52 protein-coding genes and 1 pseudogene (1 of these 53 cut by a window edge) are annotated in these 51,326 nt (G+C 65.7%); 25 read left to right on the top strand and 28 right to left on the bottom strand.

Going from position 1 to position 51,326, the window contains the following annotated elements; translation table 11 throughout:
• Window positions 1-967: 967 nt before the first annotated feature.
• Window positions 968-3,328 (top strand): FdhF/YdeP family oxidoreductase, encoded by a 2,361-nt coding sequence (locus Q7514_RS14315; RefSeq protein ID WP_330133919.1) that lies wholly within the window; start codon window positions 968-970, stop codon window positions 3,326-3,328.
• Here the strand turns inward: Q7514_RS14315 and Q7514_RS14310 are convergent.
• From Q7514_RS14310 to Q7514_RS14300, 3 genes are read right to left on the bottom strand one after another with little or no spacing between them, the layout of a single operon-like run.
• On the bottom strand, window positions 3,325-4,320 hold the full coding sequence (locus Q7514_RS14310) for an MBL fold metallo-hydrolase (protein ID WP_330133918.1): 996 nt from the start codon (window positions 4,318-4,320) through the stop codon (window positions 3,325-3,327). The two genes, Q7514_RS14315 and Q7514_RS14310, sit on opposite strands and share 4 nt — an antisense overlap.
• Window positions 4,321-4,364: 44 nt before the next feature.
• Window positions 4,365-4,703 (bottom strand): ArsR/SmtB family transcription factor, encoded by a 339-nt coding sequence (locus Q7514_RS14305; protein WP_330133917.1) that lies wholly within the window; start codon window positions 4,701-4,703, stop codon window positions 4,365-4,367.
• Window positions 4,690-5,148, bottom strand: coding sequence for an SRPBCC domain-containing protein (locus Q7514_RS14300; RefSeq protein WP_330133916.1), 459 nt, complete (start codon window positions 5,146-5,148; stop codon window positions 4,690-4,692). Before Q7514_RS14300 ends, Q7514_RS14305 begins: the two co-directional genes overlap by 14 nt.
• Window positions 5,149-5,303: 155 nt before the next feature.
• Here Q7514_RS14300 and Q7514_RS14295 point away from each other — a divergent pair.
• The 3 genes and pseudogenes from Q7514_RS14295 to Q7514_RS14285 all read left to right on the top strand — a co-directional run bounded on the left by Q7514_RS14295 (window position 5,304) and on the right by Q7514_RS14285 (window position 6,590).
• A pseudogene (locus Q7514_RS14295) lies at window positions 5,304-5,782 on the top strand (TspO/MBR family protein).
• Between the two features lie 34 nt (window positions 5,783-5,816).
• On the top strand, window positions 5,817-5,999 hold the full coding sequence (locus Q7514_RS14290; protein ID WP_330133915.1) for a hypothetical protein: 183 nt from the start codon (window positions 5,817-5,819) through the stop codon (window positions 5,997-5,999).
• Window positions 6,000-6,059: 60 nt separating this feature from the next.
• On the top strand, window positions 6,060-6,590 hold the full coding sequence (locus Q7514_RS14285) for a DinB family protein (protein ID WP_330133914.1): 531 nt from the start codon (window positions 6,060-6,062) through the stop codon (window positions 6,588-6,590).
• A 40-nt stretch (window positions 6,591-6,630) separates the two neighbouring features.
• Here the strand turns inward: Q7514_RS14285 and Q7514_RS14280 are convergent, their stop codons facing one another.
• The 3 genes from Q7514_RS14280 to Q7514_RS14270 are packed head-to-tail and all read right to left on the bottom strand — an operon-like array spanning window position 6,631 to window position 9,127.
• Window positions 6,631-8,247: a solute symporter family protein gene (locus Q7514_RS14280; RefSeq protein WP_330133912.1), complete on the bottom strand. Its 1,617-nt coding sequence runs from the start codon at window positions 8,245-8,247 to the stop codon at window positions 6,631-6,633.
• Window positions 8,244-8,633, bottom strand: coding sequence for a DUF485 domain-containing protein (locus Q7514_RS14275; RefSeq protein WP_408016087.1), 390 nt, complete (start codon window positions 8,631-8,633; stop codon window positions 8,244-8,246). The genes Q7514_RS14280 and Q7514_RS14275 overlap by 4 nt, the downstream gene beginning before the upstream one ends.
• Window positions 8,630-9,127: a nuclear transport factor 2 family protein gene (locus Q7514_RS14270; RefSeq protein WP_330133911.1), complete on the bottom strand. Its 498-nt coding sequence runs from the start codon at window positions 9,125-9,127 to the stop codon at window positions 8,630-8,632. Before Q7514_RS14270 ends, Q7514_RS14275 begins: the two co-directional genes overlap by 4 nt.
• Before the next feature lie 125 nt (window positions 9,128-9,252).
• Between Q7514_RS14270 and Q7514_RS14265 the strand changes: the two genes are divergently transcribed.
• The 7 genes from Q7514_RS14265 (at window position 9,253) to Q7514_RS14235 (ending at window position 16,859) form a co-directional block, all read left to right on the top strand.
• Window positions 9,253-9,855, top strand: coding sequence for a TetR/AcrR family transcriptional regulator (locus Q7514_RS14265; protein WP_330133910.1), 603 nt, complete (start codon window positions 9,253-9,255; stop codon window positions 9,853-9,855).
• A gap of 89 nt (window positions 9,856-9,944) precedes the next feature.
• On the top strand, window positions 9,945-11,138 hold the full coding sequence (locus tag Q7514_RS14260; protein WP_330133909.1) for an acyl-CoA dehydrogenase family protein: 1,194 nt from the start codon (window positions 9,945-9,947) through the stop codon (window positions 11,136-11,138).
• On the top strand, window positions 11,138-11,884 hold the full coding sequence (locus tag Q7514_RS14255) for a hypothetical protein (protein WP_330133908.1): 747 nt from the start codon (window positions 11,138-11,140) through the stop codon (window positions 11,882-11,884). Before Q7514_RS14260 ends, Q7514_RS14255 begins: the two co-directional genes overlap by 1 nt.
• Window positions 11,881-12,762 carry an alpha/beta fold hydrolase gene (locus Q7514_RS14250; RefSeq protein WP_330133907.1) on the top strand — a complete coding sequence of 294 codons (882 nt, stop codon included), beginning with the start codon at window positions 11,881-11,883 and terminating at the stop codon, window positions 12,760-12,762. Before Q7514_RS14255 ends, Q7514_RS14250 begins: the two co-directional genes overlap by 4 nt.
• Window positions 12,711-14,471 carry an AMP-binding protein gene (locus Q7514_RS14245; protein WP_408016086.1) on the top strand — a complete coding sequence of 587 codons (1,761 nt, stop codon included), beginning with the start codon at window positions 12,711-12,713 and terminating at the stop codon, window positions 14,469-14,471. The genes Q7514_RS14250 and Q7514_RS14245 overlap by 52 nt, the downstream gene beginning before the upstream one ends.
• On the top strand, window positions 14,464-15,708 hold the full coding sequence (locus tag Q7514_RS14240) for an acetyl-CoA C-acetyltransferase (protein WP_330133906.1): 1,245 nt from the start codon (window positions 14,464-14,466) through the stop codon (window positions 15,706-15,708). Before Q7514_RS14245 ends, Q7514_RS14240 begins: the two co-directional genes overlap by 8 nt.
• A complete protein-coding gene (locus Q7514_RS14235; RefSeq protein WP_330133905.1) occupies window positions 15,705-16,859 on the top strand; it encodes a CoA transferase in 1,155 nt (384 codons plus the stop codon). The genes Q7514_RS14240 and Q7514_RS14235 overlap by 4 nt, the downstream gene beginning before the upstream one ends.
• Here the strand turns inward: Q7514_RS14235 and Q7514_RS14230 are convergent.
• On the bottom strand, window positions 16,838-17,158 hold the full coding sequence (locus tag Q7514_RS14230; protein WP_330133904.1) for a GYD domain-containing protein: 321 nt from the start codon (window positions 17,156-17,158) through the stop codon (window positions 16,838-16,840). The two genes, Q7514_RS14235 and Q7514_RS14230, sit on opposite strands and share 22 nt — an antisense overlap.
• Window positions 17,159-17,288: 130 nt before the next feature.
• Here Q7514_RS14230 and Q7514_RS14225 point away from each other — a divergent pair, with 130 nt between their 5' ends.
• Entirely contained in the window at window positions 17,289-17,699 is a 411-nt protein-coding gene (locus tag Q7514_RS14225; protein WP_330133903.1) for a pyridoxamine 5'-phosphate oxidase family protein, read from the top strand.
• A gap of 25 nt (window positions 17,700-17,724) precedes the next feature.
• On the opposite strand, the gene Q7514_RS14220 is transcribed toward Q7514_RS14225, so the two are convergent.
• Window positions 17,725-18,312, bottom strand: a complete 588-nt coding sequence (locus tag Q7514_RS14220) for an HdeD family acid-resistance protein (RefSeq protein ID WP_132476788.1) — start codon at window positions 18,310-18,312, stop codon at window positions 17,725-17,727.
• Between the two features lie 117 nt (window positions 18,313-18,429).
• On the opposite strand from Q7514_RS14220, the gene Q7514_RS14215 reads away from it, so the two are divergent.
• Window positions 18,430-19,242 (top strand): DUF72 domain-containing protein, encoded by an 813-nt coding sequence (locus Q7514_RS14215; RefSeq protein WP_330133902.1) that lies wholly within the window; start codon window positions 18,430-18,432, stop codon window positions 19,240-19,242.
• Window positions 19,239-19,766, top strand: coding sequence for a hypothetical protein (locus tag Q7514_RS14210; RefSeq protein ID WP_408016085.1), 528 nt, complete (start codon window positions 19,239-19,241; stop codon window positions 19,764-19,766). The genes Q7514_RS14215 and Q7514_RS14210 overlap by 4 nt, the downstream gene beginning before the upstream one ends.
• Before the next feature lie 95 nt (window positions 19,767-19,861).
• Here the strand turns inward: Q7514_RS14210 and Q7514_RS14205 are convergent, their stop codons facing one another.
• Complete coding sequence (locus Q7514_RS14205) at window positions 19,862-20,374, bottom strand: MarR family winged helix-turn-helix transcriptional regulator (RefSeq protein ID WP_330133901.1); 513 nt, start codon at window positions 20,372-20,374, stop codon at window positions 19,862-19,864.
• A 70-nt stretch (window positions 20,375-20,444) separates the two neighbouring features.
• Here Q7514_RS14205 and Q7514_RS14200 point away from each other — a divergent pair, with 70 nt between their 5' ends.
• Window positions 20,445-21,935 carry an FUSC family protein gene (locus Q7514_RS14200; RefSeq protein WP_330133900.1) on the top strand — a complete coding sequence of 497 codons (1,491 nt, stop codon included), beginning with the start codon at window positions 20,445-20,447 and terminating at the stop codon, window positions 21,933-21,935.
• Here Q7514_RS14200 and Q7514_RS14195 read toward each other — a convergent pair.
• Together Q7514_RS14195 and Q7514_RS14190 are read right to left on the bottom strand one after the other, a co-directional pair.
• Complete coding sequence (locus Q7514_RS14195; RefSeq protein ID WP_132476784.1) at window positions 21,874-22,281, bottom strand: histone-like nucleoid-structuring protein Lsr2; 408 nt, start codon at window positions 22,279-22,281, stop codon at window positions 21,874-21,876. The two genes, Q7514_RS14200 and Q7514_RS14195, sit on opposite strands and share 62 nt — an antisense overlap.
• Before the next feature lie 34 nt (window positions 22,282-22,315).
• Window positions 22,316-23,404 carry a nucleoside hydrolase gene (locus tag Q7514_RS14190; protein ID WP_330133941.1) on the bottom strand — a complete coding sequence of 363 codons (1,089 nt, stop codon included), beginning with the start codon at window positions 23,402-23,404 and terminating at the stop codon, window positions 22,316-22,318.
• Between the two features lie 66 nt (window positions 23,405-23,470).
• On the opposite strand from Q7514_RS14190, the gene Q7514_RS14185 reads away from it, so the two are divergent.
• Both Q7514_RS14185 and Q7514_RS14180 read left to right on the top strand, forming a co-directional pair.
• Window positions 23,471-24,280 carry an acyl-CoA thioesterase domain-containing protein gene (locus tag Q7514_RS14185; protein WP_330133899.1) on the top strand — a complete coding sequence of 270 codons (810 nt, stop codon included), beginning with the start codon at window positions 23,471-23,473 and terminating at the stop codon, window positions 24,278-24,280.
• Between the two features lie 30 nt (window positions 24,281-24,310).
• On the top strand, window positions 24,311-24,964 hold the full coding sequence (locus Q7514_RS14180) for a cyclase family protein (RefSeq protein ID WP_330133897.1): 654 nt from the start codon (window positions 24,311-24,313) through the stop codon (window positions 24,962-24,964).
• Here Q7514_RS14180 and Q7514_RS14175 read toward each other — a convergent pair.
• Complete coding sequence (locus Q7514_RS14175; protein WP_330133896.1) at window positions 24,961-25,719, bottom strand: M50 family metallopeptidase; 759 nt, start codon at window positions 25,717-25,719, stop codon at window positions 24,961-24,963. The two genes, Q7514_RS14180 and Q7514_RS14175, sit on opposite strands and share 4 nt — an antisense overlap.
• Before the next feature lie 58 nt (window positions 25,720-25,777).
• Here Q7514_RS14175 and Q7514_RS14170 point away from each other — a divergent pair, with 58 nt between their 5' ends.
• Window positions 25,778-26,491 carry an AzlC family ABC transporter permease gene (locus Q7514_RS14170; protein ID WP_330133895.1) on the top strand — a complete coding sequence of 238 codons (714 nt, stop codon included), beginning with the start codon at window positions 25,778-25,780 and terminating at the stop codon, window positions 26,489-26,491.
• Window positions 26,484-26,813: a branched-chain amino acid transporter permease gene (locus tag Q7514_RS14165; protein WP_330133894.1), complete on the top strand. Its 330-nt coding sequence runs from the start codon at window positions 26,484-26,486 to the stop codon at window positions 26,811-26,813. Before Q7514_RS14170 ends, Q7514_RS14165 begins: the two co-directional genes overlap by 8 nt.
• Here Q7514_RS14165 and Q7514_RS14160 read toward each other — a convergent pair.
• Together Q7514_RS14160 and Q7514_RS14155 are read right to left on the bottom strand one after the other, a co-directional pair.
• Window positions 26,783-28,021 (bottom strand): glycosyltransferase 87 family protein, encoded by a 1,239-nt coding sequence (locus Q7514_RS14160; RefSeq protein ID WP_330133893.1) that lies wholly within the window; start codon window positions 28,019-28,021, stop codon window positions 26,783-26,785. The two genes, Q7514_RS14165 and Q7514_RS14160, sit on opposite strands and share 31 nt — an antisense overlap.
• 255 nt (window positions 28,022-28,276) lie before the next feature.
• Window positions 28,277-29,554 carry a sigma-54-dependent transcriptional regulator family protein gene (locus Q7514_RS14155; RefSeq protein ID WP_330133892.1) on the bottom strand — a complete coding sequence of 426 codons (1,278 nt, stop codon included), beginning with the start codon at window positions 29,552-29,554 and terminating at the stop codon, window positions 28,277-28,279.
• Window positions 29,555-29,708: 154 nt separating this feature from the next.
• Between Q7514_RS14155 and Q7514_RS14150 the strand changes: the two genes are divergently transcribed.
• Window positions 29,709-31,529 carry an NAD(P)/FAD-dependent oxidoreductase gene (locus tag Q7514_RS14150; protein WP_330133891.1) on the top strand — a complete coding sequence of 607 codons (1,821 nt, stop codon included), beginning with the start codon at window positions 29,709-29,711 and terminating at the stop codon, window positions 31,527-31,529.
• A 78-nt stretch (window positions 31,530-31,607) separates the two neighbouring features.
• Here the strand turns inward: Q7514_RS14150 and Q7514_RS14145 are convergent, their stop codons facing one another.
• Window positions 31,608-32,519 (bottom strand): hypothetical protein, encoded by a 912-nt coding sequence (locus Q7514_RS14145; protein WP_330133890.1) that lies wholly within the window; start codon window positions 32,517-32,519, stop codon window positions 31,608-31,610.
• 242 nt (window positions 32,520-32,761) lie between these two features.
• On the opposite strand from Q7514_RS14145, the gene Q7514_RS14140 reads away from it, so the two are divergent.
• Window positions 32,762-33,949, top strand: coding sequence for an ATP-binding protein (locus Q7514_RS14140; protein ID WP_330133889.1), 1,188 nt, complete (start codon window positions 32,762-32,764; stop codon window positions 33,947-33,949).
• Here the strand turns inward: Q7514_RS14140 and Q7514_RS14135 are convergent.
• Both Q7514_RS14135 and Q7514_RS14130 read right to left on the bottom strand, forming a co-directional pair.
• Entirely contained in the window at window positions 33,903-34,487 is a 585-nt protein-coding gene (locus Q7514_RS14135; RefSeq protein ID WP_330133888.1) for a sigma-70 family RNA polymerase sigma factor, read from the bottom strand. The genes Q7514_RS14140 and Q7514_RS14135 overlap by 47 nt on opposite strands.
• An 81-nt stretch (window positions 34,488-34,568) precedes the next feature.
• Window positions 34,569-35,246 (bottom strand): nitroreductase, encoded by a 678-nt coding sequence (locus Q7514_RS14130; protein ID WP_330133887.1) that lies wholly within the window; start codon window positions 35,244-35,246, stop codon window positions 34,569-34,571.
• A gap of 174 nt (window positions 35,247-35,420) precedes the next feature.
• Here Q7514_RS14130 and Q7514_RS14125 point away from each other — a divergent pair, with 174 nt between their 5' ends.
• The 3 genes from Q7514_RS14125 (at window position 35,421) to Q7514_RS14115 (ending at window position 37,272) form a co-directional block, all read left to right on the top strand.
• Complete coding sequence (locus tag Q7514_RS14125; RefSeq protein ID WP_330133886.1) at window positions 35,421-35,612, top strand: hypothetical protein; 192 nt, start codon at window positions 35,421-35,423, stop codon at window positions 35,610-35,612.
• Window positions 35,613-35,774: 162 nt separating this feature from the next.
• Entirely contained in the window at window positions 35,775-36,227 is a 453-nt protein-coding gene (locus Q7514_RS14120; protein ID WP_330133885.1) for a hypothetical protein, read from the top strand.
• Window positions 36,228-36,438: 211 nt separating this feature from the next.
• Window positions 36,439-37,272, top strand: a complete 834-nt coding sequence (locus Q7514_RS14115; protein ID WP_330133884.1) for an arylamine N-acetyltransferase family protein — start codon at window positions 36,439-36,441, stop codon at window positions 37,270-37,272.
• Between the two features lie 24 nt (window positions 37,273-37,296).
• Here the strand turns inward: Q7514_RS14115 and Q7514_RS14110 are convergent, their stop codons facing one another.
• Entirely contained in the window at window positions 37,297-38,304 is a 1,008-nt protein-coding gene (locus Q7514_RS14110) for an NAD(P)H-dependent glycerol-3-phosphate dehydrogenase (protein ID WP_330133883.1), read from the bottom strand.
• A 184-nt stretch (window positions 38,305-38,488) separates the two neighbouring features.
• Here Q7514_RS14110 and Q7514_RS14105 point away from each other — a divergent pair, with 184 nt between their 5' ends.
• Complete coding sequence (locus Q7514_RS14105; RefSeq protein ID WP_330133882.1) at window positions 38,489-39,214, top strand: hypothetical protein; 726 nt, start codon at window positions 38,489-38,491, stop codon at window positions 39,212-39,214.
• A gap of 1 nt (window position 39,215) precedes the next feature.
• Here Q7514_RS14105 and Q7514_RS14100 read toward each other — a convergent pair whose 3' ends face one another.
• The 10 genes from Q7514_RS14100 to Q7514_RS14055 all read right to left on the bottom strand — a co-directional run.
• A complete protein-coding gene (locus Q7514_RS14100; RefSeq protein WP_330133881.1) occupies window positions 39,216-39,926 on the bottom strand; it encodes a polysaccharide deacetylase family protein in 711 nt (236 codons plus the stop codon).
• Window positions 39,927-39,953: 27 nt separating this feature from the next.
• Entirely contained in the window at window positions 39,954-41,216 is a 1,263-nt protein-coding gene (locus tag Q7514_RS14095) for a benzoate/H(+) symporter BenE family transporter (protein WP_330133880.1), read from the bottom strand.
• A 15-nt stretch (window positions 41,217-41,231) separates the two neighbouring features.
• Window positions 41,232-43,919 carry a helix-turn-helix transcriptional regulator gene (locus tag Q7514_RS14090; RefSeq protein WP_330133940.1) on the bottom strand — a complete coding sequence of 896 codons (2,688 nt, stop codon included), beginning with the start codon at window positions 43,917-43,919 and terminating at the stop codon, window positions 41,232-41,234.
• A gap of 11 nt (window positions 43,920-43,930) precedes the next feature.
• Window positions 43,931-45,274 (bottom strand): MFS transporter, encoded by a 1,344-nt coding sequence (locus tag Q7514_RS14085; RefSeq protein WP_330133879.1) that lies wholly within the window; start codon window positions 45,272-45,274, stop codon window positions 43,931-43,933.
• Window positions 45,275-45,374: 100 nt separating this feature from the next.
• Window positions 45,375-46,172, bottom strand: coding sequence for a 1,6-dihydroxycyclohexa-2,4-diene-1-carboxylate dehydrogenase (locus tag Q7514_RS14080; RefSeq protein ID WP_330133878.1), 798 nt, complete (start codon window positions 46,170-46,172; stop codon window positions 45,375-45,377).
• On the bottom strand, window positions 46,169-47,788 hold the full coding sequence (gene benC, locus Q7514_RS14075; protein WP_330133877.1) for a benzoate 1,2-dioxygenase electron transfer component BenC: 1,620 nt from the start codon (window positions 47,786-47,788) through the stop codon (window positions 46,169-46,171). Before benC ends, Q7514_RS14080 begins: the two co-directional genes overlap by 4 nt.
• A 31-nt stretch (window positions 47,789-47,819) precedes the next feature.
• On the bottom strand, window positions 47,820-48,323 hold the full coding sequence (benB, locus tag Q7514_RS14070) for a benzoate 1,2-dioxygenase small subunit (RefSeq protein WP_330133876.1): 504 nt from the start codon (window positions 48,321-48,323) through the stop codon (window positions 47,820-47,822).
• A gap of 14 nt (window positions 48,324-48,337) precedes the next feature.
• A complete protein-coding gene (benA, locus tag Q7514_RS14065) occupies window positions 48,338-49,714 on the bottom strand; it encodes a benzoate 1,2-dioxygenase large subunit (RefSeq protein WP_330133875.1) in 1,377 nt (458 codons plus the stop codon).
• 303 nt (window positions 49,715-50,017) lie between these two features.
• On the bottom strand, window positions 50,018-51,010 hold the full coding sequence (locus tag Q7514_RS14060; RefSeq protein ID WP_330133874.1) for an FAD-binding oxidoreductase: 993 nt from the start codon (window positions 51,008-51,010) through the stop codon (window positions 50,018-50,020).
• A gap of 1 nt (window position 51,011) precedes the next feature.
• Window positions 51,012-51,326: the end of a cytochrome P450 gene (locus Q7514_RS14055; RefSeq protein ID WP_330133873.1), read on the bottom strand. The gene runs 897 nt beyond the window's last position; the window shows 315 of its 1,212 coding nt (coding positions 898-1,212); its start codon lies beyond the right edge, outside the window — the gene reads right to left on this strand; it ends in the stop codon at window positions 51,012-51,014.

Below are 51,326 nucleotides of genomic sequence, written 5' to 3'. Positions count from 1 at the left end.
TCCTGTAGAACAACCCGGCCATTAAATTCGCAGCTCAGCGTCTATATGAGTGGTCAATTCAGACGGATCGTCGTGGCCCAAAATGGTGGAGTTCATGAATTCGCATGTTCTACGACTCGTGACCCTCTATCATGGATAATCGTGGTTATCCATCAAAATCGTATGCAGGAAGGGATCCGGGGAGTCACGTGGCGGCGTGGAGGCCGGAGTATGATCGCCGCCGGGTGATTCGGTCGCGCACATGCGATCATAGTGTGTCCGTACGGATAACGAGTTGCGTGTGCACGCCGCGCGGTGAGGACCTCCGCGTACGGGCCGCTTGCGGAAAACTCGCCGTAACCCCGGACTCAACGCCGCGGCCGCCCATACCGCTTTTGGCAGTGAACCCACAGTTCAGCGTCCATATGAGTGACCGATATGGAGGGCCCGTCGCGTCCCACACCGGTGGGTGTCACGGGTTCGCGTATTGTGCAACTCATGACCGACATTTGCTAGATAACTGATAATATCTGGCAGACGTGCCAGGGACATGGTCGAATCTCCCGGCATGAGCAAACGCGGTCCCCTCGTGACACCGCACATGTACCGACGGATCGACGGCATGTGCGTCACGTTGTCGGCCAGCCTTACAACGAAGCGCAGGAGTTTTACTTCCTGCGTGATGACACCGTGAAGTACCTGGGCCTACGTCGGAAGATGCGCCACCGCGATTGCGGCACCACGGAGACGTCGAGATACGAGAATGATGATTCCCCGAATGGTCTGTCCGTGGCTGTCGGCACTCCCCGGACGGGAGTTCCTACCGGCCACCCGACGCTTCACGCGCCGGGTGCCGATCGTCAGGACGAGGGTGCTCATCAATGCGTAGTGGAAAGCCGGCAGTAGGTAGGAACCGACTGATGTTTCCTCACCGGCCACATGGGTACGCAGTCTGTGGACTGTGTGCCGGGCCGGTGAGGAGCAATCGATGCGCGACGACTACGACGAACGCGACGTGAAAGTCGGGGAGCCGAAGGAGTGGGCGGCCGGAGTTCCCGGTGTCGCCGTCGCGCTGAAGCGTTCCTATGAACACATGGGGCTTGTGCGGACCGCCGAGACTCTGCGTGAACTGAATCAGGCCGAGGGCTTCGACTGCATGAGCTGCGCGTGGCCCGACCCGGACCCGGGCCACCGCAAGATCGCGGAATTCTGCGAGAACGGCGCCAAAGCAGTCGCCGAGGAAGCAACCCGCGACCGGGCCACTCCCGAATTCTTCGCACGGCACAGGATCGCCGATCTCGCAGGTCACAGCGAGATGTGGCTGGGGCAGCAGGGCCGCATCACGCATCCGATGGTCAAACATCCCGGCGCGGCGCACTACACGCCCATTGACTGGGGCGACGCATTCACATTGATCGGTGAGCAACTGGCCTCGCTCGGCAGCCCGCACGAAGCGATCTTCTACACGTCGGGTCGCGCATCGAACGAGGCCGCATTCGTCTATCAGTTGTTCGCCCGCGCATTCGGCACGAACAACCTGCCCGACTGTTCCAACATGTGCCACGAATCGACGAGCATCGCGCTGCAGGAATCCATCGGCATCGGCAAGGCGAGCGTCACCCTCGACGACATCCACAACGCCGAACTCATCATTCTGCAGGGCCAGAATCCCGGCACCAATCATCCACGCATGCTCACCGAACTCGAGACGGCGAAACGTCGCGGCGCGAAGATCCTCACGATCAACCCGCTACGAGAAGCCGGGCTGATGAACTTCCACAACCCGCAGGCACCTCGGGGCGTGGTGGGCCGCGGCACCGAACTGTCAGATCTCCACCTTCCGATCGCGATCAACGGTGATCTGGCGTTGCTGCAGGCATTCGGAGCACTGCTGGTCGAATGGGACGCGCTCGACCACGACTTCATCGATCGTTACGCTCACGGTTTCGACGACTGGAAGCAACATGTCGCGGCCCTCGATTGGGACGTCGTGACCTCGGTGACCGGCCTGTCACGCGAGCAGATCACTGAAGCAGCGCAGATGCTGCGGCGGTCGAACGCCACGGTGTTCTGCTGGGCGATGGGCCTGACACAGCATCGCAACGCGGTGGCCACCATCAAGGAAGTGGTCAACCTCGCGCTGGCGCAGGGGAACATCGGGAAACGCGGCGCCGGTGTGATGCCGGTACGCGGACATTCCAATGTCCAGGGCGACCGCACGATGGGCGTCTGGGAACGGGCGCCACAGCACTTCCTCGACGCCATCGAGCGGGAGTTCGGATTCGACCCGCCACGTGAGAACGGCTGGGATACCGTCGATTCCATTCGGGCGATGCGTGACGGCAAGGCGCGGTTCTTCCTGGGGCTCGGAGGCAACTTCGTGCAGTCCGCACCGGACACGGCGGTCACCGCAGAAGCGCTGGCGGATATGTCCATGACGGTGCACATCTCGACGAAGATCAACCGGTCGCACCTCGTGTGCGGCGACACCGCATTGATCCTGCCCACGCTCGGTCGTACGGAGAATGACGTCCAGGCGTCGGGGGAGCAGTTCGTCAGTGTGGAGGACACAGCGTGCGCCGTGCATGCGTCGCGCGGACCGCTGAAGCCGGCGAGCAAGTATCTGCGGTCGGAGGTCGCGATCCTCACGGGCATTGCGGAGGCGACTCTGGGCGAGAGGCACGGGATCGACTGGACCGCAATGCGCAAGGACTATGCGAATATCCGTACCCACATTTCCCGTGTGGTCGCCGGTTGCGAAGGATACGAGGTCAACGTTCGACGGCCCGGCGGGTTCATCCTTCCGCACCCGCCGCGCGACAGCAGAACCTTCCAGACAGAGTGGGGGCGAGGGGAATTCGCGCTCTCTCCCATCGAGATCCTGCACGTGCCCGAGGGGCACCTGTTGTTGCAGACCCTGCGCAGTCACGACCAGTTCAACACCACGATCTACGGGCTGAGCGATCGGTACCGGGGAATCGAGGGCGGGCGACGGGTGGTGTTCCTGCACCGCGACGACATCGCCGCGCTCGGGTTCGACGACGGCGACATGGTCGATCTGTTCACTCTCTGGGGCGGCGACGAGCGGGTGCGATGCGCGCTGAACTTCCGCATCGTCGAATACGACGTCCCGCGGGGATCGGCCGCTGCCTACTACCCCGAGACCAACACCCTTGTGCCGCTGGATTCGACTGCGCTCCACAGCAATTGTCCGACATACAAGTCGGTCGTCATCTCGCTGGCGGCCGCGGGAACCCGAGACCACACGTGCCCGGACGTGCAGAGCCAGCAGTCCGTGGGGTCGGACTGGACGCACAAGTCGCATCCGGCGCCGGAACATCTGTCCTAGAACACACCTTCGCGCAGAAGAGCTTCGGCGTCGGCGAAAGCCCGAGCGCGGCGCAGCACTGTGGGTGGTCCGGGCGGGTTGCCGTGCCACTGGTCGAACAGGGTGCTCAGACTCAGCACCATCCGCTCCGGTGAGCTCCAGTGGTTCCATCGTTCGAATTCTGTGCTGCGAGCCAGTTCTCGTGCTGCCTGCCGGGCTGCGATTCCGCGGTCGTATCGTGCGCGAGCGGCCTCGCTCAGCCACATCCAGTACGTGCGTAGTTCACGGATCCCGTCGGCGCCGCACAGTGGTCCGTGACCCGGAACGTAGACGTCGGCGTCCCATGCGAGCAGACGATCGAGCGCCGCGATCCAGTTCTCGAGCGGGCCGTGCCACAGGATGGGCGTCGTCCCGATGAACAGCATGTCGCCGGCGAAGACCACGCCCGCGTCGGGCACGTGCGCCACGAGGTCGCCCGCGGTGTGGCACGGTCCGAGCCGTTCGAGGTCCACGGTTCGGTCGCCGATCGTGAGCCGGTGGGTCTCGTCGAAGGTGTGGTCGGGGAAGCGGGGGGTCCGGCGCGGAAACCGGGCACCGGCCCGTACCCGGGCCATGTAGGACCCGGCCGCGCCGACCGGTCCGGGCATCCACCCGATCAGCTCGCCGGCCGAGGCCATCGCGGTCAGCGCCGCCGGAGGCAGATCCTCGTGCATTCCGTCCAGTGCCGCCGCACTGGTCGTGATGCGTGTCCCGGCGGGAAGTGTGTCGTTGCCCCACCAGTGGTCGCCGTCGGAGTGAGTATTGACGGCCTCGGTGATCGGTGCGTCGGCCACGAGAGGTTGCTGCACTTCGGCGACACGTTTTGCCCACGCGACGTCCCACACGGTATCCACCACGAGCGATGCGGTGCCCTTTGCGACGACGAGCCCGGTGTTGGCCTCGCCCCAGCCGCCCGACGGGCGCAGGAACGCCCACACCCCGTCGCCCAGTTGTGTCAGTCCCGACTCCGACATGCGCTCCCCCTCGACAAGTTCGGTTTTCTCACGCTACTCCGAACTCAACGAGGGCGTTCCGCGGCCTCCTTGATGGCAGCGAGCCTCCGATCCCAGCCCGAGCCGACAGCGTCCAATGCCCGGCCCACCGCGCTCAGTCTGGAACCGGCAGCGGAGAACCGGAGTTCACGGCCGACGCGTTCGGATGTCACGAGCTCGCATGCTTCGAGTACCGCCAGGTGTTTGGCGATGGCCTGGCGCGACACCGTGAACTCGGACGCGAGGCCCGACGCGGACGCGGGCGATCGCCCGAGGCGCTGAAGGATCCGCCACCGCGTCTCGTCGGCCAGAGCCGCGAACACGCGTGTGGTCTCGGATGCCTGATCCGACTCAGTGTGCTGCAACCGTTTTCCCCTTCTCGAGGTGAGCCTTGGCGAGGTCCAGTTCGATGGCCCAGCCTTCGACATTCCCCTCGTACTGCGCACGACGCTCCGCGGAGTCACCGGGGAGCGAATCGAATCCGGTTTCCGTCACGCTCAGGACGGTGGAGGTATCGGAGACGGCGTCGAGTCGGAACTCGACGAGCGTGGACGGGCTGTCGGGGTCTGTGTGGTCGGACAGCCACCGGAACGCCGCATAGTTCGGTTCGTCCAGTGCTACGGTGCGGAATGTGAAGGCGCCGTGCACGGGGTCGTGGACGACGGTGAGGTCGCCGTCGCGTTCGAGCCGATGCTCGGTGAGCTGCTTTTCGTTGATGTACCACCCGGGTTCGGCCACGAGTTCCCACACTCGTGTGGCGGGGGCGTCGATGGTGATCTGTCGCTCGATGCGATCGAGTTCGCTCGTCATTAGATTCCTCCTCGTGGATTCCTGCTGAACCGAGTGCAACTCCATGGTTGCATTATGTGGAGATTACTGCAACCTGTTGGTTGCACACGTCAGTTTCGGGTAGTTGGGCCGCGGGTAGTCGAACCTGTCGTTGAATTCGAAGAGAGGCGTACCGGATGAAACTCACGACCGTGCTGGGAACCGCGGCGGCGACGACGGCGACTGCGCTCGTGGGCTCGATCGCGTCGAGAGACGTCGATTCGCGGTGGTACCGGAAACTGCGCCAACCGCGCTTTCAACCGCCCGCGTCGGTGTTTCCGGTCGTGTGGACCACGTTGTACGCCGACATTGCGGCTACGTCGGCGGCTGCAATCGACGAGTTGACCGATCGAGGTGACCCCGAGGAGCGGCGTCGCTACATCGCTGCGCTCATCGTGAACCTCATGCTCAACGGGGCGTGGTCGTGGGTGTTCTTCAAGGGACACCGGCCCGTTTCTGCAACCGTCGTGTCGGCACTGCTCACCGCCAGCAGTGCAGATCTAGCCCGGCGAACCGCTGCGGCTCATCCCGCGGCGGTGCGGTCTTGGTGCCCTACCCGGTGTGGACATCGTTCGCGACAGTACTCAGCGCGCGGATAGCACAGCTCAACCGGTGACGTCGGTTCGGAGGATATGCGGAATGATGGGTGCATGCTCGAAACATCCGTGATCGTCGGTATCGCGTCCATCTGTGTGGGCTTCGTGTTCTTCCTCGCCGCCGCGAGTGGGGCGCGGGCAAAGTGGAACAGGAAAGTGACGATCACTCTGTTCGTTGTTGCGATCGTGTTCATGACGGTCATCCCGGTGATCGGCGCGGTCGGGTTCGCGGCGTAAATTTCGTCAGATCCGTCATTGCGGACCGAAACTGACCTCGATTGTTCTTACATTGTCTGCATGACCGAAAACATGACCGTCGAAGCCGCCGATATTCTGGCCATGCTCGCGGAACAACGAGACATGCTCCTCATCACCGTGCGCGGACTCGACGACGCGGGCGCTCGCGCCCGAAGCACCGCCAGCGACCTCACCCTGGGTGGACTCATCAAGCACGTATCGGCCACCAAGAGCGGCTGGATCGACAGGATTCGTGAACTGGACGAGAACGCCGTCTTCGATATGGACTCGGCGATGGTGTCGTACTACATGAGCGACGACGAGACCCTCGCCGGCTTGCTGGACGAGTACGCGAAGGTGACGGCTGCGACCGAGGAGTTCGTCGCAGGTCTCGACCTCGACCTGCAGGTTCCGCTCCCGACCGCGCCGTGGGCGCCGGAGCGGGAGTGGTGGAGTGCGCGAAAGGTGTTGCTGCACATCATCCGCGAAACAGCCCACCACAGTGGTCATGCCGACATCATTCGCGAGTCGCTCGACGGTGCGAACACCACCATGCAACGCGGCGCTGATGCCGGCATGACCTTCGACTGATCTTCACTTGCTCGGGATGGGGGAAGCGGGTGTGTCGGCGTCAGTGAGCGCCGGCGACCTCCGCGCCGATACCGGTCTCTGCGCGCACCAGCATCTCGGCGAACTTCTCGTCGTCGTGGACACCGCGACCTCGGCGCTTCTCGGCGACGAGCGAGCCGATGACGCAGGCGGCGAGGCCGAGCGGCATCGTGAAGATCACCGGCAGCTGAATGGTCAGGGGCGCGGGTCCGCTGCCCATCCACAGTGCCTCGGTGAACATGAGGCTCACAACGGTCGAGACCAGGCCCGTGAGTACGCCCCACACCGCGCCCGTGCTGTTGAATCGTCGCCAGTTCAGGCTCAGGACCAGGGCGGGGAGATGGGCGCTGCCTGCGACCATGAAGGCCATGCCCATGAAGAACGTGATGTTGGTGTCGTCGCCGATCAGCATGGTCAGGCCGATGGCGATGATGCTGAATGCGACCGCGCCGTAGCGTGCGATTCGGGCCTGCGCGTTCTCCTCGCGGTGTCGGTCCGCGACGTCGAGGTGCTCGACGGGTTCCTTGCGAGTCAGGGCCGGCCACACATCGCGAGCGAATGTGCCTGCCGCGGAGATGACCACACCTGCGACGACCGCGATGATGGACGCGAAGGCAACCGCTGCGACGAGCGCGAGCGCGATCGAACCGCCGGTGGTGCCGATGCCGCCACCGAGTTCGGTGACGAGGACCGGAGCGGCGAGGTTTCCACCGGGACCGACGAGATCGGTGCCGTTCGGGCCGAGCAGTGCTGCGGCGCCGAAGCCCATCACGATGACGATGAGGTAGAACATGCTGCACAGCGCGACGGTCCAGCCGAGCGAGCGTCGTGCGGTCTGTGCCTCGGGGACGGTGAAGAACCGGATGAGGATGTGCGCCATACCGGCGGTGCCGAGTGCGAACGCCAAGGCGTACGAGACGAGATTGATCGCGCTGGTCTCGCCGAAGATCAGACCGGGCGACAGGATCGCTTCGCCCGCAACGGCGTTGTCGGTGGCGTCGCCGAGAACCTTGGGGAAGCTGAAGCCGAACTGCGCGAGAATACCGAAGCACACGATGAGCGCGAGGACCGACAGGATCGACGACTTGATGACCTGAACCCAGGTCGTGGCGAGCATGCCGCCGACGAACACGTAGATGCCCATGAGCGAACCCGCCACGATCACCGACAGCCAGAACGGAATGCCGGACACCGATTCGAGCAGCACGCCGGCGGCGACGAGTTGGGCGAGCAACACGAATGTGCCGGTCGCGATGGTGCTGAGCGCCACCACGACACGCACATTGCGGGATTCGGTGCGGAAGACGAGCACGTCGGCGAGGGTGTACTTGCCGAGATTGCGCATTTTCTCTGCGAGCAGGAACAGCACCGGCAGGAAGGAGATGACGGACGTGAACAGGATGACGGTGCCGTCGACGCCCTTGGAGAAGATCAGGCCCGTCGTGCCGAGGAAGCTACCGGCAGAGATGAACTCACCGGCAATGGCAAATCCGTTCTGCCAGCTAGAGATCGAGCGACCTGCTGCGAAGAAGCCATCGGCGCTCTTGGCGCGACGGGACGCCGCGAACGTCACCCAGAGGGTCAGTGAGATGACGGCGCTGCAGATTGCGATGGCCAGGTAATCGGCGTCGCCGGTCATGCGACGACCTCCTCGGAGTCGGGCCGGTTATCGGCGACAGCGCGGATCGCGGCGTCGGCGGCGGGCTGAATGTATGTGCGGGACAGTCGGAAATACGCCCATACCAGAACCCAGGTTCCAGCGAACTGGCTCAGCACCACCCAGAGTGAGAGCGGGATTCCCAGGACGGATGTGGAACCGAGCTGGTCGGGGAATCCGATCCAGGCAACGAGGAAGCTCGTGAACAACGCGATGGTGATGCCGCCGAGGGTGTTGGTGACCATCTTGCGTCGATGCCGCAGTTCGGCGACCTCGGGTAGCTGCAGCATCCGCGACCAGATCAGATCGTCCGCAGCGAAGGTGCCCTTGTCGGAGACTGGGTTACTGCCGGAAACGGTGTCGTTCATGCCCGCACCGCCGCCCGGCGTGCCGTGTCGAGCGCGAAGAGGTTCTCGTCCCAGCCGGCTTCGAGGGGGCCGAAGAAGTGGAAGCGCACCTGCTTGACCCGGTAGAGCCAGCGGCCGCCGACCTTGACGACCTCGTCGGTGTACCTGCCGGCCGCGATGCTCGCGGTGCCGTCGGTGACGCACGGTTGCCACAGGAACGAGCGCACCGTGGCGCGGTCCCCGTCGAGGTCGATCTCGAGATTCGTGATGAAGTGCCAGAAGGCGGTGAGGCCGCCGTCGGCGAGACCGGCGAAGAACTTCTTCATCGCGTCCTTGCCCTTGGGGTGCGACAGCCCGTCGAATTCACCGTCGTCGGTGAACAGATCCATCAGGGCATCCCAGTTCCCGTCGTCGAGGTGGCGGCAGTACCGGGCGTCGAGCGTGCGGATCGCCTCGAGGTCTTCGAGGCGTGCGATGCGCTCGAGGAGTGAGCGATCGGATACGGGGTTGGTCACGGGAGAGCCTCCGAGAACGCTGTGGTTAACGCATGTTCATGTGACGGGAACCATAACAAGCGCGAATTACGTGGTCAAGGCGGACGTTGTTGCTGGTAGTGGCATGTGCCTCTACCCTTCGAAAGATGAACACGCGGTCAACTGCGGCCCTGCCGTCCGTTCGTGAGCGGATTCTCGAGACCGCTCTCGACGAGTTCTATGCATCCGGATTTCACGGGGCAACCATGCGAAACATCGCGAACAGTGCAGGTTGTAGCGCTGCGAACGTCTACAACCATTTCGAGAACAAGTCCGAGCTGCTGGTCGAGATCCTGCGACGCGCGAGCGACGAGCAGTTCACTGCGACGCGGAATGCGCTACGGAAGGCGGGCGCGGACCCGGCCGAGCAATGGCGGGTGGCAGTCGTTGCACATGCGCTGTTCACTGCGCGTAATCCGCGCGCCTGCCTCGTCGCGAACACCGAGTTGCGATACCTCGACGATCTGAATCGCAGGCGCGTGGTGGGGTCGCGCGATGCGCAGGAACACCTGTTCGTCGAGATCGCGGAAAAAGGCGTCGAACAGGGATTATTCGATCTCCCGAGGGTGCATCAGGCGGTCACGGCGGTGTTGACGATGTGCTCGGGGATTCCGCTGTGGTTCCGCCCGGACGGGCCACTGACGGCGCAGGAGGTCGCCGACGACTACGGTCGCTACGCGCTCAACCTGGTGGGATACCGGAAAGTCTGAGGTCGGGCGTTGACGAGTGATGGGCGCCATGGTCTACTGGGTGAACAAGCGTTAATGACCTACTCCGGTCCATAGAGGGAGTACCCCCCATGACTCACCGCCCGTCTCAGCCCCGCACCGACTCGCCGCGCTACCTCACCGAGGAACGGCTCGAGATCCGCGATCTGGCCCGCGACTTCGCGATGACCCGGGTCCTGCCCGTGGCGAACGAACTCGACCCGGTCCAGGGCACCATCCCCGACTCGCTCAAGAAGGAAATGGCCGAGATCGGGTTCTTCGGCATCATGATCCCCGAGGAATACGGTGGTCTCGGGCTCGGTGTTTTCGAATACTGCCTCGTCGCCGAGGAACTCTCCCGGGCCTGGATGAGCGTGTCGGGCCTCCTTGCCCGGGGCAACGGCATGGGCGGCGGTTTCACGCCCGAGCAGGAGCAGGCCTTGCTCCCGCGGGTCGCCCGCGGTGAATACCTCGGCGCCTACGCGCTGTCCGAGGCCGAAGCCGGCTCCGACGTCGCCAACATCTCCTGCCGTGCGGTGCGCGATGGCGACGAATGGGTGGTGAACGGCACGAAGATGTGGTGCACCTATGCCGACGAAGCCGACTACATGGTGTTGTTCGCCCGCACCGATCCGAACAAGGACCCGGCCAAGCCGCACCGCGGCATCAGCGCATTCCTCATCGAGAAGGACCGTGGGGGATTCCCCGAAGGTATCTCGGGCACGAAGGTCCGCAAGATCGGCTACTTCGGCTGGAGCACCTGGGAATTGTCGTTCGACAACTTCCGCATCCCCGCCGGCAAGATGCTCGGCGAAGAAGGCAAGGGCTTCTATCTCGCAGTATCCGGTCTCGAAGTGGGGCGCGCCCACACCGCTGCCCGTGCGATCGGCCTGGCCCGCGCCGCGCTCGAGGACTCCATCGAGTACATGCACACCCGCCGCCAGTTCGGCCGGCCGATCGGCGATTTCCAGCATCTGCGCTTCAAGGTCGCGAAGATGGCCGCCGACATCGAGGCTGCACGCCAGTTGATGTATTCGGTGGCCACCGATATCGACACCGGGCGTCGCTGCTCGCTCGAGGCGTCGATGTGCAAGCTCGTCGCTACCGAAATGGCAGAACAGGTCACCAGCGAGGCCGTGCAGATACACGGCGGCGCGGGGTACACCACCGATTTTCAGGTCGAGCGTCACTGGCGTGATGCTCGTCTGACGAAGATCTTCGAGGGCACCAGCGAGATCCAGATGCGCATCATTTCCGATGAGCTGCTCGGAAGGCCGGAAAAGTGATGAGTACCAATGCTACTTGCGTCCTTGTCGCTGTCGGCAGCCGAACAGCGACCCCGCTGAAGGTCGTCGCCGAGGCCCTCGCCGCAGCAGATGTGTCCCTGCCCGCCGGTTCTGCACTGGTCGGTGCTGCCGTCGCAGACGCGACCGCACCCGCGGTTCCGGGAGCGCGTCGCATCGGATCCCGATGGAATGCAGAGAGATTCGTCGAACGAAGCGAGAGCGTGTCCGTCGAGACGGTGATCACTCGCATCACCGGCGACCGTGTCGAGCGACACGTCGCCTTGCGTGACGTCAACGGTGCACTCCGTGAGAGCGGCACCGAGACATGGCTCCTCGACGATCCGGCGGCCGTGGAGCCCGCTCCGGAGCTCGATTTCTGCAGTATCGAATGGGGTAACCTCCTGAGCGACAGCCTCGAAGACGACCGCGGTTTCACCTCCTCGCTGTCGACGTGGGACGGCACCATCGGACTGCGCTGCGGCGATCGAGAACTGCACCTGCGCATCTACAAGGGCACCATCGTCGATGTGACGCGACGTGTCCCGCACGGCGCCACGTTCACGTTCGTTGCACCCGCCCACACCTGGGTCGACCTCGTCCTGTCGGATACCGACGACTTCATGCGCCGCGCCATCAGCGGCGAGTTCTCTTCCAGTGGAGACGGATACGAGTACCTGAGACTGACCAAGCCGCTCAATACGATCATCGCGCACGCGCGACTCATCGCCCGGAAGGCCAACTCATGATCGAGGCCCGGTATCTCGACATCGGGGGAGCACTCGGATTCGTCGAGATCGTCACTCCCGACCGTCATGACAATGACCACCGCGGCACAGACCCCGCCGCATTGCCCGCGATCCTGTGTATCCATACCGCAGGCCAGAGCGGCGTGCAGTGGCGGCACGTCGCACGCAGTCTCGCGAACCTGGGTTATCGGGTGATCGTGCCCGACCTCCCTGGGCACGGACGCTCCGAACCTGCTCCCTGCGGCCCGGTGACCAGCATCGTCGACTACGGCGACTGGCTGTGCAGCGTCCTCGACGTCCTCGGCATCGAGCGCCCCTACGTGATCGGGTGCTCGATCGGAGGCAAGCTCACTCTCGAACTCGCGACCCGTCCCGAGCGGCCGCTGTCCGGCGCAATTGCCATGGAAGCCGAAGCCGGACCCGGCCGGGTCAACGTGAACGGACTTCGTCGCGAACTCGAAGATGTCGCGGGCCCGGCCCGTGCCGAGCGGACCTATCTGGGCACTCTCGCTTCGGTGGGGCGCTCCGTGCCCGAAGCGAAGGCACACGTCGTGGCACTCATGCACAAGCGGGAAGACCCGGAGATCTCGTCGTCCGACCTGATCGGCTGGGGGACCCACGATGTCCGCGATCGTCTCGACCAGGTCACCGCCCCATTGCATGTGGTCGCGGGGCGCGACGATCCGTGGATCGTCGTCGACGAGATCGCTCGCGTGGCCGAGATGGTCAACGAGATCGCGCCCGGGCGTGCACGATTCACCGCCCTCGACGGCATCGGACACTATCCGATGGAGGAGATCGACGATTTCGCCACGCTCGTCGACACATGGATCGGCGAACTGAAGGCATCGGTGCAGACCGAGGAGGTAGCCCTGTGACGACACGAACCGAAACCCTGTCTGCAATGCTGGACACTCTCGTCGACGACGACCCCGCAGCTCCGCTCACGTACGACGTGGTCGCGGGCGACCTCGTCGTGAGCAGTAGGTCCGACATCCGCGACCGCGCCAAGGCAGTGCGCGCAGAACTCGAGGCGGTCGGAGTCCGTCCCGGTCAGTGCCTCGCTGTGATGCTGCCGAACTGGTCCGACGCCCTGGTCTGGCAGTTCGCCGCGGCTGCGGTGGGTGCTCACGTCATCGGCGTCAATACCCGCTACAACACCGGGGAGGTCGCGCACATCCTCACCGCCGCACGACCCGCAGTGGTCGCCGTCCCGGCCTCCTTTCACGGCCTGGATCTGTTCGGCCGCCTCACCGAAGCTGCCGCCTCGGTTCCCGATGTCGCGTCGCCGGCCGTCGCAGTGGTTCGCGGACCCGACGAAACCGAATCGAAGGCAAGCGAATTCGACCTCGGTAGCGGAGCCTGGATCGCAGGAAGCGGCGACACCGGAGCTGTCGAGGCTCCCGAGACGCCCGACCGCGTCACGCTCACCGCAGCCGGAATCGACGACGACCCGCAGGATCTCCTCGCCGTCGCGTTCACGACCTCCGGCTCGACCGGTGTACCGAAACTTGCCGCGCACCGCCACAGTGCCATCGTGCGACACGGCCGTGCCGACGCCGCGATCATGCAGGTGCGCGGCGGCGATGTGGGACTGTGCGTCCTTCCCGTCTCGGGTGTGTTCGGGTTCAGCGCTGCGATGGCGATGATCGCCGGTGGTGGCGCGCTGCTCATGGAGACGGTGTTCGATCCCGCGGCTGTACTGCGCCGCATGCAGCAGGTGAAGGTCACGCACGGCGTGGGTGCCGACGACCTGTTCGGCCGGCTGTACGACGAGTGGCACCTTGCTGATTCGCGGGGCGCAACCGAGCGCATCGACCTGTCGTCGCTGCGCTGGCTGGGCATCGCCGACTTCCTCGGCCGGTCCGAGGAGATCGCGCGGTGGGCCCGCGACGAGTTCGGGACCCACACCTCCGGGGTGTTCGGATCGTCCGAGGTGTTCGCCCTCGCGTTGCTCTGGAACGCGGACGACCCGGAATCGGTGCGCTGGAACGGTGGCGGCCGTGCGGTGGACCCGGCGATCGAGCTACGTGTAGCGGACCCGCTCGAGGACACCCCGGTCGCCGACGGTGAACAGGGCGAACTGCAGTTCCGTGGACCCAACGTGGTCGACGCCTACCTCGGCAACCCGGAGGCCGCAGCTCGCGCCTTCACGAAGGACGGCTGGTTCCGCAGCGGCGACCTGGCCGTCGCGCTCGGTGACGGAGGCTATCGGTATGTGTGCCGCATGGGCGACGTGCTGCGTCTGCGCGGGTTCCTCGTCGACCCCGCCGAAATCGAACGACGCCTCGCTCAGCATCCGGGCGTGGGAATCGTGAAGGTCGTCGGCATCACCGGCGACGGCGGCTACACGCAGGCCGTAGGGTTCGTGGTCCCCACCGACGAGGCACCCGCCGATACCGACCCCGAAACCCTGAAGTCTTGGTGCAAGGAAGAACTCGCGGCGTTCAAGGTGCCGTCCGCCATTCATATCATCGACCGTATGCCGACCACCGTGGGTGGTAATGGTTCGAAGATCCGGGCCGTGGAACTGCGCGAATGGGCGCAGAACTGGACCGACCGTGAAAGGGATTTCCGTCGTGACTGATTCCGTTGCTTCTCCCGCAGCCGCCACCGATGTGGTCATCTGCGAGCCGCTGCGCACCCCTGTGGGTCGCTACGGCGGCATGTACATCGACGTACCTGCCACCGATCTCGCCGCGCGGGTCATCTCCGAGCTGCTGTCGCGCACCGCAATCGACCCTTCGAACATCGACGACGTCATCTTCGGCCAGTGCTACCCGAACGGTGAGGCACCCGCGATCGGTCGTGTCGCGGCGCTGGACGCGGGCCTGCCCGTCACCGTCCCCGGTCTGCAACTCGACCGTCGCTGCGGTTCGGGTCTGCAGGCGGTGCTCGATGCCGCGATGCGCGTGCAGACCGGTGTCGCCGACCTCGTCATCGCCGGCGGTGTCGAATCGATGAGCCGCTCCGAGTACTACACCGAATCGATGCGCTGGGGAGCCAAGGGTGCGCCCGCCGCGTTGCACGACCGCCTCGCCCGCGGCCGCGTCACCGCCGGTGGCCGCAATTATCCGGTGCCCGGTGGCATGCTCGAAACCGCTGAGAATTTGCGGCGGAAGTACGACATCCCTCGCCTGGAGCAGGATGAACTCGCCGTCGAGTCGCACCGGCGCGCGGTCGCCGCAATCGAATCGGGCAAGTTCGCCGACGAGATCGTGTCCGTGCAGGTGCCGCAGCGCAAGGGCGATCCGAAGACGATCGACCGCGACGAGCACCCGCGCGCCGACGCCACCGTCGAGACGCTCGCGAAGCTCCGCCCGATCATGGGCAAGCAGGATCCCGAGGCCACCGTCACCGCGGGCAACGCCAGCGGGCAGAACGACGGTGCCGCAGCCTGCATCGTGACCAGCCGCGCGACCGCGGACAGGCTAGGCCTGCGTCCGCTCGGAAAACTGGTCACGTGGGCCGCCGCCGGAGTGGCGCCCGCGGAGATGGGTATCGGCCCGGTGCCGTCCACCGCGAAGGCACTCGATCGTGCGGGACTGAACCTGTCGGACATCGACCTCATCGAACTCAACGAGGCATTCGCTGCACAGGCCCTCGCCGTGACGCGTGAATGGAAGTTCACCGCAGCGGATTTCGAGCGCACCAACGTCAACGGGTCCGGTATCTCCCTCGGTCATCCTGTCGGCGCGACCGGTGTGCGGATCCTCGCGACGATGCTGCGTGAACTCGATCGTCGCGGCGCGCGCTACGGCCTCGAGACGATGTGCATCGGCGGTGGCCAGGGCCTGACCGCGATCTTCGAGAAGGTCGCGTGACCGCCCGTCCGCTGGACGGTGTGCGAGTGGTCGACCTGTCCAGCTTCGTCGCCGGCCCCACCGCAGGCCGGATGCTCGCCGAACTCGGAGCGGATGTGATCCGCGTCGACCCGATCGGCGGCGCGGTCGACGGCGGCCGCTGGCCGCTCACCGACGAGGGTGCGAGCCTGTACTGGACCGGGCTCAACCAGGCCAAACGCTCGGTCGCGGTGGACCTGCGCAGCGACGAGGACCGTGCCCGGGTCGTCGAGTTGATCGCCGATGCCGGGATTGTCCTCGAGAATGCCGCGCACGCGCCGTGGCTTGCGCACGACACGCTCGCCGAGCACCGCGCTGATCTGATCCACCTGCACATCGCGGGCAACGCCGACGGGAGCCCCGCGGTCGACTACACCGTCAACGCTGCCGCAGGGGTCCCGCTGATGACCGGCCCGACCGGACTCGGTACGCCGGTCAACCATGTGTTGCCCGCGTGGGATCTGCTCACTGGTGTGCATGCGGCGCTCGGCATCGTCGCCGCGCTCCGCCGCCGCGAACAGACCGGTGAGGGAGCGTATCTCGAACTCGCACTCGACGACGTCGCGAACTCCGCGGTTGCGAGCATGGGCTGGCTTGCCGAGGCGCAGGCGCGAGGATCGGGTCGTGAGTTGCAGGGCAACGCGCTGTACGGCAGCTACGGTTCCGAATTCGCAACCGCCGACGGACGCTACGTCATGATCGTCGGTCTGACGCGCGGGCAGTGGCGGGCGCTCGTCGAGGTTACCGGCACTGCTGACGTGTTCACCGCGCTCGCCGTGCAACGCGGTCTCGATTTCGAGAACGATGGTGACCGCTATGCGGCGCGCGATGCGATCACGGCGATCCTCGCACCGTGGTTCTCTGCGCGGACCTTCGAGCAGGTCGAAGCGGATCTCGCGGGCACGCGAGTGCTGTGGGCGCCGTATCGGACGATGGACGAGGTCGCGGCCGACCTCGCGGCACGCCCCGACTCGGTGGTCCAGTACGTCGACCAACCCGGAATCGGGTCTGTGCTGACCGCACGGTCGCCACTGCGCTGGAACGGTCGCTACACCGACGCGCGGCCCGCGCCTCGGCACGGGCAGCACACCGACGAGATTCTCGGAGTAGATCAGCTGCCCGGCGCTCGATAGGACGCATCTCGCCGCGCGGCTTCGTCGACCTGTTCGGGAGTGAGCAACGCGATCGGTTTCGACCGCGCGGCGCCCGACGCGATGGTGCGGAGTTCGAGGGTGGCGGCGGCGATCTCGTCGGGCACGTCACCGAGCACATACAGGTCGTGCCCGCCCAGGGCGAAGTGCACGGACTCGACGGTGCCGCCGACACTTTCGACCATCGCGACGATCGCGTCCCGACGGGCACTGCCGCCGTCGCTCAGGAGTCCTTTCGCGCCCTCTGCGGTGTAGGTGACCTGCCACAGGTATTTCGGCATGGTTCCTGCTTTCCTCGACCGGTGTTGCTGTCGCCTTCCATGGTCGGACACCGCGCGCGTGACGCGCGGTGCTTTCGGGCAAACGGGAATAAGGTCGAACACAGTTGTGTCGAACAGGAAGGACCACACCGTGCCGAAGCCCCCGCTGCCCGATGCCGTCGCCGAAATGCTGGCCCGCCCCAACCACGCCACGATCACCTCGTTGCGTGCCAGTGGCCAACCCGTGTCGGTGCCCACCTGGTACCTGTACGAGAACGGCCGGATCCTCGTGAACATGGACGAGGGCCGCAAGCGTCTCGAGTACCTCCGGAACGATCCGCGCGTGGCCCTGAGCGCGATGGACCCGGAAGACTGGGTCACCCACGTGAGCATCCAGGGCAGGGTCGTCGAATTCGTCGACGACCCCGACCTGGCCGACATCGACCGGATCGCCCGGCATTACACCGGGCAGCCTTACGGCGTCCGCGACCGCAAGCGTGTGAGCGCGTGGATCGAGATCGACCGCTGGCACGCCTGGGGACGGTTGAAGAACGCCGTCTGACGTCCCACTGCGGAGAACGGCCGGCTCAGAGGATGCCGGCCTTCTTCGCGGCGCTACGCACCTGGAACGACATCACGATCAGCAGGACGCCGAACAGGATCGCGTAGATGCCGAGCAGGACGATCAGACCGAGGATGCCCGAGCCGGGGAAGATCAGCAGGATCACGCCGAAGATCACTGCGACGACACCGGCGACCAGCGACCACACCCATCCTGAATCCGGGACCTTCCGGAACCGGAGGGCGCCGACGATACCGATGACGCCGAACAGGATGGCGTAGAACGCGATCAGGTACAGCAGCACCAGTGCGGTGATTCCGGGCCAGAAGAGTGCGACCAGGCCGGCGAGCACGGAGACGATACCCATCGCCAGCCATAGCCCCCAGCCGTCCAGGGTTGCGCGATCTCGGATGGAATGCCAGACGAGCACGGCGCCGTCGACGATGGCATACACCGCGAACACGATGACGAGCGCCCACACCGTGATTCCGGGCCACACCAGGGCGATGATGCCGAAGAGGACTGCGAGGATGCCGCGGATCAGCACCACCCACCAGACTGTCTTGAACAACGAGCGGAACGGGTCGACCGAAGGCTCTCGGTTCGCGGACATAGCGGCTCCTTGCGTATGACTTCGCGATCTTGACGGCCTTCACAGGATAGGGCCGGTTACGTTGATTCGCGCGGGAATCGATGTCACTCGCCAGTGGATGAGTCGTACGCTCGGAACGTGGCATCGGCACGGATCGGTATCTCCGGTTGGCGGTATCCGGGTTGGCGGGGCGACTTCTACCCGAAGGGCCTGGCCCAACGTCGTGAACTCGAGTATGCGTCCGAGCGGCTCGGCACGATCGAGATCAACGGTTCGTTCTATTCACTGCAGCGACCGAGCAGTTATCGGGCGTGGTTCGACGCGACACCCGACGATTTCGTCTTCGCGGTCAAGGGCGGGCGGTTCGTCACCCACATGAAACGACTGCTCGACGTCGACGAGGCGCTCGCCAACTTCTTCGCGTCGGGCATTCTGGCTCTCGGGTCGAAATTGGGGCCGCTGCTGTGGCAGTTGCCGCCCACATTGGGATTCGACGAGCCCCGACTCTCCGGGTTCTTCGACCTGTTGCCGCGGACGACGACGAAGGCCGTCGAGCTGGCTCGCGGTCGTACCGACAAGGTGCCCGACGACCGGGCCTGGGTGGACACCGATGCCGACCGGCCGCTGCGGCACGCGGTGGAAGTGCGCCACTCCGACTTCGCGACGTCCGCGGCGATCGACCTGTTCCGGAAGCACGACATCGCTCTCGTCGTCGCCGACACCGCGGGGCGGTATCCGTTCCTGACCGAGGTCACCGGGGGCTTCGTGTATGTGCGGATGCACGGAGACAAGGAACTGTATGCGAGTGGCTATACATCTGCAGCGCTCGATCGTTGGTCCGAACGCATCGAGGGTTGGCTGGGCGACGGGCTGGACGTCTACGTGTATTTCGACAACGACATGAAAGGATTCGCACCGCACGACGCTCTGGAGTTGCAGCGTCGCTTGTGACCGCTGTGCCCGAGAACTACTGCTGTACCGAGAACCACGAGGAGCTTTCCGTGTGGCCCGAACACTGGCCGACGATCACCCGGCAGATCGCCACCCACACCGACACCGCGTTGACGGCGGTCCGGAGCGAGACGGTGCCGGTGTTCGACGAAGCACTCGCGGAGCTGAACACTCTGCCGTACGAGCAGGTCACCGCGGTGCATGCGGGGATGGTGCGCGAGCTGCTCGAGGAATTACACCCCGAGGGATTGACGGGTGAAGATGTGCAGAGCGTGCTCGAGAACGCCCTTCGGAACGGGATGCGCTGGCTGCCGTCGCTGCAGCCCGACGCAGTGGTTGTCGTGCTCACCGGCACTCTGGGAGTGCACGATGACGAGGCTCCGAAGGTACGACCGGGCGACTACGTGACCGCGGGACTGCTGGTGCTGGCCGAGCTGCTTGCTGCGCGCAAAGCCGCTCCCGGTCGGTATCTGCGACGTGCTGTCGCCGAGATCGAGCGGACCGAAACGGTCGAGATGCCCTGAGGTAGCGCACTGAACCTTCCTCGGCTCCTGCGGGTTTCCGTGGATCGACGACCAACGGAAACCCGTAGAGATGGGGAAAGTCATCGCGCCGAAGGTCAGGGTAGTGACTGGTCCTCGACGTTGTACGCGATGCGTTGCAGCAGTCCGGTGAGCACGTCGAGCTCGTCGTCGCTGAGTCCGTCGAGCATCTGTTTCTCACTCTCGATGCGCCGCGGAAGTGCCCGCTCGACGAGTTCACGCCCGGTGTCGGTGAGGGAGAGCAGCACCACGCGCCCGTCGCGTTCGAGACGCTGTCGCTCGACCAGGCCGATCTTCACGAGTCGCTCGGTGTGCTTGGTGGTGGACGCCCCCGAGATGCCGGTGACAGAGGTGACCTCGCTCGCGCGTAGCGGGAAGTCGCTGCGCGCGAGGGCGCTGAGCACCTCGAATTCGGTGCGGCCGATCCCGCTCGATTCGAGTTCCCTGTCGAGCCGGTTGAGGGCGAGCGAGCTGATGCGGGTGATGCGACCGATCACGTCGATCGGCCGGAGATCGAGTTCGGGATAGCGGGCCGCCCACGCGTGGCGGATGCGTTCGACGTAGTCGGTGCTTGCGGAGGGCGTGGGCATGTGTGCATTCTAACGGCCCGCGACAAACAATTTCATAGATAATTTACATACGAAGTATTATCATCGGAGGATGCAACGAACGCCTCACCGCACTGATCGCAACCGTCTCCGCTACTCGGGCGGCGCGTTGGCGCATTCGTTGTCGGCCACCGCGTGGCGGGAGTCCCTCGAGATGCATCGCGCCGATCCCACGATCGCCGTGGCTGTGCGCGTCGGCGTGGCCACACTGATCGCGCTGGTCGGAGGCGGTCTCCTCGGCCATCAGGAAGTCGCCGGATTCGCCGCGCTCGGTGCGTTGTCCTCGGCGTTTCTGCGCTACGAACCGTTTCCGCGACTCGCCACGAAGCTGGCGTGCGTCGGCGTCGGTCTCGTCGCGTTCGCCGCATTCGGTGCCACACTCGGCGCAGTGGGGCTGACGATGTGGTTGCAGATTCTGCTTCTTTCGGTGGCCGCCGGCGTATCGTTCTGGCTGCTCACTGCCTTCCGGATCACCGGACCGGGCCCCGTCATCCTCATCTTCGCCGCAGCCGGTGCGGCCGGTTTCGCCGAGAATGCCGCCGACGTGGGTCTCGCCGCCTCCGCAGCCGCCGTCGGGTCTGTCATCGGCTGGATCGTTGCCATGCTCCCCGCGCTGTCTCATCCGCACAGCCCCGCACGTATCGCGGTCGCCCGGGCGCTGGCATCGGTCGCCGCGCTCGAATCCCCGGGTGCCGCGGACGTTGAGACGGCCCGTCAGCACATCGCCCGCGCTCGCGAGGTGATCGCGCTCGGTGGTGATCCCAGGATGCGGTCCCACAGTCACGAACTGCTCGCACTGCTCGACGCAGCGGAGAAGGTCGTCGACGGTGGTTCGCACGACACCGCGGCAGCGCGTCGCGCCGACTTCCATCGCTTCGAAGTGGAACTGCGCAAGGTACGTCGCGACATCGACATTCCCCGCTCCGGAGCGTCTGTCCACGCAATTCCGAGTGTGCGCGGGGTCGACAGGTTCTTCGGATTCTTCGGCGAAGGTGTGCGGCGGCTGGGCGACGGGGTGATCGTGATCGGCGTCGCGCGGGTCGTGGTGGCGTCATTGGTCGCGGGATGGATCGCGGCGGCACTCGGTATGGCACATCCGCTCTGGGCCACGATGGGGGCGATGGCCGCGCTACAGGGTGCGAACTATCGGCAGACGGTTCAGCGTGCGATCCAGCGCCTGATGGGCAACGCGCTCGGTGCGGTGCTCGCGGTGGTCCTGCTGGTTCTCGACCTGGGTTATTGGCCGCTGGTCGTCGTGATCGTGGTGCTACAGACCGTCACGGAAATGGTGGTCACGCGCAATTACGCTCTTGCGTCCGTCTTCGTCACTGCGATGGCATTGATGCTGACCGGTCTGGGCACCGGTCTCGGTGCGGATGTGGCACTCAGCCGTGTCCTCGACACTCTCGTCGGGGTGGTGGTCGGTGTGATCGTCGCCGCGCTGACCCTCCAGCGCGGCGACCGTGCTCACCTGACCGAGGTCACGCGTGAGCTGCCTCGAAACTCTCGAGAATGTGCGACGGAATGCGTCCGCGTGAGCTGACGTCGAATCCCTGACCCCGCGCCCAGTGGCGCACTGCGGCCAGCTGCTCGGGAGAGCGTCCGGGAATCACCTTGCGGGTACGTGGCTTTCGCGTCCGCGTGGGAGCGGGGGTGGGAGTGGCTGCATGTGCTGTCGGAGGAATGCTCGGCAGCTTCGGTGTCCGGTTGCGCTTCGACTCGTTCAGCCACGGCTGCAGAACTGCCCAGAACTTGTCCGCGTTGGAGGGACGAAGATCGATTTCGTACTCGATATCGTCGACGGTGATCCGGAACGATTGCGCCAGACCATCGGTAATCGGTTCGCCGTCGATGTCGTCGTAATACTCGACACGCACCTGCTGTGCCACATTGTCTCCTTGTCCCCGAACTTCCAACTAGACGCTAGTTGTTACTGGAGGGTAGCTTCAAATTCCGGGCGAATGCACCAACCCGGGCAGTGAGGTGTTCGAAAAACACCTCGGGATGGGTCGCCGTGACGATAGCGGCATTCGGTTCGCGCCGCCAGATCCCGGTCCAGTCTGCGATCGTGGTTCCCCGCGTGAGCCGCCCCTCGAGTTCGACGTCCACCGTCGCCGGTGTCGTCGTGTACGGAACGGTGCCCAGTGCGACGGCCGCCGCGAACGGGTCGTGGACGTGGGCGAGATAACCGAGATTCTGGTCGCGATGGAACTCCATGTAGAAGCGCAGCGCATCGGACAGGTGCCGAACCACCTGATTCGATGCGCGCGACCGCTGCCCTCGCGGGTCGTCGGGCGACAATGCTTCGGCGGGAGTGCTTTCCGAAGCCTCCGCGATGCGGTCCACGTGCACTGGATGCATCTCGATGGTCTCGGTGGTGTCCAGCGGGCACACGATCGGATGCTGCCGGGAGGGCAGACCGGAGAACGCGTCGAACACTTCGCGCGCGGCCTCCGGATCGACCGCCACATTCCACTCCGACGTCGGTGTCGTGTTGCCGGGATGGTTGAAACATCCGCCCATGATCACCAGACGCCGCAGTCGCTGCGGCAGCTCCGGATCCATCCTCACGGCCAGCGCGAGATTCGTCATCGGCCCGGTGACCAGACCGGTCAACTCGCCCGGGTGCTCGCGTGTGAGCTCGACCCATGCCTCGGCTGCGGAGCGAGACGACGGCGCTCTCGACGTCGCCGGAAACTCGGCATATCCGACACCCAGCGGTCCGTGGGTGTCCTCGGTGGTCATCAACGGTGCGACGAGCGGAACTTGCGCTCCGGCCGCGACCTCGATGTCGGCACGGCCACACATATCCAGCACCGCAAGGGTATTCGCGGTCACCTGGCCGACTGGAACATTGCCGGCCGTGCACAGCACCGCGGCGATGTCGGCCTCCGGACTTGCGAGCAGGTACAGCAACGCGAGCGCATCGTCGATGCCGGTGTCCACGTCGACGATGAGTCGAGTCGAAGTGATCGGAAGGTCGGGGGAGCCCACGCACACATCTTGCGACATCGTGTTTGCAGCGCGCATCACGGGGTCCCGATCGACCGCCGCACCTCCCCTTGAGAGCATTCGACCATGCAGAACAAGGCCTGGGGTTATTTCACGGACGTCGACGGCACGTACCGGCCCACCAAGTACGCGGTGAGCCCGTGGTCGTCGACGATGCTCGCGGGCCCGTGCGTGTGCGGGCTGATCGCCCGTGAACTCGAGAATCGGCACGGCGACGACGCGATGGTGCCCGCACGCCTGACCGTCGACCTGTTCAAGCCCGTCCGCAACGACGAGGTCCGATTCACCACGACGCGCATCCGCGACGGTAAACGGATCCGTGTCGCCGATGCGCTGCTGATGCAGGGTGACGACGTCTCCGCCCGCGCGACCGTCGTCTTCCTGCGGCCGTCGGAGCAGCCGCCGGGTGCGGTGTGGGTCCGCGAGGACCGGCCGGAGCCGCCCGCGGAGACCCCCGCCGACCCGGAGACCGGATTCGTCTTCCCCACCTGGTTCGGTAGCGACGATCACCCCGACGGGTGGTCGACCACGCGATCCGAACACCAGAACGCGAGTCGCAAGCGCTTGTGGGCGCGCCAGCTGCCCGTCGTCGTCGGAGAAGAAATGTCGCCGTTCGTGCGCACCGCGACGGTCGGGGAAGCGACCAGCCTGGTGACCAACTGGAGCGACCGTGGCGTCGGCTTCATCAACGCCGACCTCACCCTGACCCTGTCGCGGTTGCCCGTCGGGCCGGAGGTGGGTGTCGAGGCCGACCACCACATCAGCTCCGACGGCATCTCCGTCGGCACGTCGGTGCTGTTCGATCGGCTCGGGCCGTTCGGTTCCGGAACGGTGACCGCACTGGCCGATCCGCACCGGCAGGTGGATTTCGGCTGAGGGCGATGATGCCGAACTAGCATGTGCGCCATGCGAGTAGTGCGGATCGTCGACCTCAGCCACCCGGTGTCACCGACCACACAGGTGTATCCGGGAGACCCGACACCCGTGTTCACTCCGCATGCGACCATCTCCGGCGACGGCTACAACCTGCTGCACGTCGCAATGGGTTCGCAGACCGGCACCCACGTCGACGCGCCGCGACACATCCGCGACGACGGAGACTCCGTCGACCGGCTTTCGCCCGCAGCATTCGTGGGCAGGGGAGTGGTCCTCGACGTGCGCGGCCGTGTCGGCCCGGGCGAGCTGATCGGGCCGGGCCTGTGGGACGAAGCCGATCTCTGCTCGGGCGACATCGCCCTCGTGCACACCGGTTGGTCGGCGCACTTCGGCACCGATGAGTACTTCCGGCATCCGGCGCTGAGCGCGGAGGGGTGCCGGTGGCTGCTCGACCACGGAGTGCGCACCGTCGGTATCGACGCGCCGAGCATCGACCCCACGGGCGACGAGGAGCTCGCCGCGCACCACGTGATCGCCGTCGCGGGCGGCGTGATCTGCGAGAACCTGACGAACCTCGCGGCGATCGATTTCCCGGATCCGTTGGTGAACCTGCTGCCGATCCCGTTCGTGGGCGCCGACGGGGCACCCGTGCGCGCGGTCGCGATGCACATCGAGCCGTTCTAGGGCAGATGCGTCACCACCACACGCGCCGTCCCGTATACCGCGGTTCCTGCCGTGATCAGACCGAACACGACGATCCACACACCTGCCGGAATCTTCGTCAGCCACCTCAGCTGGTCGGCGTCGGAGCCTCGGCCACGGCCTCGCATGTGCGTGCGGGCAAGTTCGAACACCGGACGTGTCGCGCCGAGCAGCAACACCCAGGTGATGAGATACGCGGCGGCATATCGCACGACCGGATCACCGAGATAGGCCGCGGCACCCACGATCGCACCCGCGACCACGACGGAGAAGAATCCGTACAGGTTGCGGATCAACAGGAGCAGCAGCGCCAACGCCGCGAGAATCGACCACAACACCGCCGCCGGTCGGTTCAGGGTCAGCAGTGTGGCCGCGGCGAAGCCGAGCACCGCCGGACCGGTGTACCCGGCGAACGCCGTCGCGACCATGCCGGGACCGCGCGGATTCCCCGACGACACCGTCACCCCGGACGTGTCGCTGTGCAATCGGATGCCCGACAGTTTGCGTCCCACCAACGCCGCGACGAGCGCATGCGAACCCTCGTGTGCCTGCGTGATCACGTGGCGGGTCTTCAGCCACAGCGGCCGGACCGTCACGAGGATCAGTGCGATCGCTGCCGTGACCACCACCAGCACTGTCGACGCGGGTTCGTCGACGGCAGAGACGGCCTGCCACGCGGATTCCACCGCATTCGTGAACGAGGCTGCGTTCGTGGACGAGTCGACGCTCGACGCCACTGGTCACCTTTCGTCGGGTACAGGTGAGGCACGACACGTCGCCGGCCCCGATAACCTCATGAGCATGCCTGACAGTCGTGCCACCGCTGTCCGCGCGGGTATCGCGGACTCGTGGGCCGTCGGACTCGGACTGATTCCGCTCGGCCTCGCGTTCGGGGTGGTGCTCACCCAGGGCGGCTTCGACTGGTGGTGGGCGCCGATCTTCTCGATCGTGATCTATGCCGGCTCGATGGAATTCCTGGCGATCGGTCTCATCAGCGCGGTGACACCGTTCGCGTCGATCGCCGCGGCGACGCTGCTCGTCAACTTCCGGCACGTGTTCTACGGACTGTCGTTTCCTCTGCGCTCGATCCCCCTGGGCTCGATTTACAGCAGGATCGGCCGCCTCTACGCCGTCTACGCGCTCACCGACGAGGCCTACGCGATCATCGCGCCGAAAGCGGGTCAGGAGCTGTCCGGTACCCGCGTGCTGACCGTGCAGGTGTTGTGCCAGGCCATGTGGGTGGTGTCGGGCACTGTTGGCGCACTCATCGGTGCGGTGCTGCCCGCCGGCCTCACGGGCCTCGAGTTCGCGCTCACCGCATTGTTCACGGTGCTCGCGATCGACGCGTTCCGTGTCAACCGCGACGTTCCGGCCACGGTGATCGCAGTGGTGTGCGGGCTGGTGGCGATGTTGATCGCGAAGGAACAGATGCTCGTCGTCGGACTCGGATTGTTCGTCGCGTGTCTGCTCGCGCGGTTCGTCTATCGCAACAGGGCTGCCAGTGCCTGAATCGGTACCCGGCGCCGGATATGTGCTCGGCGCGCTGCTGGTGATGTTCGTCGTGACGGTCGCGCTGCGCGCTGCGCCATTCGTAGCGCTGTCCGCCCTGAAGCATTCCGCCGTCGTCGACTTCCTGGGCCGGACGATGCCGGTCGGCGTCATGATCATCCTCGTCATGTACACGCTGCGTGACGTGGGCGCGACGACGTGGCTCCCCGCGACGATCGGGTTGTGCGGCACGATCGCGATGCACCTGTGGCGGCGCAATGCGGCGCTGAGCACTGTGGCGGGAACCGGCCTCTACTTGGTGGCGTCGGCCTTCTGGGGCTGAGCGTCCACCGTCGGGGTGGTGACCGGCGGGATCGGGGTCATGGTCTCTCCGCGACGGCTGCGTGCCGCGAAGACCCCGGCGACGAACACGACGACCGCGATAATGGCCTGCGAGTTCCCGAGCGTCTCGAGCACCATCTGTTCCACCCAGCCGCGCGACGACGCATCGGTGAGCAGCTTGTTGGGCCCGAACAGGAAGATCAACGTCGCGGGCAGGAGTACCGGCCACCAGCGGCGGTAGCGCGGGGCGACGAGCAGCGGCACCAGGAACAGCGAATACACCCAGTGGTGGGTGACGGCGATCGGTGCGGCGAGAAGCGTCGCGAGACCCACCAGCGCGAGGGCGGGCACAGTTTCGCCGGCGCGGAGGAAGCGGTGCGCGGCCCACACGGTCGCGGCCACGATGATCGCGGCACCGATCATCCACAGGATCTTGCTGGTGCCCTCGGACAAGCCGAACCGAGCGATCAGGCCGGTGAGCGCCTGGTTGCGGAAGTACTCCTGGTCGCCGGCGCGATCGGTCGCGAAGAACTCGTCGGTCCAGAAGTAGACCGAAGAGTCGGGGCGTAGCCAGTAGCCGAACGCGACGGTCGCGAAGAACGCCCCGAACGCCCGGACCACCGACGGGATGTCCTTGCGGAGCAGGAGCAACAGACCGAACGCGGCGGGCGTCACCTTGATCGCTGCGGCCACCGCAATGCCGATGCCGCGGAAGCGCGAGGGGATCACACCGAGCACGTCGGCGACGACGAGCGCCATGAGAATGATGTTGATCTGGCCGAACGCGAAGTTCGACCGGAACGGTTCGAGCAGCAGCACCACACCGAGGGACGCGGAGGCGACGAGGCCCGCTCGGGTGACGTCGAGACGCTGGTAGACGACCTTGAGGATCCACCACACGAGGGCGATGAGACCGGCCGTCCACAGCACCTGCAGTGTCGTGCTGCCGATCAACGCCATCGGCGCGAACAGGAACGCGGCGAACGGTGGGTAGATGAACCGGAAGCCCGAGTGGCTGTAGAAACCCTCTGTGTACAAGGGGGTGTGGTGCAGGAAGGCGTATCCGGCGTCGCGGAAGACATCGAGGTCCATGAGGTATTCGGTGAACGCGTCCTGGACGTATCCCGCCACCGCGTACGCCGTGACCAGGAGTCCGATGGCGATCAGTGCGGAGTGCACGGGCCTTGCGCGGACTTCGGACAACAGCACGGGGTAGACCTCCGGGGGACGACGACGTTTCGGGATCCCGTCGGGGCGACCCCGTCGTCACGTTACACAAACGTTGTACGGCGTAGCCCGCTCCGGACCCTTCCTCCGCATAAAGTGGTCGGTTTATCCCGTTTGGGTATTTCTGATCGGGTGTATATCCGGTCTATATCGCTTTCTCGAATGACCGGTAGATCCCTGTAGAGAATTGAATCGAACGCGCTCGTCCCATGAATATTCGGGTCTATTGGTAAATTGCTAGACTGCTGAATATTTCTCTGAGATCGTGGCTCGGACGCCCGAACCCGCACCGTGCAGCACGAATGCGCACTCGCTGAGGCGTTCGGCACCACCGAGATCCAGCGAGAACTCCACCGATTCGGCCAGGCGATACGGCCGGCTCTCCACGACCGAGCCCAACGCACGACGTAACCGGGATACCTCCGCACGTACGGCGACGGCATGATCGGCGTCACCGAACAGCGTGTGACTCAACTCCGTCACCGACATCCCGACGCGGCCACGCAGGTGCAACAGCAGCAGGATCTCGGCATGCCGAACCGTCACCGCGCTGCGCCACTGGCGTCCGGTTCCTGTCACCTCGACCGTCGGCGACGACGACAGTTGCAGCGTCATGCGGATCGTCGCCGCGGATTCGGACGGCCGGATCAACCAGCCGTGCGGCAACTGTTCCGGTACGCACAGGCCGAGGCCGGGAACCGTCAGAGCCCGATCTGTGCGGGGAGCACCGATGCGACGGGTCGCGGCGACGCCGGACGCGTGCGCAACCCATCCGTGGTCGTCGACCAGCAGCACCGGGCCGTTGACCGAAGCGAGTAGTGGTGCGGCCTCGGTGCGCAGCCGATCGAGCCGGTGTTCGTGCTGACGCCACAATTGCGATTCTGCGAGACGCACCGCGGTGTCGACGAGCGCTCCGATTGCGGGATGCAGCGTCATGGCCGGGCCGCTGACGTCGACGATGCCCAGCAGATCACCGCTGATCGGATCGTGGATCGGCGCGGCCGTGCAATACCAGGGGTGTTGCGACTGCTCGAAATGTTCGCCGGAGAACAACTGCACCGGCGCGGTCTCGGCCAGCGCGGTGCCGATCGCGTTGGTGCCCACTTTCTCTTCCGTCCAGACGGAACCCACGCAGAACCCCAGCGTGTCGGCCCGCGACCGCACGCGCGCCGAACCGCTGCGCCACAGGATGACGCCGTCCGCGTCCGTCACGACGAGCAGCATCTGTGATGCGTCGGCGACCGGCGAGATCACCTGTTCGAGGTCGCCGATGATCGCGGCGAGCGGCGACGACCGCCGCCGCTGTTCGATCTCCTCGAGCGAGTACGGAACGCGCGTGTTGCTGCCCACCGGGTCGAGGCCGGTGCGCAGGACTCGGGACCACGACCGGGCGACGACGCTGCGCGGTTGCATCGTCGGTGTACCGCCACCGATGACCGTGTCGTGCATTCGCATCAGATCGCGGGCGTATCGGGACAGATCGGTGCCGGGCGTGATGGCGCTGAAGGTGCTCACTGTCGCTCCGTGTCACCGCCCTCCGTAGTCCCTGCTGGTCTCCGCAGCATAGGTCCCGCGTTGTGTCGCGCGCCACACGCAACGTGATGCAACGCTTGCCGCGACGTTGCATCAGGAGTGTGCTGGATCACATCAACGAGCGGAAGGATCGGCCATGACCGACATTCTCGAGCACCCCTCCGATCACGTCACCGACCCGCAGCAGCGGGTGGATGCGTGGCTGCGAGATTTCGAAGCGGCGCTTGCTGCGCGTGACGTCGAGGCAGCTGCAGGTATGTTCGCCACCGACAGCTTCTGGCGTGATCTCGTCTCCTTCACCTGGAACCTCAAGACTGTCGAGGGACGCGACGGTGTCGCCGGGATGCTGCACGAACGCCTCGCCGACACCGATCCGAGCGGCTTCCGCACCACGGAGGCGCCGACCGAGGACGACGGCGTGGTCAGCGCCTGGATCGCTTTCGAGACCGCCGTCGGTCGCGGTGAAGGGCACCTACGTCTGAACGACGAGGGCGCATGGACGCTGCTCACCACGCTCCAGGAGTTGAAGGGGCACGAGGAGGGGAAGAAGGAGCGCCGCCCGCGCGGGACGAAGCACGGCGCCGACCGCCACCGCATCACATGGTCGGAGCAGCGCGAGGCAGAGGAACGCGAACTCGGCTACGAGACGCAGCCGTACGTCGTCATCGTCGGTGGTGGCCAGGGCGGTATCGCGCTCGGCGCGCGGATGCGTCAGCTGGGGATCCCGGCGCTCGTGCTCGACAAGTACGACCGCCCCGGCGACCAGTGGCGCGGCCGGTACAAGTCGCTGTGCCTGCACGATCCCGTCTGGTACGACCACCTTCCGTACCTGCCGTTTCCCGAGAATTGGCCGGTGTTCGCGCCGAAGGACAAGATCGGCGACTGGCTCGAGATGTACACCCGCATCATGGAAGTGCCGTACTGGTCGAAGACGTTGTGCACGTCGGCCTCGTACGACGATGCGGCCGGCGAATGGACCGTGAACGTCGAGCGCGACGGAGAACCGCTCGTGCTGCGACCCAAGCAGCTGGTGATCGCGACGGGAATGTCGGGCAAGGCCAACGTGCCGAATTTCCCGGGCATGGACCGATTCCAGGGCGATCAGCATCATTCGAGCGCGCACCCCGGACCGGATGCCTACGCCGGTAAGAAGGCCGTGGTGATCGGAGCCAACAACTCCGCGCACGACATCTGCGGCGCACTGTGGGAGGTCGGTGCCGACGTGACGATGGTGCAGCGCTCGTCGACGCACATCGTCAAATCCGATTCACTCATGGACCTCGGCCTCGGCGACCTCTACTCCGAACGCGCACTCGCCAACGGCGTGACCACGCACAAGGCGGATCTGACGTTCGCGTCGCTGCCGTACCGGATCATGCACGAGTTCCAGATCCCCGTGTATCAGAAGATCGCGGAACGCGACGCAGACTTCTACGAGCGACTGGAAAAGGCCGGTTTCCTCCATGACTGGGGTGACGATGGGTCGGGTCTGTTCATGAAGTACCTGCGACGCGCGTCCGGCTACTACATCGACGTCGGTGCGTCCGAACTCGTCGCGAACGGCGACATCAAGCTCGCCCACGGCAACGTGCGTGAGCTGACCGAGAACTCCGTCATCCTCGACGACGGCACCGAACTCGGAGCCGACCTCGTCGTGTACGCGACGGGCTACGGCTCGATGAACGGCTGGGTCGCCGACCTGATCGGTCCGGACGTCGCCGACAAGGTCGGAAAGTGCTGGGGCCTGGGCTCGGACACCACCAAGGACCCCGGTCCGTGGGAGGGCGAGCAGCGCAACATGTGGAAGCCCACGCAGCAGGACGGGCTGTGGTTCCACGGCGGAAATCTGCATCAGTCGCGGCACTATTCGCTCTATCTCGCCCTCCAGCTCAAGGCGCGGTACGAGGGAATCCCGACCCCCGTCTACGGCCTTCAGGAAGTGCACCACCTGAGCTGACACCTGTGCCGCACAGCCGCGCGGTGCGTGGACAGATACCGACGGTCGACGTCGTGTACCTGTCCGCCCACTGCGCGGTCATCGGCGACGTGCCCTCCCCGCTGCGGCGGAGAGGCGAGCTCGGACAGTGTCGAAGTGAAACAGTTCCTGCCACGTCCAACGCACGACTTCGAGGCCCAACGCGCGGAGAGCGTCCTCTCTCAGCTTCTCCTTGTGGACGGTCTCCGCGGTCGCTCCGGGTTCGTCGGCCCCGTACTTGCTTCGGCCGTCGAACTCCCCGACGACACCGACGTCCTTCCAGTAGAAATCGGGCCGAGCGACGAATGCTCCGGAATCGGTGCGTAACTCGTACTGCAACTCCGGGGCGGGTAGCCCGGCGGAGGCGATGCGGAGGCGGCTCAGCGATTCGCCGGGGCTCTCGCTCTGTCCGTCGAGGAACTCCACCGTTCGACGCGCCGCCGCGATGCCCGTCCTCGTGCGGGCAGTGCTCACGGCATCGGGTAGGAGCGGTAGCGCGTCGGGATACATCCGCAGCGCGGAGTCTCCGGCGACCACGGCGTGATCCGTCGGCAGCGTTCGAGCCAGATCGACGACGGTCCGCGCGACGGATGTCACCGGCACCCCGGACACACGGCCGACTTCGTCAGGCGGGAGAGAAGTCGTGTGGACGTGCAGTGTGTCGAGGCGTCGGCCACCCGACGCACAGTTGCGGCTGATATGAACACGGGAGAGGTCGACGTCCCAAAGCGCCAATCCGTGCATCGCCGCAGCCGAGACATGGCTGACAGCGGAGCCGTCACGCAGTTTCCCACGAAAGCCCAGCACCCGAACGCGATGTAGGGCTACAGGATCGGGATCTGTCGTGCCGTCGATGTAGATACCCCGCGCGACACGCCGCAACGTCCCGACGCGCAGTGCCTGACGGATCTCGTCGACGGTTGTTCCGGAAGCCAAGAGCTCGGAGCGGAGCAGCAGTGTCGGTTCGTCCATGGTTGGCAGCGTCGCAGCCCTGTTCGGCGGCTTCTGGTGGTTTCCGTGCCCGGGCGACACTTCTGTGGATGAAGTGTGTGCCTGTGGACAACTTGCATCCGCGCACCAAAAAGGCACGAACAGCGGGTCGACGCGGGGTGTCTGTCTGCTGAACGCGCGATCAGGGTACTTGTGCATTCGTATATCTACGACACGCGCTAGAGGAACCCAGAAACCGCTGAACTCGTCGTTACCATCGACCGATGGACCCGGTCCGCAACCCGTACGCCCCCGGCGCAGGGCAGCGCCCGCCCGAACTCGCCGGCCGCGAGAAACAGCTCACGGCCTTCGACGTGGTGCTCGAACGAATCGCGCGGGGAAGACCCGAGCGCAGCGTCGTGCTCACCGGCCTCCGCGGGGTAGGCAAGACCGTCCTGCTCAACCACCTGCGTTCGCTCGCGATCGCCAAGAGCTGGGGAACAGGCAAGATCGAAGCCCGCCCCGATCAAGGTCTGCGTCGCCCACTGTCGTCCGCGCTCCACATGGCTGTCCGTGAGATAGCTGCGGGCCATCCGGATCCTGAATCGGTCGACTACTTCCTCGGCGTCCTCAAGTCGTTCGCGCTGCGCGCCACCGCCGACAAGGGCATGCGCGAACGTTGGCAACCCGGCATCGATGCCCCCGCGGTCAAGGGCCGTGCCGACTCCGGCGACATCGAGATCGACCTCGTCGAATTGCTTGTCGACGCTGCCGGCCTCGCCCGCGACGTGGGTGTCGGCATCGCCCTGTTCATCGACGAAATGCAGGACCTCGACCCCGACGACGTCTCTGCAATCTGCGGCGCGTGCCACGAATTGAGTCAGGACGCTGCGCCGCTCATCGTCGTCGGCGCCGGGCTGCCGCACCTGCCCGCCGTGCTGTCGGCATCCAAGTCGTACTCCGAGCGGTTGTTCACCTATCACCGCATCGACCGTCTCGACCGCGAAGCCGCAGACCACGCACTGATCGCCCCCGCGGAACGCGAAGACGTCGAATTCACGCAGGAAGCACTCGACGTGCTGTACGAAATGGCCGACGGTTACCCGTATTTCGTGCAGGCCTACGGCAAGGCCACGTGGGACGTCGCCGCGGCCAGTCCGATCACCCCCGACGATGTGCGAGTCGGGTCCCCCGACGCGGAGGAGGAGCTCGCCGTCGGCTTCTTCGGCTCGCGCTACGAGCGGGCAACACCCGCCGAACGCGAATACATGCGCGCAATGGCCGAACTCTCCGGCGACGACGGTCCCGTGCCCACATCGAAGATCGCGGTGGAACTCGGACGTAAACCGGCGTCGCTGTCGCCGGCCCGCGACGGACTCATCAAGAAGGGCCTGATCTATTCCGCCGAACGCGGATTCATCGGCTTCACCGTGCCGCATTTCGGGAAGTATCTTCGTGCTCAAACAGACTGAGCTGTGCGCGTAGTCGCGTCAACGCACGGTGCTGGGCCACTCGCACGGCACCGGGTGTGGTGCCGAGCATGAGTGCGGAGCGTTCGGTGCTGTAGCCGCGGAAGATTCGCAGAATCACGATCTGGCGCTGTTGCTCCGGAAGCATATCGACGAAACGGCGTGCAGCGGCGGCGAGTTCGCTGTCGAGTACATCCTCGTCGGGTGAGGGTTCGTGTACCTCGTGGACCGGTGCAACCGGGCGCGGTGCTTTGCGCCGGGCGTCGACGACCTTGTTTGCTGCGATGGCGAAGGCGAACCGCAACACCGACCCGCCCCGATCGTCGTATCGGGGGAGTGCACGGACCAGGGCCAGGCAGGTCTCCTGCGCGACGTCTTCGGCGGGTGTGTGTGCCCGGGTCTGCTCATCCATGCGGGCGGTGCAGAACTGCAGGACGTGCGGGCGTACACAGCTCACCACGGTGCCGACGGCGTGCGGCTCGCCGGCGACGGCACGTGGCACCCAGTGGCGGAGCAGAAGTTCGGTGTTCTTGTCGGCCACGGCGGTGGTCCTCTCGGGTGGTGTGGATGTCACACCACCTTCCGCTGCGTCGTGGCCGCGCAATACCGACCCTCGGGTGGGTTATTCGTCCACCCACTCCACGGTGTCGTCGAGCGATGCCCGATCGGTGCGGCACGTGTTGGCCGGATGAGCGTCGTCGGCGTACCCGAACGCGATCGCGCAGACGACGTCGCGGTCGTCGCCGATGTTCAGTTCGCGCCGCAACGCGGAACCGGCCATCGGCACGGCGGCCTGTGGGACGGCAGCGATGCCGAGGGATTCGGCGGCGAGCAGCAGCGTCGAGACGTAGCCACCGCAGTCGACCGCACCGTACACACCGAGCGCCTTGTCGGTGGTGATGATCGCGACGTGCGGTGCGCCGAAGAACCGGTAGTTCTCGAGCATTTGCTCGGTGCGGCGCGCGTAGTCGTCGCGGGCGATGCCGAGCGCGTTGTACAGCGCGTATCCGGCCCCGCGGCGGCGTTCGGCGTACTCGCCGCGGTACTCGACCGGGCCCGGGATATCGGGTTCGAGCTGACCCGACGATGCCTGGGCGTACAGAGCTTCACGAAGGCGTTCGATGGCATCTCCGCTGATCAGGTGCACGCGCCACGGCTGGGAGTTGCACCACGACGCGGTGCGCTGCCCCATCTGCAGCATGCGTTCGATGTCCTCGCGCGGGACCTGCTTGTCGAGGAAGCCGCGGCAGCTGTAGCGGGAGTCGAGGAGAATCGACAACGTGTCGGCGTTGCTGGTCATACCGACCACGATGGCACAAGCGAGGAGTTAGCGCTCGTTCAGGGTCGGTGGATCGCGACGACCGTTCACATCGTCCGACTCCGTCGCAGGCCATCACCGCCGCCGACGTTCGCCTGCCGGCTCGACGACGGCCAGTGGGTCTATCCAACTTGGCAGTTCACGGACTCAGGAACGGTGCCTCCGCATCTGATCACCCTGTGGTCGATCCTGCGTGCCGCTGCTGACCCGTGGACCTGCGCGGTATGGTTGCGCAGCCCGCAACCAGCGCTCGGTGATCGCAGTGTTGCCGACTGGATCGCCGAAGGCAACCCGCACGACACGGCTCTGGCGCTGGCCCGTGCAGATGCGCAGCGGTGGGCCGCGTGAACCGAGACTCTGTCGCACTTCGCCCACCTCTCCGATCGCTGCGCGATTTCCCTGGTTGTGCGCTCACCGCGGCGCAGTCGCTCATCCGAGGGCACCACGTCGCGAACGGTCCGTGGTGGTTTGCCTCCTCGGGTGGTGGCCGGTTCGATCTGACGCCTCCTCGTGGCACCTGCTACCTCGCATTTCGACGAACTCAGCGCAATCCGGGAGACCGTCGGTGAGGCGCTGTCGACGACGGGGGTGATCAGCGCGGACTTCGCTGCCGACCGCCCGCTGTCGACCCTGACCGTGTCGCATGCTCATCGGCTCGCCGACACTTGTGCAGACGAGGCGGCGGATTTCGGCCTGACCCGCGAGCTGTCGTCCATGACTCCGTACGCGGTGCCGCAGGAGTGGGCCGCGGCGTTCGACGCCGATTTCGCTGGGATTCGGTATCAGACCCGGTCCACCACCGGGCCGAACCCGAACGCGATCGGTCTGTTCGGGGAGGCAGGAGAGGCCGACTGGCCGACCGATCCGAGCCCCAAGCCTCTGACGGCAGCTGCTCGGAGGTGCGGCTTCATCGTCGCCGACCCGCCGCGGTCGGTGCGCATCGTCTCACCGCCCGGGAGCTGACGGCCCGGCCCCGAACGTCACCGCCGATCGTGGGCGCTCGCTCGGGGCCTGGAAGATTGTCATCTATAGGTATTTCTGATGCGAAGCCGAGATAGCAGAATATTTCCCTGCCGACTCTGCGCCGCATCGCCGTTGGCGTCGCTATGTGACACTGCAGGCTGTGTGACACTGCAGAAGGATCTGTCGATCGCATCTTCTCGAAAGGGCCGGAATGACCGAGCAGCCGCTCCTGGGGCAGTCGTGGCGCACTGACCTCTTCGATGTCCCGGCCTATCTCGACGCTGTCGGGGTCCGAGCCACTGCGCCGACCCCGGATCTGCTGGAAGAACTGCACGGCGCACACGTGCGCACCTTCCCCTTCGGCAACGTGGACGTGCTGCTCGGCACCCATCCCGGTGTTGCGCCCGATGCCGTCCAGGACCAATTGGTGCGACGAGGTCGAGGCGGCTACTGCTTCGAGCATTCGCAGATCTTCGCAGCGGCGCTCGAACACCTCGGGTTCTCGGTGCGCCGATCGTTGGGTCGGGTACACGAGCTGAGCAACACCCGCACGCACATGACCGTCATCGTGCAGATCGACGGTGAGAGATGGCTGTGCGACCCGGGATTCGGCTTCAGTGTCACCGGACCCGTTCCACTGCGGGACGGAGGCGTTCGGGCCGAGGGCGACCGGGAGTTCATGGTGCGGCAACTCACCGACCAGGGCGCGACCGTGTGGGCGCTGACACGGGGCGGCAACGTGGAGCACTTCGTCGACGAACAGCCCGTGCATCCCGCTGATGTGCGGGCCGGACACTTCGTCACGTCGAGGGAAGAGAATTCGCCGTTCGTGAATCACCTCATGGTCATGCGACACATGCCGCACGCGCACGTGACTCTCACCGAACGCGCACGTACCGTCCGCGCCCCCGGCAGGGCCACCGAACACACGGAACTGTCGGTCACCGAAGTCGTCGACACCGTACTCGAGCTCGGAATTGTGCTGGACCGGGTGGAGATCGACGCGTTGAGCTCGGTCGTGACGCGGCTACGGAAGAGTACGTGAAGTGATCCGATCGGACAGCGGAGATCACACGATGTCCTGTTCGTGTCCTGCCGCGACCTTCCGCAACCCTCGGTAGGCCTCGGCGGGCGTGCGTCTCCCCGCGACCACGGCTTCGACCTCCGCCGCGATCGGCATCTCGACGTCGTATTCGCGCGCAAGTTCCATCACCGTCGGTGCCGTCTTGACTCCCTCTGCGACCTGACCGAGTTCGGCGAGGGCTTCGTCGAGGGTGAGGCCGCGTGCGAGCGCCTCACCCACGCGCCGGTTCCGCGACGCCGGGCTCGTGCAGGTGGCGATCAGATCACCGATCCCGGTCAGGCCCGCGAAGGTACGCGGGTCGGCGCCCATCGCCTCCCCGAGCCGGGTCATCTCGGCGAGACCGCGGGTGAGGACCATCGCGCGTGTGTTGTCGCCGACCCCGAGGCCTTCTGCCATACCTGCGGCGATCGCCACGATGTTCTTGAGTACGCCACCGAGTTCGCAGCCGAGCACATCGGTGTTGCGGTACACGCGAAACACCTTGGACGCGAACAGCGGCTGCAGCGCAGTCGCCACCGAATCGTCCTGAATCGCGACGACGGCCGCCGCAGCCATGCCGTCGGCGATCTCCCCGGCGATGTTCGGTCCGGACAACAGGCCGACGGGATGCCCCGGCAGGCATTCCGACACCACCTGGGTCGGACGCAGGCGCGTTCCCGGCTCCAGCCCCTTCGCCAGCGACAGGATCGGTACCCACGCCCGCAACCGATCGGCGATCTGTTCGAGAGTCGCGCGCACCGCGTGCGAGGGCACGCCCACCACCAGTACGTCGGCCTCGTGAGCGGCCTCGACGATGTCCGACGTCGCTCGCAGCCCCTCGGGGAGTTCCCGGTCGCCGAGGTATCTGCTGTTGCGCCGCTGCTCGTTGATCTCCGCGGCAGTGTCGGGATTGCGTGCCCACAACAGGGTCGGGGTGTTGTGGGCCGCGAGCCCGGCGACCGTGGTTCCCCACGATCCCGAGCCGAGAACGACGACGCGAACCGGACGTGCCATTCGAATCCTTCCGTCGGTGGTATCCGATGAACCAGACTGTCAGGCGCTGCGCCGTCGCGCGTGCTGTTTGCCCGACTTCGTGCCTGTATCCCGATCGTTATCTCTCCAGTTGGCGCCGCATTTCGAGCAGTATTTGCCGAGTTCGGTCGGTAACAGCGCATCTTCGTTGCTCGACGTAGCGAACATGGCTACAGCACAACGTGAACGAATCCCGACCCGGATCGCGCTCGGTGCGGGCGCCATCGCGATGTCTGCTGTCCTCGGTGCGGCACCTGCGAATGCACAGGAACCGCCGGTGCACGACGGTGGTTCGGGAACGATTCCCGCCGAGTCCATGCCCGATGCCCTCCTCGGCTACGCGGGATTCCTCACGCCCCGGACGGACAGCGAACTCGTGGGCATACCGACCCGATACGGGAGCCTGTGCGCGCCGCACGAGGTGTACGCGCAGTACGGCGACCCGATCGGTCACCGCGCCCGGACCTACGTCGTCGACGGTTTCGCTGCGCACGATCTGACCGGTCCGGCCGGCACCGCGGGCGCGGAAGTGTTCGAATATACCACGCCCGAGGCCGCAGATGCCGCATTCGAGATCGTGAAGGACCTGACCTACGGGTGTGATGTGCCCGTCGACGGTCTGGTGGTTCCGTCCGTGTCGCCGAACAACACACTGTGGGGTTCTCCCGCGGAGCCCACCGACGGTGACGCCTTCTCGGTCCATTCGGGCAACTACCTCGCGCACGGCGGATCCGACAGTTACACGACCGCGCGATACGACCGGTACATCGTCGTCGGCGGGTACCACACGCCGCCCGATCCCGACGCGCCGTTCATCGAGCCGGCGCAGGGTGTCGCCGTGGCAGACCGGGCGGTCCATGCCACACGGAACTCAGTGTTGGGACTCTCCTGAGTCAACGGCCGAGTAGTTCCGACACCGTCACGAATCGGTAGCCCTCCGCACGGAGCCCCTCGACGATCCCGGGGATCGCCTCGAGCGACGACGAACGCGACGGATACATCACGTGCAGCAGGATGATCGAACCGGGGCGCGTCTCCTCGAGCGCTGTCCGGACGATCTCGTCGGTGTCGGACGAGGCCGAGTCCGGCTCGACGTCCCACATGACGGTGGTCCGGTCGTGCTCGTCGAGATAGCGGGGAAGCGCAACCAGTTTCTTACCGTAGGGCGGACGGAAGGTGATCTCGCCGTCGTAGCCGGTGGCACGGATCGCGGCGTCGGTGCTCTCGATCTCCTCCGCGACGGTGTCGCTCCCGACGAACACCATCCTGCGATGTGTCGCGGTGTGGTTCCCGAGTTCGTGGCCGGCCGCGACGAGTGCGCGACCGAGCTCGGGTCGCTCGACCATCTCGTTTCCCGTGACGTAGAAGGTCGCCGGCACGTCGGCATCCGCGAGTGTCTGCAACACCTCGGGTGTGAGAGGGCTCGGTCCGTCGTCGAGCGTCAACGCGACCACCTTGTCGTCGGTGTCCACGCGGTCGACGAGCGTGCCGAACAGTTGAGTGGTCCGCGAATCCATGAGGCGATAGGTCGCGAACGCGGCGACGATCAGCACCAGGGTCACGATCGACACGATAAGAGCTGTGGTACGTGCCCGCGAGGTCATGCGGGCATGGTGCCAGAGCGGGTGTGCCTAATCGCCGTGGGGATCTGTCCAATCGTGGCGTTCGAGCAGCCACGACACCGCGACACCGCCGACGATCCCCCAGAACGCCGCACCGATGTTGAAGAACATCACGTCGGACGCAGTGACGATGAACGCGATCAGTGCCCCCATCGTGTAGCGGCGACCGAACCCGGCGACGAACGCGCCCTGCAGTGCCTTGAGCATCGCGAGACCACCGAGCACCGCGACGAATGATGCGGGTGCCGCGATCATCCACCGCACGAACAGTGGGGCGAACATGCCGAAGACGATTGCCAGCCCGCCGCACGTCAACGCCGCGGTGTACTGGCGGGACCGCTCGCCCGACGCGGTGAGCAGTGCGTTCGTCGGTCCGGTCAGGCACGTCGACACCGCTCCGACGCACGCGGCGGGGAGCGACCACAGTCCACACATGATCGTGGAGACGTTGATCGGCGGGTTGTGCCCGGCCGATCGCAGCACGGCGACGCCCTGCCCGTTCTGCACGACGATGACGGTGATCGCCAGGGGAAGCACCAGTTCCACGATCGCCGACCAGCTGAAGACCGGTGCGGTGAACACAGGTGCGGCGAGGACGTTCCCGCTTCCGGGTTCGGGTTCGAACCGGCCGGACAGCGCGACCGCGATCGCGCCGGCGAAGAGGGCGCCCAGGATCGGTGGCATCCACCGACCGAGCGCCCCCACAGCGCTGAGCAGCAGGAACACCAGGATCATGGGCACGGCGATCGCGAAGTCGGAGCCGAGTGCTTGTACCAGGTTCGTGCCGAACGACAGGAAGACACCTGCGACCATCGCCATGACGATGGGCATGGGCAACGCCTCCATCACGCGGCGGACGAGGCCTGTCACTCCCAGCACGGTGATCAGTGCCGCCGTGACGAAGAAGGCCCCGACCACCTCGGCCCAGCTCAGGTGGGTGAGAGAACCGCCGACGAGGATCGTGCCGGGGATGGTCCAGAAGAAGCCCAGCGGCTGCCGGTAGGCGAGGCTCATGGCGATCGTGAGGATGCCGTTCAGGACGAAGACCCCGAAGATCCACGACGCCAGCTCGGCCTGTGACAGTCCGCCGGTGGCGCCGGCGGCGAGGATCACCGCAACAGGGCCGGTGCACGAGAAGATCAGCCCGATGAGTCCGTTCGACGCGTACCTGGGTCCGAGGTCGCGTAGCACCTCCGCGGGCCGGATCCATGGCCGGGACGGGCGCTCGAACAAGTCGGTGTCGGGGCGTGTGGCGTCGTCGACGGCTGTCATCGGGCTGCTTCTTCCTTACTCTTCTTGACGGAAACGTGCTGCGAGTTCGCTGCGTGAGCGGATGCCGAACTTCGCATAGACGCGGGTCAGGTGGTACTGGACGGTCTTGACCGAGAGGAACAGTTCTCCCGCCACCTCTTTGTTGGTGTGACCCGACGCGACGAGCGTGGCGACCGCACGTTCCTGCGGTGTCAACGTGGACACGTCGGTGTGATTCCGAGTGCTCACGGCGTCACCGGACTTCAACCCGCCTGCCTTGAGCTCGCGGTCGCAGCGCGCGACGATCGAGCCCGCACCGAGCACGGCATACAGCTCGCGCGCGGTGCGGATCACGCTGTCGGCGTCGCGTCGCCGTCCGGCGCGGCGCAACGTCTGTCCGTACGCGAAATTGATGCGTGCGCGATCGTACGGCAATGGGAGGGTGGCGATTTCGGACAATGCACTCTCGAAGGAGTCGCGGGCCGCGTCGATGTCGCCGCGCGCGCCGTGAATGCGTCCGCGCACGTACCCGAGTCGTGCCTTCGCGGAACGGTGACCTCGCTCGGCGGCGCGCTCCTCGTGGGGGCGCAGGAAGGCGTCGGCGTCGTCGACGCGGCCGGTCATCACCAGCGCGTTGCCGTAGAGGTCGGGCCAGGGCCAGAATCCGGGTTCGTCGAGGGCTTCTCTGTGCCGCAGGTTCACGAGGGGGTCGAGTTGGCGGAGCACCCCGTCGTAGTCTGCTGCTACTTCTGCGCACTGGGCTGCGGAGATGCAGGAGGGGACGAGCATGAGCGTGTAGTCGTTGCTGCCGGCGCGGCCGTGCCGCAGGTGTTCGCGCGCGGCATCCCAATTACCGCGCAGTGCATGCACTTGGGCGCCGGTCCAATGGACGAGTGGCCGCAGTAGATCCAGCCCGGTCGAATCGAGTTGTGCAGCTGCCCGATCCACGGTGCGCAGGGCATCGCTCCACGCCCCCAGGGTGAACTGTGTGCGGGCGAGCCACGCTTGCGCCCACAGGGAGATCCGGAGGGAGCCACCGCGGAACGTGGTGGGTTCGGAAGCTTCCAGTTCGGTACGGGCGCGATCGGGCGCATCCAGCGCCAACGCGAGCCAGCCTTCTGCCATGCGGATGCGCTGGCTCTGTGCCCCGAGGCGGACGTGGTCGGCAAGGCCGGCGTACGAAGCGCGGGCCTCGTCGATGCGTCCGGTCATGCCCAGGCCGAGGCCTCGGATGGCGTTGGACTCCACGACGGCGGGTGCATCGCCCGGGACCAGCGACGAAGCGCGATCGGCCCAGGTCACGAGTTCGTCGCCGCGCATCCTGGCCAGTGAGTGCAGGACCATCCGCTGGCAGATCATCGCTGCCAGTTCGGGGTCGGTCTCCGATTCGTCGACCATGGTCCAGGCTTCCGACAGCAGGTAGTGCGCCTCGGCGGCGCGCCCTCGCTGGATGGCGAGGTAGCCGAGGACCGCGTTGCGCATCGGGCCTCCGGGGGCGCTTTCGATCTCGGGAACGAAGGTCTGTGCCTGGGGGAGATCGGCCGCGCCGGTGAGTGCGTCGACCCCGCGGATCAAACGCTGTGTGCGGAGGTCTCGTTCGGGTGTGATGCGGCCTGCCGTGATGAGTGCCTCGGCGGCCTGCGCCCATGCGCCGTCTGCAGCGCGTTGCCGAGCGAACCGATCGAGCCTGTCTGCGAGGGTGCCGTCGGCGGCGGGCGTGGCCGACACCAGATGGAACAGGGCGTCGCCCTCGTCGTCGACAAGTGTGGCCGCTCGCGCATGCAGTTCACGCCACCGCGCCGGCCCGATCTCGTCGGTGACGGCGGCGCTGGTCATCGGGTCGGGGAACAACAGGGTGACGATGCCCTGTCGTTCCCGCATCGTCAGCAGACCGGCCGTGTGTGCCTCGTCGAGCAACGGTGTGGGGTCGTCGACTTCGGCAAGTGCAGCAGCCGGGGCGAGCGGCGATCCGGTGCCCAGGATCGCCGCTGCTTCGATGAGGGCGCGTGTCTCGGGTGAGCAGGCGGTGAGGGCTCGTCGTACCGCTGCGGCGTGTTGTGCAGGTGCGGGGAACCGTGCCTGCCACCGATGCCATTGGGCGCGCGGGATCTCATCGAGGAGCTGCAACACCGGTCGGGGACTCCCGAGTGTGTGCTCGTGCAGGCGTTGAGCCGTCCAGGGCGAGAGGTCCACGCCCGCGCGGAGAAGCGCGAGCTGGGCGACGTCGCCGGAGGTGAGGGCACGGACATGGACGGTGTCGGCCCGATGCGACGACAGGATTCGTGCGGTGGTGTCGTCGATGCCGTCGGGCAGGACATCGGGGATCACCCACAACATCAGGATCGGGCGTTGGTGTGCGCGGCGGATCATCGACGAAAGCGACTGCAACGACTCGATATCCGACCAATGGGCGTCATCGACGATGATGATCGTGGTGCCGTGGATCGTGTCCAGGTAGGCATGGGCCGCATCGATGGGGTCGGCCTCGGGCGCCGCGGCGTGTGTCAACTGTTCGAGCACTGCCCACGGATGATTCGACTCCCACGGTGCCCCGGAAGCGGTCTGGGCGTGTATATCACGGTGCCTACTCGTGAAAGACCGTACGAGAGCACTCTTCCCGATGCCGGGTGGACCCTCGACGAGGGCGAGCACGGGAGATCCCGCGCGCGCCCCGTCGAGGAGTCGGTCGAGCTGCGAAAGCTCGGTTTCACGTCCAACCAACATCGAATTGTCCGTCACGCATCCACGGTAGTCCCGGTCGAGGTGCCGGGAACGTCGATCCGCGTGTTGTGCTGCAGCGGTCGGGGAACGAAGAACGTGACGAGGCCACCGGCGACCGCGATCACCGCGAAGATGTAGAAGTTCACGTTGTTCGCGAAGCCGGCGCCGATCAACAGGCCACCGATGAGCGGGCCGAAGATTCCGCCGAGTCGACCGAATCCGGCGCACCATGCGACACCGGCTGCGCGAGCGGGGGTGTCGTAGTAGTTGGAGACGAACCCGTAGACGAGCACCTGGGTGCCGATCGTGCCGACACCGGCGATCGCGACGGCGGTGAGGAGCACGGGCAGCGGGAACCCGAGCGTGAGCATCACCAGGGCGACGGCAGCGAGGAAGAAGGTGGTCACGATGACGGCCTGCGGACCGCGGCCGTCGGCGATCTTCGATGCGATGATGCCGCCGATGATCGCACCGCCGTTGAGGACGAGCAGGAATGCGAGCGAGCCGTCGGCGTTGTAGCCGGCATCGGCCATGATCTTCGGCAGCCACGTGTTCAGGCCGTAGGTCAGGAGCAGTCCGGCGAAGCTCATCATGCCCAGCAGACCGGTGCCGAGCGCGTACTTCCTGGTGGCGAGTGCAGCGAATCCGATCTTCTCGGTGGGAGCGGTGGGTGCGGCGGTCGGCATCGGGAAACCGAACTTGTCGCAGATGGTTTTCGCCTTGTCGGTGTGGCCGCGAGACACCAGCCAGGCCGGGGATTCGGGGAGTTTGACCAGCGCGGCGGGCAGCAGGATGACCAGTGGCAGGGCGCCGATCATGAACAGTCCGCGCCACCCGATGGCGTCCCGCAGCAGGATCGCGAGGAGTGAGGCGAGCACGCCGCCGGCAGGGACACCGCTGTAGACGATGGCGTTGAACAGGTTGCGCTTGCCCGGAGGGGCGAACTCCGCGACCACGGCGCCCGCGGTGGCGACCAGCCCGCCGACACCGATGCCGGTGAAGAACCGGAGACCACCGAACATCGCGATGCTCGTGGAGAAGGCGGCGGCGCCCATACCGACCGAGAACCACACGATGTTGATGAGCATCATCTTGCGTCGGCCGACGCGGTCGCCGAACGCGCCGGTGACCAGAGCGCCGACCATGACGCCGATCAAGGCGTAGGAGCCGAGTGCTCCGGCCTGCTGCGCGGAGATCTCGCCGAGCTGGGTGGGGTCGGCCATGAGAGTCGGGACGACCGTTCCGTACACGACGAGGTCGTATCCGTCGAAGATGATCGCGAGTGTGGCGAGAGCGACGATCCAGATGACGCTTCGCTTGTGCTGTGGACTGGCCCAGGTCTGTGTGGTTTGGGTCATGACGGGCTCCGGTTTGTGTGAGGGGTCACAAATAGATTCGGGTAAAAAAGGGCCTCACCAGCAGGAAAAGGACCACTGGTGAGGCCCGGAATTGCGGCTGTCAGCCTTGATCGCCTCCGGCCACGGGGAGAACCGAGCCGGTGATGTACGAGGCCTCGTCGGAGGCCAGGAAGGTGATCGCTGCGGCCTGCTCGTCGAGCGTGCCGTAGCGCCCCAGCAACGAGGAGTCGACGGTCTGGTCCACGATCTGCTGATACCAGGCCTTTTCCTGCTCGGACTGCGGTGCCGGCCCCCGCGCGACCCGCCGCTCCGGTGCGACGGTGCCACCCGGCGCGGTCGCGACCACGCGTACCCCGTACTGCGACAGTTCGAGCGCGAGCGCCGAGGTGATGGCATTGACGCCACCCTTTGCCGCTGCGTACGGGACACGGTTGACGCCGTGGGTCGCGACCGACGACACGTTGACGATCGTCCCCGACTGCTGATCGATCAGATAGGGCGCTGCCGCGCGGCACGACCACAGCGTGGGGAACAGCGACCGACGGATTTCCTTCTCGATCTCGTCGGGCGCATAGTGCTCGTACGGCTTGGCCCAGATCGTTCCACCGACCACATTGATGAGCACGTCGAGTCGCCCGGCCGCCTGCACCGCGAACGCGAGTGCCTCCTCGGCGCCCTCGAAGGTCTCGAGGTCTGCAGTCACCGAATGCGCCTTGTTGCCCTCGGCGCGCAGGGACTCGGCGACCTCGTGGACGAGTTCGGCGCGGTCGACGAGGACGACCTCGCCGCCTTCGGCCGCGACGCGTGTCGCGACCGCGAGACCGATGCCCTGCGCAGCACCGGTGATCGTCACGCATCTGCCGTCGAACCGGCCGGGGAAGATCTTCACTTCGCTCATCGCGCACCTGCTGTCGCGCCTTCGGCGATCGCGCGCCGCATGGTTTCCTTGGCGTGGCCGGAGTGGGCGATGATCAGCTCGCGGGCAGCAGCTTTGTCGCCCTTCTCGTAGGCCTCGACGAGCTGCATGTGCTCGTCGACGATGTGCCCTTCGATCCACTGCGCGTCACGCAGCACCTGGTACATCAGCTGGGTCACTTCGAGGCGGTTGTAGGCCTCGAGCAGCACCGGGTTGGTGCAGCAGCGGAACAGGAACTCGTGGAAGGCGGCGGTGGTGTCGGTGAACGCGGCAGCGTCCGTGAAGTGGTCGCCCTCGACGGACGCGCCGGATGCCTCCGCGAGAATCCGGAACTCGATGAGCTGCTCCGGGGCGAGCCGGCCGATGGTGAGTTCGAGGACACCGAGCTCGAGTGCCATGCGGGCATCGAACTGCTCGTCGGACTCTGCGACGGGCGGGTGTTCCTCGCCGATCTCGTAGTTGCCCGGCGATGCGGGGATCTCGAGTGCGACGGGCCGTCCGGTTTCCGCGGCTGCCTTCTCGGCGGCGGCCTTCTCCGCTTCGGTGGGCGCCGGGGCGGTCGCGCCGCCCGGGGTGGCGGAGGTGTTGAACTTCTCGAAGTAGAAGTTCGCAGGAGTGATGTTGTTCTCCGACAGGTGGTTACGCACTGCTTCCACCATCGGCGGCGGGCCGCAGAGGTAGATGTCGACGTCGCCGTCGCCCAGATGCTGCGGCTCGAACAGACCGGTGACGTAGCCCTTGTTCGGAGCCGACGACTCCTTGTCGGCGACGCAGTAGTCGAACGTGAAGTCCGGCAGCGACTCCGTATACGCCTGGAGCTTCTCCAGTTCGACGAGGTCGTGGTCGAACGTGACACCGTAGATGAGGTGTATCGGATGGTCGGTGCCCTCGCTCTGGACCTTCGACAGGATCGACAGCAGCGGGGCGAGTCCGGTTCCACCGGCCAGCAACAGTGACGGGCGTTTGCGTTCGCGGAGGAAGAAGCTGCCGAAAGGGCCGGTGAATTCGAGGGTGTCGCCCACCTGAGCGCGGTCGCGCAGGTATTCCGACATCAGACCGCCCTCGGTGATCTTCACCAGGAACGCCAGCGCGTCGTCGTGCGGGCCGGTGCTGAACGAGTACGACCGCGTCGCCTGCTTGCCGGTGCCGTCGTCGCTCCCGGGAACCCCGATGTTGACGTACTGCCCGGGCAGGAACACCAGGTCGTCCCGGTTGTCGATCTCCACGGTGAACCCGACGACGCTCTCGGAGTAGCGGTTGAGTTCGGTGATCGTCGCCGTGTACGAGGCCGCGGCCGTCTTCGCGACATCCGATGTGCTGGCGATCTGCACCACCAGATCGGACTCCGGCATCATCTGGCACGGAAGACAGTAGCCCTCTTCGGCTTCCTCGTCGGTCAGTGCATCCTCGATGTAGTCGCCGCCGTCGTAAGTGCCCGACTCGCAGAATGCCTTGCAGGTGCCGCACGCCCCGTCGCGGCAGTCGAGCGGAATGTTGATGCGCGCCTTGTACGACGCATCTGCGACGGTCTCGTTCGGCTTGACCTTGATGAAGCGGGTGACCCCGTCCTCGAAGCTCAATGCCACCTGGTACGTCATGTGCTCGAGCCTCCTTTCGCGATCGGGGGTACTAGACGACGTAGACGTCGACGATGTGGTGGATGTAGTCGTTCTTCAGGACGATCTTCTTCTTCTTGATCACCGGCTGATCACCCGAGACATCGAGCGTGATGAACGTCGTGCCGAAGTAGGTGTCCGTCGTGTTGTAGCGGAAGTACAGCGAGAACCAGTTGTGGCGCAGGTCGATCTCGGTGCCGCGGCGCTCGAGGATCTCGACGTTGGTGATGTTGTGTCCGGTGCGGGGTTCGGGCAACGACGTCGCGGAGGAGCGGTCGGTGCGGATGCGGAACACGCGGTCCTCGAGTCCGCCGCGGTTAGGGTAGTAGATCAGTGAGATCTCGGACTGCGGATCCTCGGTGGTCTTCCCGTTGTCGTCCCACGCCGGCATCCAGTACTCGGCCTCGGGGTGGTAGCACTCGAGCCACTGTTCGAAGTCGCGGTCGTCGAGGAGGCGCGCTTCCTTGTAGAGGAACTGTTCGATGTCGGTCTGCGTCAACTCTGTTGCAGTAGTCATGATCTCGGTTCCTCTCAGAGCGCGGTGGGCTCGCCGGCTGCTGCGGCTTCGGCGTCGACGGCCTTGCGCATCGCGTCGAGCCAGTAGCCGTGCTGGATCGGGTAGAGACCCTCGTCTTCGGTCTTCACCCCGCTGGACAGGATGTTGTCCATGCCGAGGTCCTTCGCGACCTCGTCCGGGCCGTTCAGGACGTGGGTGGCGCCGCGGCTCATGTCGTTCCACGGGGCGGCGGTCGCGAGATAGGTCTTCTGGCAGGACCGGAACTCTTCGAGATCGTCGGGAGTCGCCATGCCGGTGGCGTTGAAGAAGTCCTCGTACTGGCGGATGCGGTTGGCGCGGGACTCGGCGCTCTCGCCCTTGGGCGCGATGCAGTAGATCGTCACCTCGGTCTTGTCCACCGAGATGGGGCGGAAATGTCGGATCTGCGACGAGAACTGATCCATGATGTAGACGTTCGGGTACAGGCACAGGTTGCGCGACGCACCGACCATGAACTCGGCCTTCTTCTCACCGAATTCCTTGGCGAGCTCGTCCTTGCGCGGATACAGCGGGCGGTCCTCCGGGTTGCCCCACCACATCCACAGCAGCAGGTGGCCGTGCTCGAACGAGTAGTAGCCGCCGCCCTGCTTGCCCCACGTGCCGGCATCCATGGCCTTGGTTTCGTTGGCGGACTCACCGGCGGTACGACGCGCGGTGGTGGCCGCGTAGTTCCAGTGCGTTGCCGAGACGTGGTAGCCGTCTGCGCCGTTCTCCGCCTGGAGCTTCCAGTTGCCGTCGTAGGTATAGGTGGACGAACCGCGAAGCACCTCGAGTCCCTCGGGGGACTGATCGACGAGCATGTCGATCATCTTGGTCGAGTCGCCCAGGTGCTCGGAGAGTGGCTTGACGTCGGGGTTGAGCGAACCGAAGAGGAACCCACGGTAGCTCTCGAACTTCGCCACCTTGCGCAGATCGTGGCTGCCGTCGGTGTTGAACTGCTCCGGGTAGCCGGCGTCGCGCGGATCCTTGACCTTGAGAAGCTTGCCGTTGTTGCGGAACGTCCAGCCGTGGAAGGGGCACGTGAAGGTCGTGCGGTTGTCGGTCTTGCGGCGGCACAGCATCGCGCCGCGGTGGCTGCACGCGTTGATCAGGGCGTGCAGTTCGCCTTCCTTGTCGCGGCTGATGACGATGGGCTGACGACCGATGTTGGTGGTGAAGTAGTCGCCGACATTCGGGATCTGGCTTTCGTGCGCGAGGTACACCCAGTTGCCCTCGAAGATGTACTTCATCTCGAGTTCGAAGATCTCTTCGTCGGTGAAGACGTCGCGGCGGATCTGGTGCCGTCCGGTGTCCGGATCTTCGACGAGCGCTCCGTCGATGTGGGTGCGCACGTGTTCCACGATGTCGGTCATGGGTCCTCCAGTGTCGGCGTAGTTCCCGGGACGTACAGGGCTGATGTCCGATTCCGGCTCGTACATAGCTGTCGCGCGGGACTCTGTGGACTGGCTGTGTCCGGTGCGGCTCGGACGGGCTGTGTCCGGCGTTACTACTACCCTGACATCCTGTGTCTACGGTCACACCGGGTAAATGCCTAGTGATACCTAGGACCCGAGGCTCGAGGGACGAAGTGCTCTGGACGAGCGGAATGACCGAATGTCACCTTCGTGAGCTCGAGCTGCATGAAGGTGACATTCGGCCATTCGGCGAGCGGGACCCTACCCGGCGGCGGTGAACTTCTCGCGCCGGATCCGACGCGGCGACATCCGGCGCCGCTTGAACGACTTCACCGAGGCTTCCACGAACTTCTCCGACCCGCAGATGTAGCCCGTGAACTCCTTCGCCGAGGCGACGTCCTCCACGAAGGCATCGGTGACGTAGCCTTCGCGATCGCCACCGTTCTCACGGCTCACGCACGTGACGTATCGGAAACCGGAATTCCTGCTCTCGAGTTCACGGAAGTAGTCGGCGTCGTACACGTCGGCGCAGGTGCGCACGCCGTGGTACAGCAAGATTTCCCGATCCGGGTCCAGCGCGAGCGCATGACGGACGATACCCTTGAGCGGTGCGAGACCGGTGCCGCCGCCGAGCAGCGCCATCGGTCCCGTGTTCTCCTCGTCGAACGTGAAATCGCCGTACGGGCCGGTCATTTCGATACGGTCGCCCACATCGATGGATCCGAACAGCCATTCGGAAGCCACCCCGCCGGGCTGCCGGCGTACATGCAGTTCGAGCAGTTTCGGTTCCGTGGGCGGGTTGGCGAGGGAGTACTGGCGTGTGGTCGAGGTTCCCGGCACGGTGACATCGACGTACTGCCCCGCGGAGAACGTGAGGGGTTCGTCGAGGGTCAGCAGCACGCGTCGTGTATCTGCGGCGATATCGCGCACCTCGGAAACCGTGGCGACGAAGTCGTGCAACACGTGCGTGGACGTGGGCTCCTCTGCGATCGGTGGGTCGATCGTGATATCGCTGCAGGGCGTGGCCTGGCAGGCCAGTGCGAATCCTGCGACGCGTTCGTGCTGAGGGAGTGTGTTCTCGGGCGAAGTCCGGTGGTCGATCGAACCCGAGCGGACCTCGATCTTGCACGTGCCGCACGTTCCCTGATTGCACGAGTTGGGCATCCACACGCCGCTGCGCAGGAACGCGTCCAGAAGGGGCTGATCGGGGCCGCAGTCGACCGATGTGGCGCCGGTAGTGACGGTGTACGACATGTCAGACCTCCCAGGTTGCGTGCAGCGAGGTGGGACCGCGGAAGCCCCAGCCCCAGAACTCGACGTCCTCGCTCGTGTCACGTTCGAGATTGGGGATGGTTTCGAGCAGTTCTTCGAGCCCGATACGGCAGACATGGTTCGCGAAGTAGATGCCCGCGCAGGCGTGGTTGCCGGTGCCGAACGCGAGGTGGGGTAGCGGCGGTCGCGTCATGTCGTACTCGGTGGGGGCTTCGAACGTGTCGGCGTCGTGGTTGGCCGATCCGTAGGAGAGGATGACGACCGACCCTTCGGCGACCTCTGTTCCGGAGACCACGGT

The sequence above is a fragment of the Rhodococcus artemisiae genome, assembly GCF_036327795.1.
GTDB lineage: Bacteria > Actinomycetota > Actinomycetes > Mycobacteriales > Mycobacteriaceae > Rhodococcus > Rhodococcus artemisiae.
Note: the sequence above shows the minus strand (reverse complement) of the source record. Positions and strands in the feature narration are given on the sequence as shown.

Coding starts and splice junctions, on each gene's coding strand:
- Q7514_RS14315 (WP_330133919.1), top strand. CDS start 968: ATGCGCGACGACTACGACGAACGCGACGTGAAAGTCGGGGAGCCGAAG.
- Q7514_RS14310 (WP_330133918.1), bottom strand. CDS start 4,320: ATGTCGGAGTCGGGACTGACACAACTGGGCGACGGGGTGTGGGCGTTC.
- Q7514_RS14300 (WP_330133916.1), bottom strand. CDS start 5,148: ATGACGAGCGAACTCGATCGCATCGAGCGACAGATCACCATCGACGCC.
- Q7514_RS14290 (WP_330133915.1), top strand. CDS start 5,817: ATGCTCGAAACATCCGTGATCGTCGGTATCGCGTCCATCTGTGTGGGC.
- Q7514_RS14285 (WP_330133914.1), top strand. CDS start 6,060: ATGACCGAAAACATGACCGTCGAAGCCGCCGATATTCTGGCCATGCTC.
- Q7514_RS14280 (WP_330133912.1), bottom strand. CDS start 8,247: ATGACCGGCGACGCCGATTACCTGGCCATCGCAATCTGCAGCGCCGTC.
- Q7514_RS14275 (WP_408016087.1), bottom strand. CDS start 8,633: ATGAACGACACCGTTTCCGGCAGTAACCCAGTCTCCGACAAGGGCACC.
- Q7514_RS14265 (WP_330133910.1), top strand. CDS start 9,253: ATGAACACGCGGTCAACTGCGGCCCTGCCGTCCGTTCGTGAGCGGATT.
- Q7514_RS14260 (WP_330133909.1), top strand. CDS start 9,945: ATGACTCACCGCCCGTCTCAGCCCCGCACCGACTCGCCGCGCTACCTC.
- Q7514_RS14255 (WP_330133908.1), top strand. CDS start 11,138: ATGAGTACCAATGCTACTTGCGTCCTTGTCGCTGTCGGCAGCCGAACA.
- Q7514_RS14250 (WP_330133907.1), top strand. CDS start 11,881: ATGATCGAGGCCCGGTATCTCGACATCGGGGGAGCACTCGGATTCGTC.
- Q7514_RS14245 (WP_408016086.1), top strand. CDS start 12,711: ATGGATCGGCGAACTGAAGGCATCGGTGCAGACCGAGGAGGTAGCCCT.
- Q7514_RS14230 (WP_330133904.1), bottom strand. CDS start 17,158: ATGCCGAAATACCTGTGGCAGGTCACCTACACCGCAGAGGGCGCGAAA.
- Q7514_RS14220 (WP_132476788.1), bottom strand. CDS start 18,312: ATGTCCGCGAACCGAGAGCCTTCGGTCGACCCGTTCCGCTCGTTGTTC.
- Q7514_RS14205 (WP_330133901.1), bottom strand. CDS start 20,374: ATGCCCACGCCCTCCGCAAGCACCGACTACGTCGAACGCATCCGCCAC.
- Q7514_RS14200 (WP_330133900.1), top strand. CDS start 20,445: ATGCAACGAACGCCTCACCGCACTGATCGCAACCGTCTCCGCTACTCG.
- Q7514_RS14190 (WP_330133941.1), bottom strand. CDS start 23,404: ATGTCGCAAGATGTGTGCGTGGGCTCCCCCGACCTTCCGATCACTTCG.
- Q7514_RS14185 (WP_330133899.1), top strand. CDS start 23,471: ATGCAGAACAAGGCCTGGGGTTATTTCACGGACGTCGACGGCACGTAC.
- Q7514_RS14180 (WP_330133897.1), top strand. CDS start 24,311: ATGCGAGTAGTGCGGATCGTCGACCTCAGCCACCCGGTGTCACCGACC.
- Q7514_RS14170 (WP_330133895.1), top strand. CDS start 25,778: ATGAGCATGCCTGACAGTCGTGCCACCGCTGTCCGCGCGGGTATCGCG.
- Q7514_RS14150 (WP_330133891.1), top strand. CDS start 29,709: ATGACCGACATTCTCGAGCACCCCTCCGATCACGTCACCGACCCGCAG.
- Q7514_RS14145 (WP_330133890.1), bottom strand. CDS start 32,519: ATGGACGAACCGACACTGCTGCTCCGCTCCGAGCTCTTGGCTTCCGGA.
- Q7514_RS14140 (WP_330133889.1), top strand. CDS start 32,762: ATGGACCCGGTCCGCAACCCGTACGCCCCCGGCGCAGGGCAGCGCCCG.
- Q7514_RS14130 (WP_330133887.1), bottom strand. CDS start 35,246: ATGACCAGCAACGCCGACACGTTGTCGATTCTCCTCGACTCCCGCTAC.
- Q7514_RS14115 (WP_330133884.1), top strand. CDS start 36,439: ATGACCGAGCAGCCGCTCCTGGGGCAGTCGTGGCGCACTGACCTCTTC.
- Q7514_RS14110 (WP_330133883.1), bottom strand. CDS start 38,304: ATGGCACGTCCGGTTCGCGTCGTCGTTCTCGGCTCGGGATCGTGGGGA.
- Q7514_RS14105 (WP_330133882.1), top strand. CDS start 38,489: ATGGCTACAGCACAACGTGAACGAATCCCGACCCGGATCGCGCTCGGT.
- Q7514_RS14100 (WP_330133881.1), bottom strand. CDS start 39,926: ATGACCTCGCGGGCACGTACCACAGCTCTTATCGTGTCGATCGTGACC.
- Q7514_RS14095 (WP_330133880.1), bottom strand. CDS start 41,216: ATGACAGCCGTCGACGACGCCACACGCCCCGACACCGACTTGTTCGAG.
- Q7514_RS14090 (WP_330133940.1), bottom strand. CDS start 43,919: ATGTTGGTTGGACGTGAAACCGAGCTTTCGCAGCTCGACCGACTCCTC.
- Q7514_RS14085 (WP_330133879.1), bottom strand. CDS start 45,274: ATGACCCAAACCACACAGACCTGGGCCAGTCCACAGCACAAGCGAAGC.
- Q7514_RS14080 (WP_330133878.1), bottom strand. CDS start 46,172: ATGAGCGAAGTGAAGATCTTCCCCGGCCGGTTCGACGGCAGATGCGTG.
- benC (WP_330133877.1), bottom strand. CDS start 47,788: ATGACGTACCAGGTGGCATTGAGCTTCGAGGACGGGGTCACCCGCTTC.
- benB (WP_330133876.1), bottom strand. CDS start 48,323: ATGACTACTGCAACAGAGTTGACGCAGACCGACATCGAACAGTTCCTC.
- benA (WP_330133875.1), bottom strand. CDS start 49,714: ATGACCGACATCGTGGAACACGTGCGCACCCACATCGACGGAGCGCTC.
- Q7514_RS14060 (WP_330133874.1), bottom strand. CDS start 51,010: ATGTCGTACACCGTCACTACCGGCGCCACATCGGTCGACTGCGGCCCC.